Genomic DNA, 47,366 nt, shown 5'->3' with positions numbered 1-47,366 from the left:
GGCCGACGACTTGTAGTCGATCTTGTCGGGCTGCATGGCCTCGTTGAGGCTGCTGCAGCCGGTCAGCACACCGGCAGCAAGCACGGGCACAACCTGGGCGGCGCGGCGGACTTGCGTCGCGCCGCGGCGGTTAAGCTTCAGTTTCATTGACACGCAATCCTAGTAGATAAGGCGGACAGCAGGACGCCGCGGAAAATCAGGCCAGCAGGCCGGCGGCGGCCAGTGCCTTGCGTACGTAGTCGTGGTTGCTCTCGGACAGCGGGGTCAGCGGCAGGCGGATACCGCCTGCCATCTTGCCCATCTGCTGGAGCGCCCACTTCACCGGGATCGGATTGGCTTCGATGAACATGGCCTGGTTCAGCCCGATCAGTTCCATATGCAGGCGGCGCGCGGTCACGACGTCGCCCTTCAGTGCCGCCGCGCACATCTCGTGCATCTTGCGCGGCGCCACGTTCGCGGTCACCGAGATATTGCCGTGGCCGCCCAGCAGGATCAGCGCCACCGCGGTGGGATCGTCGCCGCTGTAGATGGCGAAGCCTTCCGGTGCGCCCTTGATCAGCTGCGCGGCACGGTCGATGTTGCCGGTCGCCTCCTTGACGCCGACGATGCCCGGCACCTGCGCCAGGCGCAGGATGGTCTCGTTGTTCATGTCCGCGACCGTGCGGCCGGGGACGTTGTACAGCAGCACCGGCAGGTCCACCGCCTCGGCGATGGTGCGGAAATGCCGGTACATGCCTTCCTGGGTCGGCTTGTTGTAGTACGGCACGACCTGCAGCGAGGCATCGGCCCCCACCTTCTTGGCGAAGGCGGTCAGCTCGATGGCTTCCTTGGTGGAATTGCCGCCGGTCCCCGCGATGATCGGGATGCGCTTGCCGGCCTGTTCGACGGCAACGCGGATCAGTTCGCAGTGCTCCTCGACGGTCACCGTCGGGGACTCGCCGGTGGTGCCCACGATCACGATGGCGTCGGTGCCTTCGGCAACGTGCCAGTCGACCAGTGCGCGCAGGGCCGGGAAGTCCAGGCTGCCGTCCTCTTGCATCGGGGTGACGATGGCAACGATGCTGCCGGTAATCTGTGTCATAACGTTAGGGAATTCGGGATGCGAATAACGGGATTGTACCGGAACCGCAGGCCGCTTCGACCGCTGCCCGGACAGGGGTTGATACCAACTGTTTCAACGCGTGCGGCGCCGTTTGCGCCGACAGCGCGACGCGCCGCTCAGGGATCGAGCCGGTAGCGTGGCGGCGCGGCCGCACCGGCCGCCGGCGCCGCCTCGCGCACCGCACATAGGCGCTGCACGAAGGCTGTTTTCGGCACTTCGACCACGCCATCCTCGTACGCCACCACGCGCAACCCATGCGCGTGCGCGACCTCGAGCAGCTCGCCCGGGCGCAGCAGGAAATCCGGCCGCGACGGTTTGCCCACGGTCTCGTTGCCGGCGGCGAAGGTTTCGTAGATCCAGTACCCGCCCGGCGCCAGCGCAGCCGCCAGGTGCGGCCACAGCGGCCGGTGCAGGTAGTTGGTGACGACAATGGCGTCGAACGGCGCCTCCTCGGACAGCGGCCAGCCGCCCTGCTCCAGGTCGGCCACGCGCCCGGTCACGCCCGCAGGCAGGCCGGCGATGGCGTCGGCATCGCGGTCGACCGCCAGCACCCGGTGGCCGCGCGCGGCCAGCCAGGCGCCATGGCGGCCGCCGCCGCAGGCCAGGTCCAGCACCCGCGCGCCCGGGCGCAGCAGATGGGCCCAGCGCGTGACCCAGGCGGAGGGCGCGGCAATGCCGGCGTGCGACAGCGTCATGGCAGCCCCCGTCAATTGAGCAGCAGCACGATCGGGCGCAGCAGCAGCTCGATCAGGGACATCAGCACATTGACCACCGGCGTCATCCAGATGGTGGTGATCACCCCCGCGGCCACCAGCGCCAGCACCACGAAAATGCCATAGGGCTCGATGCGCGACACCGCGCGCGCAATGCCTTGCGGCAGCAGCGCGGTCAGCACCCGGCCGCCATCCAGCGGCGGCACCGGGAACAGGTTGAAGGCCGCCACCACCAGGTTGACGCGCACGCCGGCAAGTGCCATCTCGCCGAAAAACGGCTCGCGCACGCCGCCCCAGGTCAGGCCGATCGCCAGCAGCACCCAGACGAAGGCCTGCACCACGTTGCTGGCCGGGCCCGCCAGCGCCACCCACATGCCATGCCAGCGCGGGTTGCGCAGGCGCTCGAACACCACCGGCACCGGCTTGGCGTAGCCGAACACGAACTGGCCGCTGGTCATGATGTACAGCAGCAGCGGCACGGCAATGGTGCCGATCGGGTCGATATGGCGGATCGGGTTCAGGCTGACGCGCCCGAGGGCATAGGCGGTGCTGTCGCCGAACAGCTTGGCCACGTAGCCGTGCGAAGCCTCATGCAGCGTGATGGCGAACAGCACCGGCAGGGCATAGACCGCGAAGGTCTGGATAAGGGAGGAATCCATGAGCGCTATTGTAGCGGCCCGCCGGCGCCCGGGCGCACGCTGATGCACCCGCCCGAACGCGGCGGCGCCGCGGGTCAGAGGCCGAAGCGGGCGATGTCGCCGCGGCCGGCGCGGACCAGTTCGGGCTCGCCGCCGGTCAGGTCGATCACCGTGGTCGGCTGCGCGGGGGCCGGCCCGCCGTCCACGACCAGGTCGAGCTGTTTTTCCAGCCGCGCCCGGATCTGTGCCGGATCGTTGAGCGGTGCTTCGTCGCCCGGCAGCTGCAGCGTCGCCGAAATCAGCGGCTCGCCGGTTTCGCCCAGCAGCGCCAGCGGGATGGCATGCTCGGGCACGCGCACGCCGATGGTCTTGCGCGCCGGGTGCGAGAGCCGCCGTGGCACCTCTTTGGTCGCCTCCAGGATGAACACGTACGGGCCCGGCGTGGCGCCCTTGAGCCAGCGGTACTGGCGGTTGTCGACGCGGGCAAAGTTGCCGAGCTCGGACAGGTCGCGGCACATCAGCGTCAGGTGGTGGCGGTCGTCGATGCCGCGCAGCCGGCGCAGGCGCTCGACCGCGGCCTTGTCGTCGAGCCGGCACGCCAGCGCATAGCTGGAGTCGGTCGGCAGCGCCACCAGCCCGCCCTTCTGCAGGATCTGGGCGGCCTGCTTGAGCAGGCGCGACTGCGGGTTGAGCGGATGGATCTCGAAGTACTGGGACATGGGCCAGGGAGCGGAGTCGGATGGAATGGAGCGGCATCCGGGGGCTGGCCCCGGCCAGGCGGGGCGCCTACCAGTCGTGCCAGACCGGCGTGACCGTGGACGGCAGCGGCGGCAGCGTGCCGAGTTCCACCCGGCCCTCGCCGGGCCCGTGGAAGTCCGTGCCGCGCGAAGCGAGCAAGCCGTAGCGCCGCGCCACCTCGGCGTAGCGGCGGTACTGGTCGGGCGTATGGCTGCCGGTCACCACCTCGACCGCGCCGCCGCCCAGTGCCGTGAATTCATCGAACAGCGCGTCGTGCTGGGTGTCGGTGTAGTGGTAGCGGCCCGGGTGCGCCATCACCGCGATGCCGCCGGCGGTGCGGATCCAGCCCACCGCTTCGGCCAGGCTGGCCCAGCGGTGGCCGACATAGCCGGGACGGCCCTCGGACAGGTACTCGCTGAAGACATCGCCGATGCTGGCGCAGCGGCCCTGGTCGACCAGCCAGCGCGCGAAATGCGTGCGCGAGATCAGGTCCGGGTTGCCCACGTACTGCAGGGCCCCTTCATAGGCACCGTCGATGCCGACCCTGGCCAGCGCATCGGCGATATCGCGCGCGCGGCGTGCGCGACCCGAGCGGGTCTCGGTCAGGCCATCGATCAGTTCCGGGCAGAACGGGTCGATCTGCAGGCCGACGATATGCACGGTCTGCCCGGCCCAGGTCACCGAGATCTCGACGCCCGGCACATAGCGCATGCCGAATTCCTCGGCGGCGGCGCGTGCCTCGGCCTGCCCGCCCAGCTCGTCGTGGTCGGTCAGCGCCCAGAACGCAACCCCCGCGTCGCGGGCGATCTGCGCCACGGCGCGCGGCGCAAGCGTGCCGTCGGAAACGGTGGAATGGCAATGCAGGTCGGCATTGATGGCGTGGGCGTTTTGCATGTGGCAATTCTACTCCCGTCGCCCCTGGGCTGCGCGGCGGCACCGCCCCCGGGCCGGCCGGGCAAAGCCATGCCGGCAACGCTGGCGTCGGCGGAAAGGCGGCGGCTGCGGGGTATAGTCGGGCTTTGCATCGTCGATTCGCGGGCACCTGGCGTGCCTGCCATGCCCCATGTCCACCGCTACCCCAGCCACCGCTCCCGCCACCGCCCCGGTCACCAGCACCGATGTCCTGATCGTCGGTGCCGGCCCGGTCGGCCTGTTCGCCGCGTTCCAGGCCGGCGTGCTCGGCCTTAAATGTGAACTGATCGATGTGCTCGACCGCGCCGGCGGCCAGTGCACCGAGCTGTATCCGGAAAAACCGATCTACGACATTCCCGCCGTGCCGGGATGCCTGGCACAGGACCTGGTGGACCGGCTGCTGGAGCAATGCGCCCCGTTCGACTTCCCGATGCACTTCGGCCAGCGCGCCGAAAGCGTCGCCGAAATCCCGGCGCCGGCAGCGCCGGAAGGCCATGCCGGGCACGAGCGCCTGTTGGTGACGACCGACGGCGGCAAGCGCTTCGATGTCGCCGCGGTGCTGGTCTGCGCCGGCGCGGGCGCGTTCGCGCCGCAGCGGGTGTCGCTGCCCGAGGCGCCGGCGCTGGAAGGCCGCCACGTGCACTACGCGGTGCGCGATGTCTCGCACTTCGCCGGCAAGCGCGTGATCGTCGCCGGCGGCGGCGACTCGGCGCTGGACTGGGCGCTGGCACTGCGCAAGGTCGCCGCGCGCGTGACGCTGCTGCATCGGCGCGAGGGCTTTCGCGCCGCCGACGGCTCGGTCGCGGAGATGCGCCGCGCCGTGGCCGCGGGCGAGATGGACTTCGTGGTCGGCATGCTGGGCGCATTGCGCACCGAAGGTCCGGACGGCGGCCTCAGCGAAGTCGAAATCCGTACCCGCGACGGCAGCACCGCGCTGCCCGCCGAGGAACTGGTGGCGCTGTACGGGCTGGTGTCCGAGCCCGGCCCGATCGCGCAGTGGGATATGGATATGCGCGCCGGCCGCATCCTGGTCGACACCACCACTTACGAAAGCTCGCGCCGCGGCATCTTCGCCGCCGGCGATATCGCGTTCTATCCCAACAAGCAGAAGCTGATCCTGTCGGGATTCCACGAGGCCGCGCTGGCGCTACGCAAGGCTTACCACTACGCGTTCCCGGAAAAGGCGCTGGTGCACGTGCACACCAGCAACAACGCCGCGCTGAAGGAAAAGCTCACCCACGCCTGAAGCCTGCACTGCCGCAGGCGCGGATATTACCGGCCCACACAGAACGATTCCACCAGTTCCGCCACGGCAGCGGGCTGGTCGTGGTGCAGCATGTGGCCGGCGTCCTCCACCACCGCCTCGCGGAAGTCGCGGAAGGCGCGGAAGCGCTGCTTGAAATCATCGATGGCCTGCTTGTGGGCAATATGGCGCAGCGTCTCCGAATCGCGCGCCTCCACGTGCAGCACCGGCGCGGCGACCTGCTCCCATACCGCCATCACTTCATCGAGCCGGTACAGCATCGGGTTGACCAGCTTGTGCGCGGGATCGCCCAGGATCTCCCAGCGGCCCTCGGCGTTGCGGCGCGACCAGTGCGCGGCCAGGAACGCGGCGCGCTCGTCCGGCAGGCGCGGGTTGGTCTTCTGCAGGCGTGCGGCCACGCCGTCGAGGCTGTCATAGGTCTTCAGCTCGGCGCCGGCGCGCACTTCGTCGAGCCAGCGCGCGTAGCGCCGGGGCGCATGCTCGGGCCGCGTCGCGGTCATGCCGAAGCCCTCCAGGTCCACCACGCGGCGCACGCGCTGCGGGCGGATGCCGGCATACAGGCAGATCACGTTGGCGCCCATGCTGTGGCCGACCAGGTCGACCTGTCCCTCCGGCGCATAGTGGTCGAGCAGTGCCTCCAGGTCGGCGAGGTAGTCGGCAAACCAGTACGACTGCGTGCCGGGGTAGCGCGTGGGCCAGTCGGTCGCGCCAAACCCGCGCCAGTCGGGCGCGATCACGTGCCAGTCGCCGCGCAGGTGGTCGACCAGGAACTGGAACGACGCGGCCACGTCCATCCACCCATGCAGCATGAACAGCTTGCGCGCGCCCGGCGTGCCCCAGTGGCGCACGTGGTAGCGCAGCCCGCGCACCGTGATAAATTCAGACCGCGAGGTTTCCTTGATTGTCATTGTCTCCACCCTTGCGTCGGGATCCTGCCCGCCGCGGGGGTTGGCGGGGAAGCCGCGACAAAATAGAACGATCGTTCGCTTGTGCGCATTATAGCGGCAGCGGCCGCCAGCGCCGCTTGCCGTTGGCCGCGAGGCGGACCCCAACGGAGACCCTGAATGGCCGCAGCTGCCTTGCCGGCAAGCCGGCGCGACGATTACCGCGCCCTGTACGAATCGTTCCGCTGGGAGATTCCGGCGCAGTTCAACATCGCCGAAGCCTGCTGCGGCCGCTGGGCCCGCGACCCGGCCACCATGGACCGCATCGCGGTCTATACCGAACACGAGGACGGCCGCCGCAACGCGCACAGCTTTGCCTATATCCAGGCCGAGGCCAACCGGCTGTCGGCGGCGCTGCGCGCGCTGGGCGTGGCGCGCGGCGACCGCATCGCGATCGTGATGCCGCAGCGCATCGAGACCGTGATCGCGCATATGGCGATCTACCAGCTGGGCGCCATCGCCATGCCGCTGTCGATGCTGTTCGGGCCGGAGGCGCTGGCCTACCGCATCGCGCACAGCGAAGCCGGCGTGGCCATCGCCGACGAGACCTCGATCGACAACCTGCTGGCGGCGCGCCCCGAATGCCCGACGCTGGCCACCGTGATCGCCGCCGGCGACGCCCGCGGCCGCGGCGACCAGGACTGGGACCTGCTGCTCGCGGCGCAGCTGCCGACCTTCGTCGCCGAGCAGACCAAGGCCGACGAAGCCGCGGTACTGATCTACACCAGCGGCACCACCGGGCCGCCCAAAGGCGCGCTGATCCCGCACCGCGCGCTGATCGGCAACCTGACCGGCTTTGTCTGCTCGCAGAACTGGTATCCGCAGCACGACGACGTGTTCTGGAGCCCGGCCGACTGGGCCTGGACCGGCGGCCTGTGGGACGCGCTGATGCCGGCGCTGTATTTCGGCAAGCCGATCGTCGGCTACCAGGGCCGCTTCTCCGCCGAGCGCGCCTTCGAACTGCTGGAGCGCTATGCCGTCACCAATACCTTCCTGTTCCCGACCGCGCTCAAGCAGATGATGAAGGCCTGCCCCGAGCCGCGCCGGCACTACGACATCCGGCTGCGCGCGCTGATGAGCGCCGGCGAGGCCGTGGGCGAGACCGTGTTCGACTGGTGCCGCGACGCGCTCGGCGTGCTGGTCAACGAGATGTTCGGCCAGACCGAGATCAACTACATCGTCGGCAACTGCACCGCGCAGAACGACGACGAACGGCTGGGCTGGCCGGCCCGCCCGGGTTCGATGGGACGGCCCTACCCCGGCCACCGCGTGCAGGTGATCGACGACGAAGGCCGTCCCTGCGCGCCGGGCGAGGACGGCGAGGTCGCGGTGTGCGCCACCGACAGCGCCGGACATCCGGACCCGGTGTTTTTCCTCGGCTACTGGAAGAACGACGCCGCCACCGCGGCCAAGTACACCGAGCGCGACGGCCTGCGCTGGTGCCGCACCGGCGACCTGGCGCGCGTCGATGCCGACGGCTACCTGTGGTACCAGGGGCGCGCCGACGATGTGTTCAAGTCCTCTGGCTACCGCATCGGGCCGAGCGAGATCGAGAACTGCCTGCTCAAGCATCCCGCGGTGTCCAACTGCGCCGTGGTGCCCTCGCCCGATCCCGAGCGCGGCGCGGTGGTCAAGGCCTTTGTGGTGCTCACGCCATCGGTGGCGCGTTCGTTCGACGGGGACGCAGCGCTGGTTGCGGAACTGCAGGCCCATGTGCGCGGCCAGCTGGCGCCGTACGAATACCCCAAGGCGATCGAATTCATCGACCAGCTGCCGATGACCACCACGGGCAAGATCCAGCGGCGGGTGTTGCGGCTGCTGGAAGAGGAGCGCGCTGGCAAGCGCGCCTAGCCGCTAGGGACTGCCCTGGTCAGCAGGAAAGAGTCGCGCACACAGAAAATCGACCAGCGTCCGCACCTTGGGCGAGGGATGCCTGCTCGCCGGCCAGAGCACATGAAAGGGCTTGGCCGGCCCCACATGGCCAGCCAGTACCTGGCACAGGCTGCCATCGGCCAGTTGCCCGCGGATGGCGAAATCCGGCAGGCAGGCAATGCCCAGGCCGCGCAGCGCAAAACACAAGCGCGTCTCGATGTTGTTGCAGATCATCGATGCCGGCAGCGCCAGCTCGGGCTCGCCCGGCGCGCGCCGCAGCGGCCATGCCTCGAGCTTGCCGGTGTGGGGAAAGCGGTAATGCAGGCAGGCATGGCTGGCCAGGTCGGCAGGCACCTTCGGCGTGCCACGCTGCGCCAGGTACTCGGGCGATGCCACCAGCATCGCCTGGAACGCACCCAGCCTGCGCGCCGACAGGCGCGAGTCGGCGGGCTCGCCGGTCCGGACCACGGCATCGAAGCCCTCCTCGATGACATCCACCAGTTGGTCGGTGAAATCCAGGTCCAGCGCGATGTCCGGATACGCGCGCATGAAATCGCCCAGCACGGGCAGGACCAGCGAACTGACCAGCGGCAGGCTCACCCGCAGACGGCCGCGCGGCGCCGCGGTGGCTTCGGCCAGCTCCAGCTCCGCCGCTTCGATCTCGGCGAGCACGCGGCGGCTGCGCTCCAGGAACAGCGCGCCTTCGGCGGTCAGCGCGACGCTGCGCGTGCTGCGGTGGAACAGCCGTACGCCGAGCCGTTGTTCCAGCCGCGCGACGCTCTTGCCGACGGCAGAGGCCGACACCCCCAGCAAGCGCCCCGCCGCGACAAAACTGCGGGTCTCGGCCACCTGCACAAACACTGCGAAGCCACTGAGGCTGTCCATGATGCCCCCGATTGCGGACACAAAGTTCCGGAGAAAAAGGAACTGTAGCCCACTTTTTCTTTAATGGCAGGGTCCTTATCGTGAGCGGGTCGCTCATTGAACAAGGATCTCGCCGTGTCCCTCCCCGCGATTGCACCGCGCCCAGTTGTGTCCCATGTATCCCCCCTGAATGAGCGCATCGACGCCGTGGTCCGGCAGGCGCTGGAACAACGGCGACTGGTCGGCGCCATCGTGCTGGTCAGCCGTGACGGCGAACTGGTCCACCAGCAGGCGGCGGGCCTGGCGGATCGGGAAAGCGGACAGCCGATGCGCGGCGATGCCGTCTTCCGGCTGGCTTCGGTAAGCAAGCCGATCATCTCCGTGGCGGCAATGGTGCTGTTGGCACAAGGCCGTCTTGATCTTGACCAGGATATCGACCGTTGGCTGCCAGAATTCCGCCCGCGCCTGGCCGATGGCCGACCGGCGCGTATCACCGCGCGGCAGCTGCTCAGCCATACCGCGGGGCTGGGCTATCGCTTCTTCGAGTCCGGCGCAGACGGACCCTATGCCCGCGCCGGCGTCTCCGACGGCATGGACGACACCGCCATCAGCCTGGCCGAGAACCTGCGGCGCATCGCCAGCGTGCCCTTGCTGTACCAACCGGGCAGCGCATGGGGCTACTCGCTCGCGACCGACGTGCTGGGCGCGCTGATCGAGCGCGTCCATGGCGCGCCGCTCGACACCGCCGTGCGGCAGCTGGTCACCGGCCCGCTGGGCATGACCGACACCGGCTTCGTGGCACGCGATGCGCGCCGCGTGCCGACCCCGTACGTGAACGACAACCCGCACCCGCACCGCCTGCGCGAAGGCGAACTCGTGCCCGTGATCGCAGGCACGGTTGGCATTCCCTACAGCCCCTCCCGCGTCTTCAATGCGCGGGCCTTCCCGTCCGGCGGCGCCGGCATGGCGGGCACGGCGCAAGACTTCCTGCGCCTGCTGGAGACCTTGCGCCAGGGCGGCGGCACGTTGCTGCCCGGTTCGCTGGTCGAGGACATGGCGCGCGACCAGACCGGCGGCCTGGACCTGCCCGATGCGCCGGGAACCGGCTTCGGATTGGGCTTCTCGGTGCTGCGCGATCCGCGCCGGGCGGGTTCCCCGGAATCCGCCGGCACCTGGCGCTGGGGCGGGGCCTACGGCCACGCCTGGTTCGTCGACCGCAGCCAGGGACTGAGCGTGGTGGCGTTCACCAACACGCTGTACGAAGGCATGTCCGGCCGCTTTGTCACCGACCTGCGCGACGCGGTCTACGGTGTCGCCCCCGCTGCCGCGTAACCATCCACGCAACGCATCCACCATGACCACAGCCACCAACACGCTTGCAAACGATGCACAGCAGGGCGCGCAGCCTGCGCGGCTACCGCTTCCGGCACTGCTTGCGCTTGCCGTCGCAGGCTTCATCACCGTCCTGACCGAGGCCTTGCCGGCAGGATTGCTGCCGCAGATCGGCGCGGGCCTTGCCATCTCCGAGCCGCTTGCCGGCCAGCTAGTCACGATCTACGCCTTCGGTTCACTGGTGGCCGCCATGCCGCTGACGGCGGCCACGCAGGGGATGCGGCGACGGCCGCTGCTACTGCTTGCGATCGCGGGCTTTGCCGTCGCCAACGCCGTGACGGCCTGGTCCGGCGACTATGTCCTGACGATGGCTGCGCGCTTTCTTGCGGGGGTCTCGGCCGGCCTGCTGTGGGCGCTGCTGGCAGGCTATGCCGCGCGCATGGTTCCCGATCACATGAAGGGCCGCGCCATTGCCGTCGCCATGGTTGGCATACCCCTGGCCTTGTCGCTGGGTGTGCCATCCGGGACCTTCCTCGGTGCCATCATGGGCTGGCGGGCATGCTTCGGCATCATCAGCGCGATGACGTTGGGCCTGATTGCCTGGGTGCTGGCCAGCGTGCCGGATTTTGCCGGCCAGCCTGCCGGCCAGCGGCTGCCGCTCCGGCGCGTGTTCACGCTGCCGGGCGTACGTCCCGTGCTGTTCGTGACGCTCAGCTTCGTGCTGGCGCACAACGTCCTCTACACCTATATCGCGCCGTTCCTGCGCGCGGCAAACGCCGGGGCACGGCTGGATCTTGTCCTGTTCGTGTTCGGCGTGGCCTCGCTCGGCGGCATCTGGATCACCGGCGTGCTGATCGACAAGTGGCTGCGGCGGCTGACGCTGGCCAGCACGCTGTTGTTCGGGCTTGCGGTGCTGGCGCTTGGGGCCGGCGGCGGGCACCCGGCCGTGGTCTATGCCGCGGCCGCGATCTGGGGCCTGGGCTTCGGCGGCGTCTCCACGCTGTTCCAGACGGCGCTGGCGGCGACCGCCGGCAAATCCGCGGACGTGGCGCAGTCGATGCTGGTCACGGCCTGGAACATCGCCATCGCCGGCGGCGGTGTCCTCGGGGGGCTGCTGCTCGATGGCTTCGGCATCGGCGCATTCCCGCCCGTGCTGGCTGCCCTGCTCGCCGCAACCTGGCTGGTGGTCTGGTCAGCGCGCAAGCATGGTTTCCCGTCGCAGCGCTGAATAGGTGGACGGCAGGCCTAGCCGGCGGCTGCCTCCAGCCACGCCAGCTCGTCCTCGTCAAAACCCGCGGCGCGGCGCGCCTCGAGGTTGAACGGGCCGCGCAGCTTCGGCGCACGGTACTGCTCGGCCAGTTGCGCATAAGTGGCCACGGGATCCAGCCCGCGCTGCGCGCACAGCCACCGGTACCAATGATTGCCGATGGCGACATGGCCGACCTCGTCGCGCAGGATGATGTCGATGATGGCCGCGGCGGCATGGTCGCCGGCGCCGGCCAGCCGCGCGCGCACCGGCGGCGACGCGTCGAGCCCGCGCGCCTCGAGCGTGCGCGGCACCAGCGCCATGCGCGCCAGTACGTCGCCGGCGGTCTTGTCGGTCATCTCCCACAGGCTGTTGTGGGCCGGGAAATCGCCGTAGGCGGCGCCGAGCGTGGCGAGATGGTCGGCCAGCAGCGTGAAGTGGTACGCCTCTTCATCGGCCACGCGCAGCCAGTCGCGGTAATACGCGGGCGGCATGCCGGCAAAGCGCCAGGCCGCGTCCAGCGCCAGGTTGATGGCATTGAACTCGATATGGCACAGCGCGTGGATCATCGCCGCGCGTCCGGCCGGGGTCTGCAGCGAGCGGCGCCGCTCGACGTGCTGGGGCGCCACCAGGGCCGGCCGCGCCGGTCGGCCAGGGATCGCGTGGGTGGCCCCGGCATGGATCGCCTCGCCCGCTTCCAGGGCGGCATCGGGCAACGTCATCACATGGCGATAAAGTGCGCGCGCCGCCACGGCCTTGTCGCGCGGATCCGTCAGGCACAGCACCGCCAGGGCTTGCCGGCGTGGCGAAGAAGACGGGTCAGGCGGCGCGGCGTCGGGTGTTTTTTCTGGCATGGGCGTAAAATCCGGGTCTGCCGCCATTGTAGGGCCTGGCCGGCGCCCGCCTCCCGCACCAGCGGCGAAGCCCAGGGCGCCGCTCCGTTTCCCGGCGCCGGCCCTTTAAAGTCCGGCGGCAACCCCCACTTCAACAAAAGCCATTCGTGCAGGAGACCTCATGGCGCTTTACCAGCTCGGCGACGTCAAGCCCAGTATCGACAGCGATGCCTACGTGGCCCCCGAAGCCACCATCATCGGCAACGTGACCCTCAAGTCCCGCGCCAGCGCCTGGCCCGGTGTCGTGATCCGCGGCGACAACGAGCCGATCGTGGTCGGCGCGGACACCAATATCCAGGAGGGTTCGGTGCTGCATACCGACCCGGGCTGCCCCCTCACCCTGGGCGACAAGGTCTCGATCGGCCACCAGGCCATGCTGCACGGCTGCACCGTGGGCGAAGGCTCGCTGATCGGGATCCAGGCCGTGGTGCTGAATCGTGCCGTGATCGGCAAGGAATGCCTGGTGGGCGCCGGCGCCGTGGTGACCGAGGGCAAGGTGTTCCCGGACCGCTCGCTGATCCTGGGCGCGCCGGCCAAGGTGGTGCGCCAGCTCACCGATGCCGACGTCGCCAACCTGTATCGCAACGCCGAGACCTACGCCACGCGGCAGGCCCTGTACAAGCAACAGCTCAAGCGGATCGGCTGACGACCGCCGAGCCTCTACCGAAACCCGACCGATTATTGTGACCGATACCACCACCCCCGACACCCTGCAGAAGTTCCTGTTCGACGCGGCCCCCGTGCGCGGCGAGCTGGTGCGCATGGAAGCCACCTGGCAAGAAGTGCTCGGCCGCCACAGCTACCCTGCCCCGGTGCGCCGGCTGCTGGGCGAGATGATGGCCGCCGCGGCGCTGCTGTCGGCTAACCTGAAGTTCAACGGGGCGCTGGTGATGCAGCTGCACGGCGACGGCCCGGTGCGCATGCTGGTGGTGGAATGCCTGTCCGATCTGTCGATGCGCGCCACCGCCAAGCTGGCCGAAGGCGCGCAGCTGGCCGACGATGCCACGCTGGCGCAGATGGTCAACGCCCACGGGCACGGCCGCTTTGCGATCACGCTGGACCCGAAGGACAAGCTGCCGGGCCAGCAGCCCTACCAGGGCATCGTGCCGCTGGCCGACGCGCACGGCCCGCTGGGCACGATCAGCGCCGTGCTGGAGCACTACATGCAGGCCTCCGAGCAGCTCGACACGCGCCTGTGGCTGGCCGCCGACGACCATGTCGCCGCCGGCATGCTGCTGCAGAAGCTGCCGGCCTACGGCGGCACCGCCGAAGTCGGCGAGACCGGCGCGCCGCTGGCCAGCCATGCCAGGGCGCAGGACCTCGACACCTGGGACCGCGCGGTGCAGCTCGGCACCACGCTGAAGGCCGAGGAACTGCTGGCCGAGACGCCCGATACCCTGCTGCGCCGCCTGTTCTGGGAAGACCTGCAGGACGCCGGCCTGCGCGTGTTTGAGCCGCTGACGCCGCATTTTTACTGCAGCTGCTCGCGCCCGAAGGTGGCCGGCATGCTGCAGTCGCTGGGCCAGGCCGAGATCGAAAGCATCATCGCCGAGCGCGGCCATGTCGAGATCCACTGCGATTTCTGCGGCCAGCGCTATGAGTTCGACCCGGTCGACTGCGCGCAGCTGTTCTCGCCCACGCCGGTCGCCACTGGCGCCGGCGCCGGCGCAAGCCAGCACCACTGATCCGCGCCCGGGCAGCGCCTGCGTGCGCTGCCGCACCAGAGCGGGCGATGCGGCCACCCGGCGGGCGGCGCAGCGGAAACATCGGCCCTGGCGCCGGGTCCAACGGCTGTACGATGGCAGCATGCCGCTGCCGAACCGCGAGCCCGAGAACCGCCATGTCCGCCCGAGCCAACCCTCCCCTGCCTGTCCCTGCATCGCGTACCCGTCATCCGCGGCGGGGCGCGGCCGCCTGCGCCGCGCTCGGCGCGCTGCTGCTGGCTGCCGGTTGCGTGCAGATCCCGCGCGATGCCAATGGTTCACCGCCTACCGCGCGGCTGGCACCCAACGCGTTACCGCCGGCACCGCTGAGCGCCGAAGACAGGCAGAAACTCGACGAGCTGAACCAGCAGGTGCTGCGCGACCAGGCCGCCGCGATCGCGCTGGACCAGCAGGCCGCGGCCGCGCGCGCGGCCTATGCCTATCCCAACACCAGCTGGAACCTGTTTTACGGCGGATGGGGTGGCGGCCACTGGGGCGGCGGCGTCAGCGTCGGCATGCCCGGCTGGGGCTGGGGCGGCTATCCGTACGGCTGGTGGTGAAGGAGCTGCGGCCGGCTTGAGGCAAGTTGAAGCAAGCCGCGGGCAGTCACGGTGAACGGCTTAGTGGCCGCCCCGGCCGGCGACCGAATTCGGCGGCGGCGGCAACGGCGGCGTGGCGCTGACCTTGGGCGCCGGCGCGACGAACTGCACGAAGACCTCGCCTTCGCGCACCATGCCCAGTTCATAGCGGGCGCGTTCCTCGATGGCGCCGGTGCCGTCCTGCAGGTCGGCGACTTCGCCTTCCAGCTTGGCGTTGCGCAGCTTGAGCGTCTGGTTGCGGGTACCCTGCTCGGTCAGCTGGCGGTTCAGGTCCCACACGCGCAGCCAGCCGCCCTTGCCAAGCCAGAGCGGATACTGGATGGCAAGCAGCAGCACGAACAACAGCAGCGAAATCAGGCGCATGAAAGATGGCGGACAGGAATTTCCGCACAATGATCTGCGAACTCCGCCTGGAAGGCAATTGCCAGGCAGATTTCGATACAAAAACGGCGGCGGGCGGGGGGGAGCGGCCCCCCCCCAACCCATACCCCCCCGCCCCGCCCCCCGCAACTGGCCCGGCTTATTCCCAAACAAACCCGGCGGGGGCCGGGTTGCCCCGGCCGCCGCCATGCCATTCGCCCGCAGCCGCTCCCGCTGGCGCGGGAACGACGCGGCAAACCTCAGCGCAGGTTGTAGAACGCGCCCTTGCCCGGGTAGCTGGCGATATCGCCCAGGTCTTCCTCGATGCGCAGCAGCTGGTTGTACTTGGCCATGCGGTCCGAGCGCGACAGCGAGCCGGTCTTGATCTGCCCGGCGTTGGTGCCCACGGCGATGTCGGCGATGGTGCTGTCCTCGGTTTCGCCCGAGCGGTGCGAGATCACGGCGGTGTAGCCGGCGCGCTTGGCCATCTCGATGGCGGCGAAGGTCTCGGTCAGGGTGCCGATCTGGTTGATCTTGATCAGGATCGAGTTGCCGATGCCCTTCTCGATGCCTTCCTTCAGGATCTTGGTGTTGGTGACGAACAGGTCGTCGCCGACCAGCTGCACGCGCGAGCCGAGCTTGTCGGTCAGGGTCTTCCAGCCGTCCCAGTCGCCTTCGGCCATGCCGTCCTCGATCGACACGATCGGGAACTTGTCGCACAGGTTGGCCAGGTAGTCGGCGAACTGCGTCGAGCTCAGCTTCAGGCCTTCGCCTTCCAGCTGGTACACGGCTTCGCCTTCGTGATAGAACTCGCTGGCGGCGCAGTCCAGCGCCAGCAGCACGTCCTCGCCGGCGCGGTAGCCGGCCTTCTCGATGGCCTGCACGATGGTGTTCAGGCACTCCTCGTTGGACGAGAAGTTCGGGGCGAAGCCGCCTTCGTCGCCCACCGCGGTGGACATGCCCTTGTCGGCCAGGATCTTCTTCAGCGCGTGGAAAATCTCGGCGCCGCAGCGCAGCGCTTCGCGGAAGCTGGTCTGCGACACCGGCATGACCATGAATTCCTGGATGTCCAGGCTGTTGTTGGCATGCGCGCCGCCGTTGACGATGTTCATCATCGGCACCGGCAGCTGCATTGCGCCCGAACCGCCGAAGTAGCGGTACAGCGGCAGGCCGGCTTCTTCAGCGGCTGCCTTGGCGACAGCCATCGACACCGCCAGCATGGCGTTGGCGCCCAGGCGGCCCTTGTTCTCGGTGCCGTCGAGGTCGATCAGGGTGCGGTCCAGGAAGGCCTGCTCGGAGGCGTCCAGGCCCATGATGGCTTCGGAGATCTCGGTGTTGATATGCTCGACCGCCTTCAGCACGCCCTTGCCCAGGTAGCGGCCCTTGTCGCCGTCGCGCAGCTCGATGGCTTCGCGCGAACCGGTCGACGCGCCCGACGGCACCGCGGCGCGGCCCATCACGCCGGATTCCAGCAGCACGTCGCACTCGACGGTGGGATTGCCGCGCGAGTCGAGAACCTCGCGACCGATGATATCTACGATTGCACTCATGAATTCCTCTCTGACTGTTGATTCTTGCTGCTGCTGATCACTTCAACCTGCGCGCGTGTCAGGCGCATGTCATGGGCGCAAGCGCTGCGCGCATGACGGCTGCCTGGCGCCTGCCGGCTCAGGCGGCGCCTTCGACCACGATCATATTCATCTTCGCCGCATGCTCGCGCGACTTGCGCGCGGCGCGGTAGGCCTCGCCATCGTGGAAGGCCTTGGCGGCGTCATAGCTGGGGAATTTCAGCACCACCACGCGCGTCGGCGCCCAGTCGCCCTCGAGCGGCTCGGTCTTGCCGCCGCGCACCAGCACCTCGGCGCCATGGATCTGCATGGCCTTGCTCGAAAGCACCTTGTATTCCTCGTACTGCTGGGGGTCGGTCACGTCGACGTAGGCGATGATAAAGCCCGCGGCCATGGGGAATCTCCCGATTTTTTGTATTGTCTTTCGATATGGTTTGTCACCGCCGGCATCCGCGACCGGCGCGGCGGCGACAAACGGGACGGGCTCAGGCGCAGGCCGGCCAGCCGAAGTTGTCTTCCAGGAAGCCGGCGCGCTTGACCAGCGTGTCGAGCTCCTTGAGCACGGACAGCAGCTCCTTCATGCGCGACAGCGGCACCGCGTTGGGGCCATCGGACATGGCCTTGCTCGGGTCCGGATGCGTCTCCATGAACAGGCCGGCCACGCCGGTGGCGACCGCCGCACGCGACAGCACCGGCACGAACTCGCGCTGGCCGCCCGAGCTGGTGCCCTGGCCGCCCGGCAGCTGCACCGAGTGGGTGGCGTCGAACACCACCGGGGCGCCGGTCTCGCGCATGATCGCCAGCGAGCGCATGTCGGACACCAGGTTGTTGTAGCCGAACGAGACGCCACGCTCGCAGGCCATGAAGACGTCGTCGGGCAGACCGGCTTCGCGCGCGGCATCGCGCGCCTTGTCGATCACGTTCTTCATGTCGTGCGGCGCCAGGAACTGGCCCTTCTTGATATTCACCGGCTTGCCGCTCTGCGCGCAGGCACGGATGAAATCGGTCTGGCGGCACAGGAACGCGGGCGTCTGCAGCACGTCGACCACGGCGGCGACGGGCTTGATCTCGTCGATCTCATGGATGTCGGTCAGCACCGGCACGCCGATCTCGCGCTTGACGTGGGCCAGGATCTCGAGGCCCTTCTCCATGCCAAGGCCGCGGAACGACTTGCCGGAAGAGCGGTTGGCCTTGTCAAACGACGACTTGTAGATGAACGGGATGCCGAGCTCGGTGGTGATGGCCTTGAGCTCGCCCGCGGTATCCAGCGCCATCTGCTCGGACTCGATCACGCACGGACCGGCGATCAGGAAGAAAGGCTGGTCGAGGCCGGCCTCGAATCCACAGAGTTTCATGACTGTCTCTCCTGCTTGCGCCGGGCCTTACGCGCCCTTGCGCTGCTGGCTGGCCAGCGCGGCTTCGACGTAGGCCTTGAACAGCGGATGGCCGTCGCGCGGGGTCGAGGTGAATTCCGGGTGGAACTGCACGCCGACGAACCACGGGTGCATCGACTCGGGCAGTTCCATCATCTCGGGCAGGTTCTCGGTCGGCGTGCGCGCCGAGATCACCATGCCGGCCTTTTCCAGCGTCGGCACGTAGTGGTTGTTGACCTCGTAGCGGTGGCGGTGGCGCTCGTTGACCTCGGCGCCATAGATGGCGCGGGCCTTGGTGCCTTCCTTGACCGGCACGCGCTGCGCGCCCAGGCGCATGGTGCCGCCCAGGTCGGAATCGGCCGAGCGCTGCTCGACCTTGCCTTCGCGGTCGACCCACTCGGTGATCAGCGCGACCACCGGGTGCTCGGTTTCGAGGTTGAATTCGGTCGAGTTGGCATCGGCCATGCCGGCCAGGTGGCGCGCAAACTCGATCACCGCCAGCTGCATGCCCAGGCAGATGCCCAGGTAAGGGATCTTGTTCTCGCGGGCGTACTGGATCGCGCGGATCTTGCCTTCGGTGCCGCGCTTGCCGAAGCCGCCCGGCACCAGGATCGCGTCGAGCGGCGCCAGCACTTCGAGGTGGCCCGATTCCAGTTCCTCGGAATCGATGTACTCGATGTTGACGCGCGTGGCGGTGTGCATGCCGGCGTGGCGCAGCGCCTCGATCAGCGACTTGTACGACTCGGTCAGGTCGACGTACTTGCCGACCATGCCGATGGTGATTTCGTGCTCGGGATTTTCCTGGGCGTTGACCAGCTTCTGCCACATCGACAGGTCGGCCGGCTTGGGATCCAGGCGCAACTCCTCGCAAATCAGGCGGTCCAGGCCCTGCTCGTTGAGCATCTGCGGGATCTTGTAGATGCTGTCCGCATCCCACACCGAGATCACGGCATCCTGCGGGATATTGGCGAACAGCGAGATCTTGGCGCGCTCGTCGTCCGGGATCGGGCGGTCGGCACGGCACAGCAGCGCGGTCGGCGAGATGCCGATTTCGCGCAGCTTCTGCACCGAGTGCTGGGTCGGCTTGGTCTTCAGCTCGCCGGCGCTGGCAATGAACGGCACCAGCGTCAGGTGCACGAAGGCGCAGTGGTTGCGGCCCATGCGCAGGCTCATCTGGCGCGCGGCTTCCAGGAACGGCAGCGACTCGATGTCACCCACGGTGCCGCCGATTTCCACCAGCGCCACGTCGGCCTTGCCGTCGTGCGACGCGGCCGCGCCCTTCTCGACGAAGGCCTGGATCTCGTTGGTGATATGCGGGATCACCTGCACGGTCTTGCCCAGGTATTCGCCGCGGCGCTCCTTGCGGATCACCGATTCGTAGATCTGGCCGGTGGTGAAGTTGTTCGACTTGCGCATCTTGGCCGAGACGAAACGCTCGTAGTGGCCGAGATCGAGGTCGGTTTCCGCACCGTCTTCCGTGACAAACACCTCGCCATGCTGGAAAGGGCTCATCGTGCCGGGATCGACGTTGATGTAGGGATCGAGCTTGAGGAGGGTGACTTTGAGGCCGCGCGACTCAAGAATGGCCGCGAGCGAGGCAGCAGCGATGCCCTTGCCGAGAGAAGAGACGACGCCACCGGTGACGAAGACGAATTTGGTCATAAACCGAGCTTGCCGGGGAAATCGGGATTATACATGAGAGCCCGTTCCCCGCCGACCCGGAAATTGTGACAGCGGCCCCGCCGAGGCGCCCTGCAGGGGCGTTGCCGCCGTGCTGCGGCGCATGCGACGCACGCCGGCTCAGCGCCCCTGCTCGCGCATCGCGCCGATCAGTTCGCGCACCAGTTGCGCGGTCTGCCCGGGCCGCTCCATCGGGTACAGGTGGCCGCCTTCGATAAAGCGCAGGTTGGGCCCGACCAGCCGGCGCGTCGCTCCCAGGCCGCACTGGCGCACCTCGCGCGAGCGCGTGCCGGCGACAAAACCGACCGGCACCGGCGCGCCGCGCGCGACCTTGCGCCCGAGGCTGGTCGGCAGCGTGCGGTAGATCCAGTATTCGACCTCGCGGTCGAAGCGCAGCCGGCGCTCGTTGTCCTTGCCGGTGGGCTCGGTGCCGTGGATGGCGTAGTCGCGCAGCACCTCGTGGTCCCATACGGCGAAGTTGGGCTTGGCGCGGAAGTGCTCCCACACCGCCTCGGCGTCCGGCCAGTGCGTGCGCCGGTTCCTGGTCACCGCCGCCGGGCCCGGCTTTTCATCGATGCCCAGCATCTGGGCGGTCTTCAGCAGGGACGCGCGCCAGCCGGCGATGATCGGCGAGTCCAGCATGACCACGCCGCGCACCCGGTCCGGCCGGCGCAGCGCCGCCATCAGCGACAGGAAGCCGCCCAGCGAATGGCCCACCAGCCACACCGGCTCGCGGTACTGGCGGTCGATGTCGCCCAGCAACTCTTCCACCAGGTGCGGCCAGCCGCGTGTCACCGGGAATTCCGGCTTGTGCCCGTAGCGGTCCACGGCGCGGAACTCGAACTCGCCGTCCAGTTCGCCGAACAGCTTGCGGTAGGTCGTCACCGGAAAGCCGTTGGCGTGGGAGAAATGGATGATCTCGCGCATGCCTGCCGCCCTCAGTCCGGCTTGCGCGGATGCACGCGCCGGGCCCGCACCGGCTGGGCCCAGCGGTCGGCCTCGCCGGAGCGCGCCAGCGAGAATTCCGCGGGCGCGGCCGGATCCCATTCCGGGTTGTGGATCTCGCCGAAGACCTGGCGCAGGCGATGGCCCCAGGTGTCGCGGATCATGCGGAAATAGGCGTTGCGCTCGTCGATGTTGACGAAGCGGGTCACCTGCAGCGAATCCGCCTCATAGACCAGCAGGTCCAGCGGCAGGCCCACCGAGATATTCGACTTCAGCGTCGAGTCCATCGAAATCAGCGCGCACTTGGCCCCTTCGGCCAGCGGCAGCGACGGGTGCACGACGCGGTCGACGATGGGCTTGCCGTACTTGGCCTCGCCGATCTGGAAGTAGCAGTTCTCGGGCGTGGCCTCGACGAAGTTGCCGGCCGCGTAGACATTGAACAGCCGCACCCGCTCGCCGCGCACCTGGCCGCCGAAGACCAGGCTGACATTGAACTCTATGCCGGCGTCGCGCAGCGCGTGGGCGTCGCGCCGGTGCACCTGGCGCACCGCCTCGCCGACGATCGAGGCGGCCTCGAACATGTCGCGCGCGGTCCATAGCGAACGCTTCTCGTCATGGTCCTCGATCAGGATCTGGCGCACCGACTGGCTGATGGCCAGGTTGCCGGCGGTCATCAGCACCATCACCCGGTCGCCGGGCTCCTCGAACACCGTCATCTTGCGCGCGGTGGATATGGCGTCTACTCCGGCATTGGTGCGGGAGTCGGACAGGAATACCAGGCCGGCATCCAGCCGCATGGCTACACAATACGTCATGATTTGTCTTGGTGTTCTTGGTGGCGGCCGGCATGGACCGGCAGTGGCCTGCATCACTCTGGATTCTAGCGCCCGTGCACCGGCACGGCGCCGCGTCTGGAAGCAAGCACCTAATCAGGTCGAAAGTGGCGTGATTGTTACATTGACTTCCAGCGTCTCGCCGGCGCCGCCGTCCAGGATGCCCCGCACTGGTGCCGCCGACGCGTAATCGCGCCCCACCGCCAGCCGGATATGGCGCTCGTCGGTCAGGCAGCCGTGCGTGATGTCGATGCTGCACCAGATTTCGCTGGCCGGGTCCAGGCACACGTCGGCCCAGGCGTGGCTGGCCAGTTCAGTGGCGGCCGGGTCGTAGAAATAGCCGCTGACATAGCGCGCCGGGATGCCCAGCGCCCGGCACGCCGCGACCATCACCTGCGCCTGATCCTGGCACACCCCGCTGCCCAGCGCGAAAGCCTCCGCCGCTGAAGTGCCGACATCGGTGGTGTTGGGCTTGTAGCGCACGCGCTCGCCGATGCCGTGCGCCAGCGCGAGCAGCGCTTCGATATCATGCCCCGCGGCCAGGAACGGCGCGGCAAACGCCCGCATCGGCGCCGGCGCCGTGGTCAGCGGCGTGCTGCCGAGGAAGTACAGCGGCGAGACCCGCGCCTCACCGTCCGGTGGCGCGTCGCAGAACGCATGGTGGCCGTCGCGGTCGAGCTCGCCGTGCGGCGGCAGCACTTCGACCTCGCCGCTGGCCTCGATGGCGATGGTGCTGGCGGGCCCGGCCACCGTGAAGTTGTGCACGATGTTGCCGAAGCCGTCGCGCGCCGCCGACGGGTTGCCGGGCGTCGACAGCTGCCAGTAGTCAACGGTCTGCAGCGGACCCGAGCGCGGCTGCAGCCGCACTTCGTGCACGCTGCGCCGCACCGGTTCGGTGTAGCGGTAGACGGTATGGTGGTGGATCTTGTATTTCACGGTATCAGGGCGCGGCGGCACGGGGGCTTGCCGGCTGCCCGGCTCAGGCCGCCTGCAGCGGCACCAGGAAGTCCCGGCTGATGCCGTTGCCGAGATCGCCGATGCGCTCCAGGAAGCTGGTCAGGTACGCATGCAGGCCGACGGCAAAGATATCGTCGATGCGCGCGTACTTCAGGTCGGCGTGGAGTTTACCAGCCTGGCGCTCGGTTTCCGCCGAATGCTGGTTGCGCACCGTATGCAGGATGGCCACCACCTCGTCCATGCTCGACACCAGCGAGCGCGGCATGTCGGGGCGCAGGATCAGCAGTTCGGCCACGCGCTGCGGCGTGATGACCGCGCGGTAGACCTTGCGGTAGACCTCGAAGCCCGACACCGAGCGCAGGATCGCCGCCCAGTGGTAGAAATCGTTGTGGGCGCCCGGGTCGGGATTGGCCTGGGCCTGCCCGCCATTCCCCCCCTCTGCGCCCTCCGCGCCGGACGACGCCTGGAACTTGACGTCGAGGATGCGCGCGGTATTGTCGGCGCGCTCCAGGAAAGTGCCCAGCCGCATGAAATGGAAGGCATCATCCTTGAGCATGGTGCCGAACTGCACCCCGCGCGCCAGGTGCGAGCGGAACTTGACCCATTCGAAGAAGCGCGCCGGATCTTCCTTGAGCACACCGTCGGCAATCAGGCGCTGCACCTCCAGCCAGGTGGTGTTGACGGTCTCCCAGACCTCGGTGGTGAGCGAGCCGCGCACCGCGCGCGCGTTCTCGCGCGCCGCGCGCAGGCAGCTCATGATCGACGAGGCATTGGTCATGTCGCGCACCATGAAATCGATCACATCGTCGCGCGACAGCAGGCCGTACTTGTGGTCGAAGACGTCGGTCAGCTCCGAGATATCGAGCATGGCCCACCAGCCCTGCTCGGCCACCTCGGCCGATTGCGGCAGCAGCGAGGTCTGGTAGTTGACGTCGAGCATGCGCGCGGTGTTCTCCGCGCGCTCGGTGTAGCGGGCCATCCAGAACAGGTGGTCGGCGGTGCGGCTCAGCATGCGGGCTCTCCCGAATCGGCGTTCATCGTTCCAGCACCCAGGTGTCCTTGGTGCCGCCACCCTGCGAGGAATTCACCACCAGCGAGCCCTCGCGCAGCGCCACGCGCGTCAGCCCGCCCGGTACCATGCGCACCTCCTTGCCCGACAGCACGAACGGGCGCAGGTCGATATGGCGCGGCGCGATGCCGGCCTCGACATAGGTCGGGCAGGTCGACAGCGCCAGCGTGGGCTGCGCGATGTACTGCTCCGGCCTGGAGCGGACCACCTCGCGGAAGGCATCGATCTCGGCGCGCGTCGCCGCCGGGCCGACCAGCATGCCGTAGCCACCGGCCCCGTGGGTTTCCTTGACCACCAGTTCGGCCATATGGTCCAGCACGTACTGCAGGTCCTCGGCGCGCCGGCACATGTAGGTCGGCACGTTGCTCAGGATGGCCTCTTCGCCCAGGTAGAAGCGGATCATGTCCGGCACATAAGGATAGATCGACTTGTCGTCGGCCACGCCGGTGCCGATCGCATTGCAGATGGTCACGTTGCCGGCGCGGTAGACCGACAGCAGCCCCGCGGCGCCGAGCGCGGAATCGGGGCGGAACGCAAGCGGGTCGAGGAAATCGTCGTCGACGCGCCGGTAGATCACGTCGATGCGCTGCGGGCCCTGCGTGGTGCGCATGAACAGGTGGTTGTCCTCGACGAAGAGATCGCTGCCTTCGACCAGCTCCACCCCCATCTGCTGCGCCAGGAAGGCGTGCTCGAAGTACGCCGAGTTGTACATGCCCGGCGTCAGCACCACCACGGTGGGATCGGCGATCGCCTGCGGCGAGACCCCGCGCAGCATGTCGAGCAGCAGGTCGGGGTAGTGCGCCACCGGCGCCACGCGGTTGCGCGCGAACAGGTCCGGGAACAAACGCATCATCATCTTGCGGTTCTCGAGCATGTACGACACGCCCGACGGCACCCGCAGGTTGTCTTCCAGCACGTAGAACTCGCCCTCGCCGGCGCGCACCACGTCGATGCCGGCGACATGCGCATAGACGTCATGCGGCACGCTGACGCCGAGCATCTCGGGCCGGTACTGGGCGTTGTTGTAGATCTGGTCGGGCGGGATCACGCCGGCGCGGATGATGTCCTGGCCGTGGTAGATGTCGTGGATGAAGCGGTTCAGCGCGGCCACGCGCTGGCGCAGGCCTTTTTCCAGCAGCGCCCATTCGCTCGCGGGGAAAATGCGCGGGACCACGTCGAACGGAATGGTGCGCTCGGTACCGCTGTTGGCTTCGTCCTTGTCGCCGTAGACGGCGAAGGTGATGCCCACGCGCCGGAACACCAGGTCGGCCTCGGCGCGCTTGTTGGCCATGGTGCTTTCGGTCTGGCGCGCCAGCCATTCGGCGAAATGCCGGTAGTGCGGGCGGACCGCCCCCTCAGGCAAGGTCTGTCCCGCGTGGATCAGCGCTGGCGCACTGTTGTCGCGCCAGTCCAGCATCTCGTCGAAATACCGCGCCGCCATGATGGCCGCTCCTCCATGTCGCGGGCGCCGCTGCCGGCCGCCCTGGTTGCCCTGGCTGTCCTGCCCTGCCGCGCGGCCGCGCCGGTTGGCGCAAGCCGCGGTGATGCCGTCGAGTCACTGGCCCTTCCAGCATACCCGTGCCGGCGAAAGCCGCAAGGCGGCCGGCGGGCCGCCCGTGCCACCGCAGCCGCGCCGCACGGACACCGAAGCGAAGCTAGCAAGATGCCTGCCAGCGCACGCAAAAAACGGCCGCCGGTGAGGCCGGCGGCCGTGGTTGCGATCCATGGAAAGTCGGGAAGTCCGCCCGGGACCATGCCCCTCCGGGCACGGGGCAGCGGTCAGCGCGCCGCGCTGGCGCCCTGCCGCACGGTGGCGCGCAGGATGGTGTCCACCAGCGCCTCCGGTGGCTGGCGGATGTCGAGGGCCAGCGCGTCGCCGGGCACTTCCAGCGTATCGAACTGGCTTTGCAGCAGTTCCGGATTGAAGAAATGCTCGGTGCGCGCGGACAGGCGCTGGCCGATCAGCGCGGCATCCCCCTTCATGAACACGAAGGTCACGCCGCCATCGGGCGGGGTCAGCCGGTCGCGGTACGCCTGGCGCAGCGCCGAGCAGGTGAACACATGGGTGCGGCCTTCGGCCCGGGCAGTGTCGATGGCCGCGCGCATTGCCGCCAGCCAGGGCCAGCGGTCATCGTCGGTCAGCGGGATGCCGGCGTGCATCTTGGCCTTGTTGGCGTCGCTGTGGAAGTCGTCGGCGTCATGGAAGCCGCAGCCCAGCCGCTGCGCCAGCAACTGGCCGACCGTGGTCTTGCCGCTGCCGGAAACGCCCATCAGGATATAGATCATGTCTGCTCCGTCGGTCTTGGTATCGGATGGTGTTGCCATCCTTGTCGGTTGCCTGCCTGTCCTGGTCCGGTTATTGTGCGACGGATCGCAGCTCGGCGGTACGGCCGTCGGCGCCGGCGGCGTCGGCATCCAGTTCGGACAGGTCGAGTGCGCTGCCGCCCTCTTCCGCGATCCGTGCGTGGCGCCGGAACAGGCCGAACAGGCCGCGCCCCAGGCTGAACTGCGCGAACCGGTCGGCAGGCGCGCGTACCGGCGCCCGCGCCGCGAATTCGGCCTCGTCGCCCAGCCATTGCAGCGTGCCGGCGACAGCGTCGACCCGGATGCGGTCTCCGTCACGCACGCGCGCCAGCGCGCCGCCGGCCAGCGCCTCGGGGCCGACGTGGATCACCGCCGGCACCTTGCCCGAAGCACCGGACATGCGCCCGTCGGTCACCAGCGCCACCTTGTGGCCGGCGTCCTGCAGTGCGCCCAGCACGGGTGTCAACCGGTGCAGTTCCGGCATGCCGTTGGCATTCGGCCCCTGGAAACGCACCACCGCCACCAGGTCGCCGCCCAGTTCGCCAGCGTCGAACGCCGCCTGCAGCGCCTCCTGCGAATCGAACACCCGCACCGGGGCTTCGACCACACGGTGCTCGGGCGCCACGGCCGAGACCTTGATCACGCCGCGGCCCAGGTTGCCCTGCATCAGCCGCAGGCCGCCCTCGGCGGAGAACGGCGCGCCCGCAGTCGACAGCACCTGCGGGTCGCCGCTCTTTGCGGCGCCGTCGCGCCAGTGCAGCACGCCGTCCGTCATCACCGGCTCCTGCGCGTAACGGGCCAGGCCCGGGCCGGCCACGGTCTGCACGTCCTCGTGCAGCAGCCCGGCCTGCAGCAGCTCGCGGATCACGAAGCCGGCCCCGCCGGCGGCATGGAAATGGTTCACATCGGCCGAGCCATTGGGATAGACGCGCGCCAGCAGCGGCGTGATGCGCGACAGCAGGTCGAAATCATTCCAGTCGATGACGATGCCGGCGGCGCGCGCGATCGCCACCAGGTGGATGGTGTGGTTGGTGGAGCCGCCGGTGGCCAGCAGGCCGACCATGGCGTTGGCGATGGCGCGTTCGTCGACGATGCGCGCCAGCGGCAGGTAGCTGTCGCCGCGCGCGCGCAGCGCAATCGCGCGCTGTGCGGCCGCGGCCGTCAGCGCATCGCGCAGGCCGCTGTCCGGATGGACGAAGGCCGCGCCCGGCAGGTGCAGGCCCATCACTTCCATCAGAAACTGGTTGCTGTTGGCGGTGCCGTAGAAGGTGCAGGTGCCGGCGCCGTGATAGGCCTGGCATTCGGCCTCCAGCAAGGCCTCGCGCCCCACCTGGCCGGTGGCGTAGAGCTGGCGCACGCGCGCCTTCTCCTTGTTGGGCAGCCCGCTGGCCATCGGGCCCGCGGGCACGAACACCATCGGCAGGTGGCCGAATTGCAGCGCGCCCATCAGCAGCCCCGGCACGATCTTGTCGCACACGCCCAGCATCAGCGCCGCATCGAAGGTGTTGTGCGACAGCGCCACCGCGGTGCCCATGGCAATCGCATCGCGCGAGAACAGCGACAGCTCCATGCCGGCGTTGCCTTGCGTGATGCCGTCGCACATCGCCGGCACGCCGCCCGCCACCTGCGCCACCGCGCCGAGCGCGCGCGCGGCCTCGCGGATCACGGCGGGATAGCGCTCGTAGGGCTGGTGCGCCGACAGCATGTCGTTGTACGCGGTGACGATGCCCAGGTTGGGCGCATGCTCGACGCGCAGCTTCAGCTTGTCGCTGGCCGGCAGCGCGGCAAAGCCGTGCGCCAGGTTGGCGCAGGACATGCCGCGCAGCGGCCCCAGTTCCGCCTGCGCGCGCTCGCAGCGCGCAAGGTAGGCGGCACGGCTGGCGCGGCTGCGCGCAACGATGCGGTCGGTAACGGCCTGAAGCTCGGCATGGACGGCAGAAGGCATGGCGTGACGGTCCTTGTGGGCGGAATGAGGCATGGCGATTCGGCGCGCTACGGCGCCGAATCCTGTAGATTTTCTACAATTCGGGCGCCATTATACCCAGCGCCCGCCGCTCGTCATTACGACCACGCAGAAAAATCGCGCAGAAAATGCCGGAGTCAGGGCAAACCCCAAGCGCCAGCCCCGCCGCATTTCGGGCAAGATGCGGCGCCAATCATTGTAGAATCTCTACATATCCTTTCCACGCCGACACTGCCGCCATGCGCGACCGCATCCTTGCCGTCTACGACACCCTTCGTCCTTCAGAACGCCGCCTGGCCGACTATGTCGCCCGCCACGGCGCCGCCGTGATCCGGCTGTCGATGCCGGAACTGGCCGAGCGCGCCGGCGTGTCGCAACCCACCATCGCGCGCTTCTGCGCGGCGCTGGGCTACGATGGCTTCCGCGAATTCAAGCTGCAGTTCGCGCAGAACGTCGGTGGCGGCACGCCCTTCGTGCACCAGGATGTGGCCGCCGACGACCGTCCGGCGGATATCGCCGGCAAGGTGTTCGACCGCACCATTGCCACGCTGATGAGCGTGCGCAACGCCCTGTCGGCCGACCAGATCGAGCATGGCATCCGGCTGCTCGCCGGCGCGCGCCGCATCGAGTTCTACGGCTGCGGCAACTCCGGCATCGTCGCGCTCGACCTGCAGCACAAGTTCTTCCGCCTGGGCATGCCGACCGTCGCCTATGCCGACCCGCACGTGTTCAGCATGTCGGCGGCGCTGCTGGGCCCCGGCGACGTGGCCGTGCTGGTCTCCAACAGCGGCCGCACCTGGGACATGCTGACCGCCGCCACGCTGGCACGCAGCAGCGGCGCCGGCCTGCTGGCGCTGACCCACAGCGGCTCGCCGCTGGCCCGGCTGGCCGATGTCTGCGTGTTCTCCGACGTCGAGGAAGACAGCGAGGTCTACACGCCGATGACCTCGCGCATCAGCCACCTGGTGCTGGGCGACGTGCTCGCCGCCGGCGTCGCGCTGGCGCGCGCGGACACCGTCGCGCCGCGCCTGCAGCGCGCCAAGGCGCATCTGCGCGAGCGGCGCATCGCCGGGGCCGAGCCGGCGCCGGCACGCAGCCGGGGCCGCGCCGTGGCGGCAGAGCCGGCCACGCCGTCTACGTCAACCAAGCCCGCACCGCCCGCCGCACGCCCCAGCCGCCGTAAGGCCGGCTGACCGCCCGCGACACCCGCGCACCCTAGCGCGGCGCCGGCGGCCGTTCCCGCCAGTAGCGCGGCTCCGCGTGCCGGAACATCGACAGCGTGTAACCCGCGCGTGCCGTGTTCATGGTCACCGCGCCGGTTTCGTCGGTGCGATAGCGCAGGATGCCCCCGCGGCCAAAGCGCTCCCAGACTTCGGCGTTCGGATGGCGATAGCGGTTGCCATAGCCCAGTTGGAACACCGCGGCCGCGGGCCCGACCGCCTCGATCCAGTCCGTGCCCGAAGACGTGCCGCTGCCGTGATGCGCCACCACCAGCACGTCGGCGCGCAAGGCCCCGGCCGGCAAGCGCCCGATCAATGCACGCTCCTGCGCCAGGCCGATATCGCCGGTCAGCAGCAGGCTGTGCGCGGCGGTGTCCACGCGCAGCACGCAACTGCGCGCGTTGCTGGGGATGGCGGCCTGCTGCGACTGTTCAGCCAGCGGGTGCAGCACGGCAAAGCGCACGCCGTCCCACTCCCATTGCTGTTCCGCGGCGCAGGGGCGCCATTGGGCTCCATAATGCGGCGCCTCCAGCAGCGGGTGGCCGGCAGGCGCACCGGTGCTGCGCGCCACCACGGCCACTGTCCCCGCAATGTCCGCCACGCCGCCGGCATGATCGAGGTCTTCATGGCTGACCATCAGGTGATCGAGTTGCGACACGCCCTCGGCGCGCAGTACCGGCACCACCACCTGCGCGCCCGCGCTGGACCCCGAGGCATAGCCCGGCCCGGTGTCGTACAGCAGCGCGTGCGAGCGCGTGCGCACCAGCACCGCGGTGCCCTGCCCGACGTCGAACATCACCGCACGGAACTGGCCGTCGGCAACCGGCGGACCGCGCGCCAGCAGCATCGGCAGCATCAGCAGCGCGCCATGCCAGCGCAGGCGCGCCGCAGCCACGGGCGCCACCAGCAGCGCCACGCCAAGCGCCGCCAGCAGCAGCGCCACCGGCCCCGCGCTGGCCGCCTCCCACATCGCCCCGGGCAGCATGGAAAACCATTGCAGCACGGCAGCCAGTCCCTGCATGGCAAAGTGGGCGGCCGCCATCACCGGCACGGCCAGCCACAGCGGCAGCGCGGCGCCCAGCAGCGCCAGCGGCGTCACCAGCAGGCTGACCACAGGGATTGCCACCGCATTGGCAAACGGCGACACCACCGAGACCTGGCCGAACAGCAACAGCGTCAGCGGCACCAGCCCGATGGTCACGGCCCATTGGGTGCGCGCGCCCGCGGCAAGCGCGGCCCGCAGCCGTTGCCAGCGCCCTGCGGTCGCGGCGTCCCGTCCCGGCCGCGCAGCGAAGAAGATCACCGCGACGGCACCGAAGGACAACCAGAAGCCGGGCAGCATCACGGCCCACGGATCCAGCAGCAACGCCACCAGCGCCGCCCACGCCAGCACGATCGACGCCGGCGGCGCGCGTGCCCCCCACACCGCGACCGCCGCGACGCAAAGCATGGCGACGGTGCGCAGCGCCGGGATCTGCATGCCGGCCAGCATGCCGTAACCCAGCGCGGTGGCCACCGCGACCACCAGCGCGGCTTGCCGGGCCGGCAGCCACAATGGCAGTGGCCGGCGCAGCCAGCGGCCGCAGCCGAACGAATGGCGCCACAGCAGTCCGGTGAGCGACGCCGCCATGCCGGCCACCATGGTGATATGCAGTCCCGAAATGGCCACCAGGTGGCTCACGCCCGTGCGCCGGAATAGCTGCCAGTCGTCCGCCTCGATGCCGCGCTGGTCGCCGATCACCAGCGCGACCAGCACCGCGCCGAAGCGCGCCCCGGCCGGCAGCGCGACGCGCAGGTGATCGCGCACGGCGGCACGCCAGGCTTCAATGCGCCAGGCCAGCCGCTCCGATGCGGCATCCTGCGGCGGACCCTGGGCCCGGCGCACGTAGCCGGTCGCGCCATAGCCCTGCGCCAGCAGCCAGTAGGCGTAATCGAAGCCAAACGGATTGGCGAGCCCGCGCGGGCGCCGCAGGCGCAGGGTCAGCGTAAAGCGTTGTCCCGGGCTTAACTCGAGCGGCGCGTCGCGCCAGTTGAGGATGACCCGGCCCGGCAGCGGCTGGTCCGGCCCCGCGGACTGCTCGACGGTGAACGCGAAGCGTGTGCCGGTGGGAGATCGAGTGGGAAGCCCCGAGACCACCCCGCGCACGTTAAGGTCGCGCGCCTCCAGCCCCACGGGCAGCCATTCGCGCAGGCGCAGTTCGGCGCGCCACGCGGCCCAGCAGTACGCCATGGCAAAGGCCAGCGCGGCCAGCGCCAGGCCTTGCAGCATGGCAGGCAGACGCCTGCCCCACAGGGCCATGCCGATGGCGCACAAGGCCAGCAGCGCGGCGCCCAGGCGCAGGCCGTGCGCCTGCGGCAGCGTCGACTGCTGCTGCAGGGCCCAGCACCCGGCCACGAATGCCCCCACAAAGCGACGCACGGCACCTCCTCCGATGATCTTGCATTACCGGAGTTGTACCCGCGCGCAGGCGCGGCGAGCTTGTCAGCCTGTCAAGAAGGCGTGGAAGTTGTGTGACCGCCAGCAAGCGGAGGCGCCATGGTGTCGGCAAACGCCGCCAGACGCGGCAGCGCCGCCACGGCATTGCGCCAGGTCGCCTGCGCCAGCGTGAGGGCGTCGATGCCGCGCAGTTCCGCCATCACGCGCGCCACGCCGGCGACCTCCGCCGGCGTGTTGCGCGCCTTGTGCTGTTCGCCGAACTGGTCGTCCGACAGCCATGCCGGCGCGATGTCCGGTGCATCGGTTTCCAGCACCAGCGCCTCCAGCGGGAGCTCCGTCGCCAGCCGGCGGATCTGGCGCGCGCGGCTGAAGGTGACATTGCCGCCGAAGCCCAGCTTCAGGCCCTGCTCGACGAAGCGCCGCGCCTGTTCGTGGCTGCCGTTGAAGGCATGGGCGATGCCGCGTTTGACGCCGAGCTTGCGCAGCTGCGCGCCGACCTGGTCCTGCGACTTGCGCACGTGCAGCAGCACCGGCAGGTCGAACTCGCGCGCGATCTTCAGTTGTTCGACGTAAAGCCAGGTCTGGTGATCCGCCTCCAGCCCCGCGACGAAGAAGTCGAGCCCGATTTCGCCGATGCCGACGAAGCGCGGGTCGTCCATGCTGGCGGCCACCTGGCGCCGCAGCGTGTCCAGCTCGGGCTGGCCCGCGCCGGGCGAGCACAGCGGGTGGATGCCCAGCGCGTAGACGCAGCGTGCATCGCGATGCGCCAGCGCGCGCACGGCGTCGAAGTTCCACGCGGCCACCGCCGGCACCACGATGCCGCGCACGCCGGCGGCCTCGGCCGCGTCGGCGACCTGCTCGCGGTCCGGGTCGAACTCGCCGGCGTCGAGGTGGCAATGGGTGTCGATCCACATGGGCGCGGCCGCTTCAGCGTTCCTGGTGCAGGTGACCGTCGCGCAGCCTCAGCACGCGGTCGCAGCGCCCGGCCAGGTCCAGGTCGTGGGTGACGATGACGAAGCTGGTGCCGAGCGTGCGCGACAGTTCCAGCATCAGGTCATAGACGCCGCCGGCGGTGTGGTCGTCGAGATTGCCAGTGGGCTCGTCGGCCAGCACGCAGGCCGGCTGGCCCACCAGCGCGCGCGCAATGGCGACGCGCTGGCGCTCGCCGCCGGACAGCTCGCCCGGCCGGTGCCGCGAGCGCCCGCCCAGCCCGACGCGCTCCAGCATCGCCTGCGCAACCTCGCGCGCGGCGTGCTGGGTCAGGCCGCGGATGCGCAGCGGCATCGCCACGTTGTCGAGCGCGGTGAATTCCGGCAGCAGGTGGTGGAACTGGTAGACAAAGCCCAGCGAGCGGTTGCGCACCACGTTGCGCTCGCGCTCGCGCAGCGCCGTGAAGGGCTTGCCGAGCAGCGCGACGCGGCCCGAATCGGGCTCGTCGAGCCCGCCCAGCACATGCAGCAGCGTGCTCTTGCCCGAGCCCGAGGCGCCCACGATGGCCACCTTCTCGCCGGCGTTGACGCGCACGTCGACGCCGCGCAGCACGTCGACGTCGAGCTCGCCCTGGCGGAAGCGCTTGGTCAGGCCCTCGGCCACCAGCACCGGCGCACCGGTGCGCGGCAGGCCCGGCGCGGGCGTGGAAGTATCGGCTTGCAGCACGGCTTCACTCATAGCGCAGCGCCTCCGCGGGGTTGACGCGGGCGGCGCGCCAGCTGGGATAGAGCGTGGCCAGCGTGGCCAGCACGAAAGAAATGATGCCGATGGTGGCGATGTCGTTCACGCGGGGATCGGAAGGCAGTTGGCTGATGAAATAGATGTCGCGCGGCAGGAACTGCACGTGCAGCAGCCGCTCGATGAAGGGCACGATCACGTCGATATTGGTGGCGATCAGCGTGCCGCCGGCCACGCCCAGCAGCGTGCCGATAAAGCCGATGGCGACGCCCTGCACGATGAAGATCTTCATGATCGAGCCCGGCTGCGCGCCCATGGTGCGCAGGATGGCGATATCGGCCTGCTTGTCGGTGACGGTCATCACCAGCGTCGACACCAGGTTGAACGCGGCCACCGCGATGATCAGCGTCAGGATGATGAACATCATCCGCTTCTCGGTCTGCACCGCGGCAAACCAGTTGCGGTTCTGCTTCGACCAGTCGCGCAGGTAAAGCTCGCCCGACATGGTGCCGGCCAGCTCCTGCGCCACCAGCGGCGCGCGCTGCATGTCCTGCAGCTTCAGGCGCACCCCGGTGGGACCGCTCAGGCGGAACAGGGTCTCGGCGTCCCGCAGGTTGACCAGCGCCAGCGCGCTGTCGAACTCGAAATGTCCGGATGAAAACACGCCCACCACGGTGAACTGCTTGAGCCGCGGCAGCACGCCCGCAGGCGTGATGGTGCCCTGCGGCGCCAGCAGCGTGACCTTGTCGCCGACCTGGACGCCCATGGCATTGGCCAGCTCGTTGCCCAGCGCGATGCCGAAGCTGCCCGGCACCAGCGCGGCCATGCTGCCGGCGCGGAACTGGCTGCCGATCTCCGACACCTTGGGTTCCTGCGACGGCTCCACGCCGCGCAGCAGCACGCCGCGCACGGCATCGTCGCGGGTCAGCATGGCCTGCGCCGCCACATAGGGGGCGGCACCGACCACCTCCTTGTTCTGCAGCGCCTCGGCCGCGGTCTTCTGCCAGTCCGGCAGCGCCGACGGGCCGATCACCTCGATATGCGCCAGCACCGACAGCATGCGGTCGCGCACTTCCTTCTGGAACCCGTTCATCACCGACAGCACCACGATCAGCGCGGCCACGCCGAGCGCGATGCCCAGCATCGAGATCATCGAGATAAACGAAATGAAGGTGTTGCGGCTGGCGCGCTTGCTTGCGCGGGTGTATCGCCAGCCGATCTGCCACTCGTAGGGAAATTTCAAGAGGATTCCTGTTGTTTCGGAAAAGCGCCAGTGCCCGTCGGGGCGCCGCCGGCGGCACGCACGGCAGCCGTGGCGGGCGACGCCGCGGTCACGCCGCGGTCGGGTCGCGGTGGGCTCCGGGACTGGCGCGAGCCAGCCGGGAGTTTACAATCTCGCCACCATGATGACGCACCTGACCCTGATTGTGCCCTTTTCCGTCCCGCCCGGCGCCGGCGACGACGGCCGCGACGATGTTGTCCCCGGCGCGCTGCTGCGGCAATTGGAGCTGCCGGCGCTCGGAAAGTTGCTGACCCGGGCCGCGCCCGGCCCGCGTGAGCGGCACGACGACCCTTTCCTGCGCAGCCTGCCGCAGGAGCGCTGGCTGGCCGGCAAGGCCGGACTGGACACGGTGCGGGTGCCGCTGGCGCCCTATATGCGGCTGGCCGACAACGGCGGCGCCGCCACCGGCACCCCTGCGGGCACCCCAGCCGCCGCCGACGGCCAATCCTGGGCCTGCCTGCAGCCGGTGCACATCCATGCCGCGCGCGATCACCTGGTGCTGATGCCGCCGGGCCAGCTCGGCCTGCGGCCGCAGGAAGCCAGCGCGCTGCGCGAGGCCATTGACGCGCTGCTGCAGGAATCCGGCATCGCGCTGGAGACGCCCTGCCCGCAGCGCTGGTACCTGCCCGAGGCCGTGTTCGGCCCGCTCGAGGCCACCACGCCGCTGCGCGCCGCGGGCCGCAATATCGACATCTGGATGCAGGCCGGCGAGCGCGCGCGCGACTGGCGCCGGCTGCAGAACGAAATCCAGATGACGTGGTTCGACCACCGCGTCAACCAGGCGCGCGAAGCCGCCGGCGAGGTGCCGGTCAACTCGGTCTGGCTGTACGGCGGCGGCGCGCTGCAGCCGGTGCCGCGGCTGGCCGATACGGTGCTGAGCGGCGACCCGTTCCTGAGCGGCCTGGCGCTGGCAGGCGGCAGCCGCGTGCTGCCGGTGCCGGCTGGCCTGGCCGGCGCGGCCGCGCTCGAAGGCACGGTGCTGGCGATGCTTGACAGCGCCACCGAAGCCCATATCGCCGAGGACTGGGGCCTGTGGCTGGACCGCATGCACGCGCTCGATGCCGACTGGTTCGGTCCGGCGCTGGAGGCGCTGGCGGCCGGCAATATCGGCGCCATCACGCTGGTGCTGGGCGGCGAGAACCACTTCGCCGAGTTCACCGTGCGGCGCGCCGACCTGCGCAAGTTCTGGCGCGGCATGGGCCAGCGCGGCGACTGGCGCGCGCTGCTGTCCGACCTCGCCCTTGCCGCCTGAAGCCATCGCTCCCGACACCCCACTGCCGCCCCGCCCATGACCCGGATCGCCATCCGCCAATATTCCCCCGAACACGCCAGCGCGCTGGCCGCCACCGGCCTGCACCCGACCCTGGCGCGCATCCTGGCCGCGCGCGGCGTGGCCCGCGCCACGGAACTGGCCACTGACCTGCCCGAACTGGTGCCGCCCGCGGCCATGAAGGGCATCGACCACGCCGCGGCCTACCTGGCCGACGCCATCGCCGCCGGCAAGCGCCTGCTGATCGTCGCCGACTATGACTGCGACGGCGCCACCGCCTGCGCGGTGGGCGTGCGCGGGCTGCGCATGCTGGGCGCGCGGGTGGAGTACATCGTGCCCAACCGCTTCGAGTACGGCTATGGCCTGACGCCGGAGATCGTCGCGCTCGCGGCCAGGCAGAATCCGGATGTGATCGTCACGGTGGACAACGGCATCGCCAGCGTCGACGGCGTGGCCGCGGCCAATGCGCTGGGCATCGACGTGGTGGTGACCGACCACCATCTGCCCGGCTCGGAGTTGCCGCAGGCCGCGGTGATCGTCAACCCGAACCAGCCGGGCTGCGAATTCCCCAGCAAGAACCTGGCGGGCGTGGGCGTGATGTTCTACGTGCTGCTGGCGCTGCGCGCCGAGCTGCGCCGCCGCGGCGTCTACACCCCGCAGACCCAGCCGCCGCTGCAGACGCTGCTGGACCTGGTGGCGCTGGGCACCGTGGCCGACGTGGTCAAGCTGGACACCAACAACCGCATCCTGGTGGCGCAGGGCCTGCGCCGCATGCGCGCCGGCCGGATGCAGCCCGGCGTGGCCGCGCTGTTCCGCGCCGCCGGCCGCGAGGCCGCGCGCGCCAATACCTTCGATCTTGGCTTCGGCCTGGGGCCGCGCCTGAATGCGGCCGGCCGGCTGGCCGACATGTCGCTGGGCATCGAATGCCTGCTGACCGACGATGCCAACCGCGCCTGGGAAATCGCCCAGGAGCTGGACAGCATGAACCGCGAGCGGCGCGACATCGAGGCCGGCATGCAGCAGGAAGCGCTGCGGATCCTGGAGCAGCCCATGGCCGGACTGGCCGGCGCGGATGCCTCGCGCTTTACCGTCAGCGTGTTCAACGATACCTGGCACCAGGGCGTGATCGGGATCGTGGCCTCGCGGCTCAAGGACAAGTTCCACCGCCCCACCATTACCTTCGCCCCGGGCGACGACACCACCGTCAAGGGCTCGGGCCGCTCGATCCCGGGCTTCCACCTGCGCGATGCGCTCGACCTGGTGTCCAAGCGCCACCCCGGCATGCTGCTCAAGTTCGGCGGCCACGCCATGGCGGCGGGACTGACCGTGCGGGCCGAGCGCTTTGCCGAGTTCCAGGAAGCCTTCGAGGCGGTCGGGCGCGAATGGCTGACCGACGACCAGCTGGCGCGCGTGATCGAGACCGATGGCGATATCGAAGACCAGTGCTTCAGCCCGGAGTTCGTCACCCTGCTGGAACAGCAGGTGTGGGGCCAGGGCTTCCCGGCGCCGACCTTCTGCGGCGAGTTCGACGTGCTGCGCCAGAGCGTGCTCAAGGGCAAGCACCTGAAGCTGCAGCTGGGCCGGGGCAGCCAGCGCTTCGACGCGATCTGGTTCAACCATGCCGACTCGCTCGGCGCCAGCGCGCAGGTGGCGTACCGGCTCGACAACAACACCTTCAACGGCGTCACCCGCGTGCAGCTGGTGATCGAGCACGCGCAGTAGCGTGCCCTGGGCGCGGCGCGCCCGGCTCAGCCGCGCGACGGCAGGTAACTGGCCGGATTCACCGGCTTGCCGTTGCCGCGCACCTCGAAGTGCAGCTCGCTCGGGCTCGCGCCCATGCGGCCCACGTCCTGCCCCGCCGACACCTGCGCGCCCTCGCTGACCAGCGGCTGGTCGAGGTTGCCGTACACGGTGAGCCAGTCGTCGTTGTGCTTGACGATCACCAGCATGCCGTAGCCGCGCAGGTTGCCGACGTGGATGGCGCGGCCGGCGGCGGCGGCGCGCACCGTGCCGTGGGCCGGCACGGCAATGCTCAGGCCCTTGCTGGCGGGCGGGGAGAAGCCCGCCGTGACGCGACCGTCGGCCGGCCATTGCAAGCGGATGCTGCTGGCCGGCGGCCGGGATGCCGCGGCACTGTCGGCGCGCGGCGTATCGGTCACGGCCTGCCCGGTGCCGGTCGACGCGGTTGCGCTGCCGGCCGCGGCGCCCGGCGGACGCACGCGGATCAACTGGCCCACCTCGATCTGGCTGGGGCTGGTGATATCGCTGTTCCAGCGGGTCAGGTCGCGCACGCTGCGGTGGTGCTTGCGCGCGATCGAATACAGCGTGTCGCCGCGCTCGACGCGGTAGTAGCCGTCCGGCACGGGCCCGCCCGTGGTGCCGCAGCCGGCCGTGATCGCCGCCGTCGCGGCCGCCAGCAGCAGGCCCAGCGTACGGCGCCGGCCTGGCTCGATGTCATGTCTGGTTTTCGTCATGCGTCCTGTTCTTGGTCTGTGCCGGGGGCGGCTTGCGACCCGTATTATCGCCGCGCGCGCCGCCCGGCACCGCCGGATAGACCGCGCCGGCGCCGTTGCGTTCGGTTCGGGGCGCCGCCGTGGCGGCCCGCAAGCCCCGATCTGCCGCGCCGATCCGCTATAATTCGAGGTTTTCGAAGCGCAGGAACATCATGGAAGCAGAACGCCTCAACGCCATCTCCGGTGCCATCTCCGATCTCCGTTCCCGGACGGAAGATCTACGGGGGTATCTTTGACTACGATGTCAAAGTAGGAAGGCTGGACGAAGTCAACGGCCTGCTGGAAGACCCCGACGTCTGGAACAACCCCAAGCGGGCCCAGGACCTCGGCAAGGAAAAGAAGATGCTCGAGGGCGTGGTCGGCGTCCTGGGCAAGCTCACCGATGACCTCGTCGGTGCGGAAGAGCTGTTCGAGCTCGCCAAGGAAGAAGGCGACGACGACACCCTCGAATCGATCGAGACCGACGTCAAGGGCTTCGAGGCGGTGGTGGCCGACATGGAATTCCGCCGCATGTTCGCCGGCGAGATGGACCAGGCCAACGCCTTCATCGACATCCAGGCCGGCGCCGGCGGCACCGAAGCGTGCGACTGGGCCTCGATGCTGCTGCGCCAGTACCTGAAGTACTGCGAGCGCAAGGGCTTCAAGGCCGAGGTGCTGGAAGAGTCCGAAGGCGACGTGGCCGGCATCAAGAGCGCGACCATCAAGATCGAGGGCGAGTACGCATTCGGCTACCTGCGTACCGAGACCGGCGTGCACCGCCTGGTGCGCAAGTCGCCGTTCGATTCGTCGGGCGGGCGCCATACCTCGTTCTCGTCGGTGTTCGTCTACCCGGAGGTGGACGATTCGTTCGAGGTCGAGATCAACCCGGCGGACCTGCGCGTGGATACCTACCGCGCTTCGGGCGCGGGCGGCCAGCACATCAACAAGACCGATTCGGCTGTGCGGATCACGCATATCCCGACCGGGATCGTGGTGCAGTGCCAGAACGACCGCTCGCAGCACCGCAACCGCGCCGAGGCCATGTCGATGCTGAAGTCGCGCCTGTACGAGCACGAGATGCGCAAGCGCCAGGCCGAGGCCGACAAGCTCGAGGCCGGCAAGACCGACGTGGGCTGGGGCCACCAGATCCGCTCCTACGTGCTGGACCAGAGCCGCATCAAGGACCTGCGCACCAACGTGGAAATGTCCAACACCCAGAAGGTGCTGGACGGCGACCTGGACCCGTTCATCGAGGCCAGCCTCAAGCAGGGACTCTGAGACCGCACCCGCCGCCGGCCGGCGGCGGCACAGCAACCCATCCATCGCTGTACCGCCGCCCGCGCCTTGCCGGCACGACGGCCTTTCCGACCGGGGCACCATGAGCGAAGCCAATCACCTGTACATCATCACCGGCGCCTCGCGCGGGCTGGGCGCGGCACTGACCAACGCCCTGCTGGTGCCGGGCAACCGCCTGATCTGCGTCGCGCGCAGCCGCAACACCGAGCTGGAGCGCATCGCCACGCTCAGCGGCGTGCCGGTGGCCTGGCACCTGCAGGACCTGTCGCAGGCCGGCCCTGCCGCCACCTGGCTCGCCAGCGTGCTCGACACGCTCGACCTGCCGCCGACCAGCGCCACGCTGATCCTGAACGCCGGCGTGGTCGAGCCGATCGGGCCGGTCGCGGCGCTTCAGGAAAAATCGCTGGTGCCGCACCTGCTGACCAACCTGGCGGCGCCGATGACCATGACCGCGGCGTTCCTGGAGCGCACCGAGAAGTTCGGCTGCCCCCGCAAGGTGCTGGCGATCTCCTCCGGCGCGGCACGGCGCCCGATCGAAGGCTGGAGCGCCTATTGCGCCGGCAAGGCCGGGCTCGACATGTTCATGCGCTCGGTCAACGCCGAATACGCACAGGCCGAGGCGCCGCGCACCGTGCGCGCGGTGGCGCTGGCGCCGGGCGTGATCGATACCGGCATGCAGGCCACCATCCGCAATGCCGATTTTGCCCAGGTGCAGCGCTTCCGCGAGCTCAAGGCCAACCAGCAGCTCGCCTCGGCCGAGGAAACCGCGGGCCGCATCGTCGCTTACCTGCACCGCCCGGATTTCGGCAGCACCGAGCTGGACGATCTCCGCAACTACTGAAGCCATACTGAACCCGCGCGCGGCACCGCGCGCGACCGACACGACATCATGACCGAACCGAACCGCGCCCAGGCCCCGGCGCAGAACAAGGCCGCCGCCGACACGCCCGCCGTCGACGAAAACAAGATCATCGCGGAGCGGCGCGAGAAACTGGCCGCGCTGCGCCAGCAAGGCGTGGCCTTCCCCAACGATTTCCGCCCCACCCACCAGGCCGCCGCGCTGCAGGCGCAGTACGCCGACACCGAACAGGCCACGCTCGAGGCCGCGCCGGTCGAGGTTGCCATCGCCGGCCGCATGATGCTCAAGCGCGTGATGGGCAAGGCCAGCTTCGCCACCGTGCAGGACGGCAGCGGCCAGATCCAGTTCTACATCACCCGCGACAAGGTCGGCGAAGAGGTCTACGCCGCGTTCAAGCACTGGGACCTGGGCGACATCATCAGCGCCCGCGGCGAGCTGTTCCGCACCAACAAGGGCGAACTGTCGGTGCAGGTGCGCGAGCTGCGCCTGCTGTCCAAGTCGCTGCGCCCGCTGCCGGACAAGTTCCACGGCCTGGCCGACCAGGAAATGAAGTACCGCCAGCGCTATGTCGACCTGATCGTGTCGCCGGAAACGCGCAACACCTTCCGCGCCCGTACCGACGCGATCTCGTCGCTGCGCCGCCATATGGCCGACGCCGGCTTCATGGAAGTGGAAACGCCGATGCTGCACCCGATCCCGGGCGGCGCCGCGGCCAAGCCGTTCATCACGCACCACAACGCGCTGGACATGCAGATGTTCCTGCGCATCGCGCCCGAGCTGTACCTGAAGCGTCTGATCGTCGGCGGCTTCGAGCGCGTGTTCGAGATCAACCGCAACTTCCGCAACGAGGGGGTGAGCCCGCGCCACAACCCCGAGTTCACCATGATGGAGTTCTACGCGGCCTACACCGACTACCGCTGGCTGATGGACTTCACCGAAGACCTGATCCGCAAGGCCGCGATCGACGCGCGCGGCAGCGCCGTGCTGACGTACCAGGACCGGGAGCTGGACCTGTCCAAGCCGTTCCACCGCCTGACCATCTGCCAGGCGATCCAGAAGTTCGCGCCGCAGTACACCGACGCGCAGCTCGGCGATGCCGAATTCCTGCGCACCGAACTGAAGAAGTTCGGCGTCAACACCAACGCGCCGCAGTTCCTCAATGCCGGGCTGGGCACGCTGCAGCTGGTGCTGTTCGAGGAAACCGCCGAGAGCCAGCTGTGGGAGCCGACCTTTATCGTCGACTACCCGGTCGAGGTCTCGCCGCTGGCGCGTGCCTCGGACACGGTGCCGGGCATCACCGAGCGTTTCGAGCTGTTTATCACCGGGCGCGAGATTGCCAACGGCTTCTCCGAGCTGAACGACGCCGAAGACCAGGCCGACCGCTTCCGCAAGCAGGTCGAGCAGAAGGACGCCGGCGATGAGGAAGCGATGTACTTCGACGCCGACTATATCCGCGCGCTGGAATACGGCATGCCCCCGACGGGCGGCTGCGGCATCGGCATCGACCGCCTGGTGATGCTGCTGACGGATAGCCCGAATATCCGTGACGTGATTTTGTTCCCGCACCTGCGCAAGGAAGACTGAGGCACTGCAACGTCGCTGGTTTGATCCCCTCTCCTGCTTGCGGGAGAGGGAGCAAACCAGCAGGCGACCAGGGCCGTGTAGCAGCTCCAAAACAAAAAGGCCGGCATCAAGCCGGCCTTTTTGTTTCTTCCTAATATTAGGATTTCATTCCGCTTCCTCGATCCACGCCTGCTGGATCGCCTCCAGGATCTTCTCGCCCGAGCGCGCCGGATCGTCGGCAAAGCCGTCGAGTTCCAGCACCCAGCGGCGCAGGTCGGTAAAACGCACGCCGGCCGGGTCGACCTCCGGGAACTTGTCGTACAGCGCTTCGGCGATGGCGTAGGTATCGGTCCACTTCATGGGCTTGTTCTCCGCTGGGGTCTGTGCCGGCCGCTCAGTGGCCTTCCTTGGCGTGGTTGATGGTGTACTTGGGAATCTCGACGGTCAGGTCTTCCTCGTCGACGATGGCCTGGCACGACAGGCGCGAATTGGGCTCCAGGCCCCAGGCCTTGTCGAGCAGGTCCTCTTCCTTCTCTTCCGCCTCGTTGAGCGAGTCGAAGCCCTCGCGCACGATCACATGGCAAGTGGTGCAGGCACAGGATTTCTCGCACGCGTGCTCGAGATCGATCCCGTGGGAAAGCAGGGAGTCGAGGACGCTGACGCCCTTCTCGGCTTCGATCACCTTCCCTTCCGGGCAGTATTCGACGTGGGGCAAAACAATGATCTGTGGCATGTCGTTTCCTGGGTTCTGTAGTGCGGTGCAGGCGCGGTGATCAGCCCAGCTCCTGTACCTTGCGCCCCGCCAGTGCGCTCTTGATCGAGCGGTCCATGCGGCGGGCGGCGAATTCGTCGGTGCCGTGCGACAGTTTTTCCACCGTGGCGCGGATCGCCAGGTGGTCTTCACCCCGGGCGATCTCGCGCACGCCGGCGATCAGCGCTTCGACCTGTGCGCGCTCCTCGGCCGACAGCAGGTCGCCATCGGTCTGCAGCGCACGCTCGGTGGCCTCGACCAGGCGGTCGGCCTCGACCCGTTCCTCGGCCAGCGCGCGGCTCTTCATGTCGTGCTCGGCCTCGCGGAAGCTGTCCTGCAGCATGCGTGCGATATCGTCGTCGGCCAGGCCGTACGACGGCTTGACCGTGACCGAGGCTTCCACGCCCGAATGCGTCTCGCGCGCGGTCACGGACAGCAGCCCGTCGGCATCCACCTGGTAGGTCACGCGGATGCGCGCCGCGCCGGCCACCATCGGCGGGATACCGCGCAGCTCGAAGCGCGCCAGCGAACGGCAGTCGCTGGCCAGCTCGCGCTCGCCCTGCAGCACGTGGATCGCCATCGCGGTCTGGCCGTCCTTGAAGGTGGTGAACTCCTGCGCGCGCGCCACCGGGATGGTGCTGTTGCGCGGGATGATCTTCTCGACCAGGCCGCCCATGGTCTCGACGCCCAGCGACAGCGGGATCACGTCGAGCAGCAGCCAGTCTTCCCCCGGGGCATGGTTGCCGGCCAGCAGGTTGGCCTGCATGGCGGCGCCCAGCGCCACCACGCGGTCCGGATCGAGGTTGGTGAGCGGAGTCTGGCCGAAGAAATCGCCGACCGCCTTGCGGATCGACGGCATGCGCGTGGCGCCGCCGACCAGCACCACGCCCTTGACCTCGTCGGCGCCCACGCCGGCATCGCGCAGCGCCTTGCGCACCGGAGCCAGCGTCTTCTGCACCAGGTGGGCGGTGATCTGCTCGAAGGTTTCGTCGGTCAGCGTCAGGTGCACGATCTCGCCGGACTCCAGCACCGCGTCGATCACCGTGCTGTCGGCTTCCGACAGCGCCTCCTTGGCCGCACGCGCGCGCACCATCAGCAGGCGCATGTCCTGCGCCGACAGCGGCTGCAGGTTGGCCTGCTCGACGATCCAGCACAGCAGGCGCTGGTCGAAGTCGTCGCCGCCCAGCGCCGAATCGCCGCCGGTGGCCAGCACTTCGAACACGCCCTGGGTGAGCTTGAGCACCGAGATATCGAAGGTGCCGCCGCCGAGGTCATACACGGCATAGATACCTTCGGCGGCGTTGTCGAGGCCGTAGGCAATGGCCGCGGCGGTGGGCTCGTTGAGCAGGCGCAGCACTTCCAGGCCGGCCAGGCGCGCGGCGTCCTTGGTCGCCTGGCGCTGGGCCTCGTCGAAATACGCCGGCACCGTGATGACGGCGCCGACCAGGTCGTCGCCCAGGCTGTCTTCGGCGCGCTGGCGCAGCGTGGCCAGGATCTCGGCCGAGATCTCCACCGGGCTCTTCACGCCGGCCGCGGTCTTGATCTGCACCATGCCGGGCGCATCGACGAAGTCGTACGGGCTGTGCTCGATATTGGCCACGTCGCGCAGGCCGCGGCCCATGAAGCGCTTGACCGAGACGATGGTGTTCTTGGGGTCGCGCACCGCTTCGTCCTGGGCCCGGTAGCCGATATGCGCGGTACGGTCAGGCAGGTAGCGCACCACCGAGGGCAGCAGCGCGCGGCCGCGCTCGTCGGCCAGCACTTCGGGAATGCTGCTGCGCACCGCGGCCACCAGCGAGTTGGTGGTGCCGAGGTCGATGCCGACCGCCAGGCGGCGTTGGTGGGGCGCCGGCGACATGCCGGGTTCGGAAATCTGGAGCAGTGCCATGGTAATTCTTCGCTGTCTTGTACGGCAGGGGAAACCGCCATGCGGGGCGGCATGGGCGCGGTTCTCAGGCCGGGCGCCATTGTGTCATGGCCCCGGCGATCTTGCCGGTCAGTCTTCCAGCCGGTCGATGGCCTCGCTGGTATCGTGCTCGATCTTCTCGATAAACATCAGTTGCCGCACCGCGCCGCCGGCCGAGTCGTTGTCGCCGGCATCGAGCAGCGCGCCCAATGCCGCGTGGCGCTCGCGCTTCTCCTGGCGCAGCTCGCGCAGCAATGCATCGAGGCGGTCCACGTCGCGCGCTTCCACCGCGTCCTGCAGCGCTTCGCGCCATTCCATCTGCTGCATCAGGAACGCGGGCGACATGGCGGTGTTGTTCTCCGCCTGCACGTCGATGCCGCGCAGCTTGAGCAGGTAGGTCGCGCGCCGCAGCGGCTGGCGCAGGGTGCGGTAGGCTTCGTTGGCATGCGCGGCCCACTGCATCGCCACGCGGCGCTCGGCATCGCCGGCCTTGGCGAAGCGGTCCGGATGCGCCTGCGACTGTACGGTGCGGTAGGCCGCGTCCAGCGCGGCCTCGTCGACGCCGTACTGCACCGGCAGGCCGAACAGCGCAAAAAAATCGTCTTTCAACTGCTTCCCCAAGAAAAAAGAGCGGCCGCGCCGCCCTTCGTCCGTACTGCCGCCGCTACCGCACGGGCTGGCTGGCCCACTCGGCCGGCGGCTCGTTGCGGTCGCACTTCAGGCAGTTCACCCGCGTGCCGATCATGGCGGCGCGGCCCGCCTCGCTCTGCGTCCACGGCCGCGACTGCCACGGCGGGTCGTGCCGCACATGCTGGCCATGGCCGCAGTCGAGTTCGGCCACCCAGTGGCCTTCCTCGTCCCGGCGGAAGCCGACGATGCTGCGCTCCACCGGACCCGCCGGCGTCAGCCTGCGCTGGCGTAGGTCAGACCGTGAACGACTCGCCGCAGCCGCACTCGTCCTTGACGTTGGGATTGTTGAAGCGGAAGCCTTCGTTCAACCCTTCGCGCGCGTAGTCGAGTTCGGTGCCGTCGATATACGGCAGGCTCTTCGCGTCGACGATGACCTTGATCCCGTGCGATTCGAACACGTTGTCTTCCGGCAGCAGTTCGTCGACGTATTCCAGCTTGTAGGCCAGGCCCGAGCAGCCGGTGGTCTTGACGCCCAGGCGCAGGCCCACGCCCTTGCCGCGGCGTTCCAGGTAGCGCGCCACATGCTTGGCGGCCTTCTCGGTCATGGTGATCATCGTTGCGTTCCTTCGTCGGTGCCGTGCTCAGTGCGACAGGTCAGGCGGCCTTCTGCTCGGCGCCGTGCTTCTTCTTGTAGTCTTCGACGGCGGCCTTGATCGCGTCTTCGGCCAGGATCGAGCAGTGGATCTTCACCGGCGGCAGCGCCAGTTCCTCGGCGATCTGGGTGTTCTTGATCTCCAGCGCCTGGTCCACGGTCTTGCCCTTGACCCACTCGGTCACCAGCGACGACGAGGCGATGGCCGAGCCGCAGCCGTAGGTCTTGAACTTGGCGTCTTCGATCACGCCAGCCTCGTTGACCTTGATCTGCAGCTTCATCACGTCGCCGCAAGCCGGGGCGCCGACCATGCCGGTGCCGACTGCGTCGTCGTTCTTGTCGAACGAACCGACGTTGCGGGGGTTTTCATAGTGGTCGAGAACCTTCGTGCTGTATGACATTTGGCTTACCTCTTGCGTATCTTTTACGGGGGTCTTGCTGTTATTTTGGCGGGATCCCGCGGGTGCTCAGGCGCTCAGTGCGCGGCCCACTGGATCGAATTCAGGTCGACGCCGTCCTTGAACATTTCCCACAGCGGCGACAGGTCGCGCAGCTTGCCGATCTTGCTCTTGAGCAGCTCGACGGTGTAGTCGATTTCCTGCTCGGTGGTGAAGCGGCCGACCGTGAAACGGATCGAGCTGTGCGCCAGCTCATCATTGCGGCCCAGCGCGCGCAGCACATACGACGGCTCCAGCGAGGCCGAGGTGCAGGCCGAGCCCGACGACACCGCCACGTCCTTGATCGCCATGATCAGCGACTCGCCTTCGACGAAGTTGAAGCTGACGTTCAGGTTGTGCGGCACGCGATGCTCCAGGTCACCGTTCAGGTAGACCTCTTCCATGTCCGACAGGCCGTTCCACAGGCGGTCGCGCAGCATGCGGATGCGCTCGTTTTCGGTTGCCATCTCTTCGCGGGCGATGCGGAAGGCTTCGCCCATGCCGACGATCTGGTGCGTGGCCAGCGTGCCCGAGCGCATGCCGCGCTCGTGGCCGCCGCCGTGCATCTGCGCCTCGATGCGCACGCGCGGCTTGCGGCGCACGTAGAGCGCGCCGATGCCCTTGGGGCCGTAGGTCTTGTGGGCCGAGAACGACATCAAATCGCACTTCAGCTGGTTCAGGTCGATCACCACCTTGCCGGTCGCCTGCGCGGCGTCGCAATGGAAGATAATGCCCTTCTCGCGGCAGATCTCGCCGATCTGCTCCACATCCTGGATCACGCCGATCTCGTTGTTGACCAGCATCACCGACACCAGGATGGTGTCCGGGCGCAGCGCCTGCTTGAACACCTCCATGTCGAGCAGGCCGTTGTCCTTCACGTCCAGGTAGGTCACTTCAAAGCCCTGGCGCTCCAGCTCGCGCGTGGTGTCGAGCACGGCCTTGTGCTCGGTCTTCACGGTGATGATGTGCTTGCCCTTGCCCGAATAGAAGTTCGCGGCGCCCTTGATCGCCAGGTTGTCCGATTCGGTCGC

Annotated in this window: 46 protein-coding genes (1 of these 46 cut by a window edge); 13 read left to right on the top strand and 33 right to left on the bottom strand. The window is 68.9% G+C overall.

What is annotated here, in order from left to right; translation table 11 throughout:
- Positions 1-196 precede the first annotated feature (196 nt).
- The 5 genes from dapA to AC3FMM_RS15165 all read right to left on the bottom strand — a co-directional run bounded on the left by dapA (position 197) and on the right by AC3FMM_RS15165 (position 4,085).
- Complete coding sequence (gene dapA, locus AC3FMM_RS15185; RefSeq protein ID WP_115708953.1) at positions 197-1,081, bottom strand: 4-hydroxy-tetrahydrodipicolinate synthase; 885 nt, start codon at positions 1,079-1,081, stop codon at positions 197-199.
- 137 nt (positions 1,082-1,218) lie between these two features.
- Complete coding sequence (locus AC3FMM_RS15180; protein ID WP_473703032.1) at positions 1,219-1,797, bottom strand: class I SAM-dependent methyltransferase; 579 nt, start codon at positions 1,795-1,797, stop codon at positions 1,219-1,221.
- Between the two features lie 11 nt (positions 1,798-1,808).
- Positions 1,809-2,474 (bottom strand): site-2 protease family protein, encoded by a 666-nt coding sequence (locus AC3FMM_RS15175; RefSeq protein ID WP_012352471.1) that lies wholly within the window; start codon positions 2,472-2,474, stop codon positions 1,809-1,811.
- 74 nt (positions 2,475-2,548) lie between these two features.
- Positions 2,549-3,172, bottom strand: a complete 624-nt coding sequence (locus AC3FMM_RS15170) for an L-threonylcarbamoyladenylate synthase (protein ID WP_012352470.1) — start codon at positions 3,170-3,172, stop codon at positions 2,549-2,551.
- A gap of 67 nt (positions 3,173-3,239) precedes the next feature.
- Positions 3,240-4,085: a 3',5'-nucleoside bisphosphate phosphatase gene (locus AC3FMM_RS15165; RefSeq protein ID WP_326346816.1), complete on the bottom strand. Its 846-nt coding sequence runs from the start codon at positions 4,083-4,085 to the stop codon at positions 3,240-3,242.
- Between the two features lie 169 nt (positions 4,086-4,254).
- On the opposite strand from AC3FMM_RS15165, the gene AC3FMM_RS15160 reads away from it, so the two are divergent.
- Positions 4,255-5,349 (top strand): NAD(P)/FAD-dependent oxidoreductase, encoded by a 1,095-nt coding sequence (locus AC3FMM_RS15160; protein WP_488686892.1) that lies wholly within the window; start codon positions 4,255-4,257, stop codon positions 5,347-5,349.
- Between the two features lie 26 nt (positions 5,350-5,375).
- Here AC3FMM_RS15160 and AC3FMM_RS15155 read toward each other — a convergent pair whose 3' ends face one another.
- Complete coding sequence (locus AC3FMM_RS15155) at positions 5,376-6,275, bottom strand: alpha/beta fold hydrolase (protein ID WP_115679931.1); 900 nt, start codon at positions 6,273-6,275, stop codon at positions 5,376-5,378.
- 156 nt (positions 6,276-6,431) lie between these two features.
- On the opposite strand from AC3FMM_RS15155, the gene AC3FMM_RS15150 reads away from it, so the two are divergent.
- The gene (locus tag AC3FMM_RS15150; RefSeq protein ID WP_488686891.1) at positions 6,432-8,162 is read left to right on the top strand and encodes an acetate--CoA ligase; all 1,731 of its coding nucleotides are present in this window, start codon (positions 6,432-6,434) and stop codon (positions 8,160-8,162) included.
- A gap of 3 nt (positions 8,163-8,165) precedes the next feature.
- Here AC3FMM_RS15150 and AC3FMM_RS15145 read toward each other — a convergent pair whose 3' ends face one another.
- Positions 8,166-9,068, bottom strand: a complete 903-nt coding sequence (locus AC3FMM_RS15145) for a LysR family transcriptional regulator (protein ID WP_488686890.1) — start codon at positions 9,066-9,068, stop codon at positions 8,166-8,168.
- A 114-nt stretch (positions 9,069-9,182) separates the two neighbouring features.
- Here AC3FMM_RS15145 and AC3FMM_RS15140 point away from each other — a divergent pair, with 114 nt between their 5' ends.
- Complete coding sequence (locus AC3FMM_RS15140; RefSeq protein WP_488686889.1) at positions 9,183-10,379, top strand: serine hydrolase domain-containing protein; 1,197 nt, start codon at positions 9,183-9,185, stop codon at positions 10,377-10,379.
- Between the two features lie 22 nt (positions 10,380-10,401).
- Entirely contained in the window at positions 10,402-11,607 is a 1,206-nt protein-coding gene (locus AC3FMM_RS15135; RefSeq protein ID WP_488686888.1) for an MFS transporter, read from the top strand.
- A gap of 17 nt (positions 11,608-11,624) precedes the next feature.
- Here AC3FMM_RS15135 and AC3FMM_RS15130 read toward each other — a convergent pair whose 3' ends face one another.
- A complete protein-coding gene (locus tag AC3FMM_RS15130) occupies positions 11,625-12,479 on the bottom strand; it encodes a ferritin-like domain-containing protein (RefSeq protein WP_240987656.1) in 855 nt (284 codons plus the stop codon).
- 160 nt (positions 12,480-12,639) lie between these two features.
- Here AC3FMM_RS15130 and AC3FMM_RS15125 point away from each other — a divergent pair, with 160 nt between their 5' ends.
- The 3 genes from AC3FMM_RS15125 to AC3FMM_RS15115 all read left to right on the top strand — a co-directional run bounded on the left by AC3FMM_RS15125 (position 12,640) and on the right by AC3FMM_RS15115 (position 14,781).
- Positions 12,640-13,164 (top strand): gamma carbonic anhydrase family protein, encoded by a 525-nt coding sequence (locus AC3FMM_RS15125; protein WP_115679927.1) that lies wholly within the window; start codon positions 12,640-12,642, stop codon positions 13,162-13,164.
- 37 nt (positions 13,165-13,201) lie between these two features.
- On the top strand, positions 13,202-14,203 hold the full coding sequence (gene hslO / locus AC3FMM_RS15120; RefSeq protein WP_116312378.1) for an Hsp33 family molecular chaperone HslO: 1,002 nt from the start codon (positions 13,202-13,204) through the stop codon (positions 14,201-14,203).
- Positions 14,204-14,358: 155 nt separating this feature from the next.
- Positions 14,359-14,781 (top strand): hypothetical protein, encoded by a 423-nt coding sequence (locus AC3FMM_RS15115; protein ID WP_115679925.1) that lies wholly within the window; start codon positions 14,359-14,361, stop codon positions 14,779-14,781.
- A gap of 60 nt (positions 14,782-14,841) precedes the next feature.
- On the opposite strand, the gene ftsB is transcribed toward AC3FMM_RS15115, so the two are convergent.
- The 12 genes from ftsB to edd all read right to left on the bottom strand — a co-directional run bounded on the left by ftsB (position 14,842) and on the right by edd (position 27,854).
- Positions 14,842-15,183, bottom strand: coding sequence for a cell division protein FtsB (gene ftsB, locus AC3FMM_RS15110; protein WP_018006885.1), 342 nt, complete (start codon positions 15,181-15,183; stop codon positions 14,842-14,844).
- Between the two features lie 257 nt (positions 15,184-15,440).
- Entirely contained in the window at positions 15,441-16,730 is a 1,290-nt protein-coding gene (eno, locus tag AC3FMM_RS15105) for a phosphopyruvate hydratase (protein ID WP_115679924.1), read from the bottom strand.
- Between the two features lie 118 nt (positions 16,731-16,848).
- Positions 16,849-17,142 carry a DUF1330 domain-containing protein gene (locus AC3FMM_RS15100; protein ID WP_062798027.1) on the bottom strand — a complete coding sequence of 98 codons (294 nt, stop codon included), beginning with the start codon at positions 17,140-17,142 and terminating at the stop codon, positions 16,849-16,851.
- Positions 17,143-17,233: 91 nt separating this feature from the next.
- A complete protein-coding gene (kdsA, locus tag AC3FMM_RS15095; RefSeq protein ID WP_111519668.1) occupies positions 17,234-18,103 on the bottom strand; it encodes a 3-deoxy-8-phosphooctulonate synthase in 870 nt (289 codons plus the stop codon).
- A 27-nt stretch (positions 18,104-18,130) separates the two neighbouring features.
- Positions 18,131-19,783, bottom strand: coding sequence for a CTP synthase (gene pyrG / locus AC3FMM_RS15090; RefSeq protein WP_115708937.1), 1,653 nt, complete (start codon positions 19,781-19,783; stop codon positions 18,131-18,133).
- A 138-nt stretch (positions 19,784-19,921) separates the two neighbouring features.
- Positions 19,922-20,728 (bottom strand): alpha/beta fold hydrolase, encoded by an 807-nt coding sequence (locus AC3FMM_RS15085; protein ID WP_326346809.1) that lies wholly within the window; start codon positions 20,726-20,728, stop codon positions 19,922-19,924.
- Positions 20,729-20,739: 11 nt separating this feature from the next.
- Positions 20,740-21,561, bottom strand: a complete 822-nt coding sequence (locus AC3FMM_RS15080; RefSeq protein ID WP_115708933.1) for a proteasome-type protease — start codon at positions 21,559-21,561, stop codon at positions 20,740-20,742.
- A 114-nt stretch (positions 21,562-21,675) separates the two neighbouring features.
- On the bottom strand, positions 21,676-22,515 hold the full coding sequence (locus AC3FMM_RS15075; RefSeq protein ID WP_488686886.1) for a transglutaminase family protein: 840 nt from the start codon (positions 22,513-22,515) through the stop codon (positions 21,676-21,678).
- 43 nt (positions 22,516-22,558) lie between these two features.
- The gene (locus AC3FMM_RS15070) at positions 22,559-23,548 is read right to left on the bottom strand and encodes an alpha-E domain-containing protein (protein WP_115708929.1); all 990 of its coding nucleotides are present in this window, start codon (positions 23,546-23,548) and stop codon (positions 22,559-22,561) included.
- A gap of 22 nt (positions 23,549-23,570) precedes the next feature.
- The gene (locus tag AC3FMM_RS15065; protein ID WP_116312376.1) at positions 23,571-25,046 is read right to left on the bottom strand and encodes a circularly permuted type 2 ATP-grasp protein; all 1,476 of its coding nucleotides are present in this window, start codon (positions 25,044-25,046) and stop codon (positions 23,571-23,573) included.
- Positions 25,047-25,384: 338 nt separating this feature from the next.
- Positions 25,385-25,891: a gluconokinase gene (locus AC3FMM_RS15060; RefSeq protein ID WP_488686923.1), complete on the bottom strand. Its 507-nt coding sequence runs from the start codon at positions 25,889-25,891 to the stop codon at positions 25,385-25,387.
- A 70-nt stretch (positions 25,892-25,961) separates the two neighbouring features.
- The gene (gene edd / locus AC3FMM_RS15055; protein ID WP_488686885.1) at positions 25,962-27,854 is read right to left on the bottom strand and encodes a phosphogluconate dehydratase; all 1,893 of its coding nucleotides are present in this window, start codon (positions 27,852-27,854) and stop codon (positions 25,962-25,964) included.
- Positions 27,855-28,111: 257 nt separating this feature from the next.
- Between edd and AC3FMM_RS15050 the strand changes: the two genes are divergently transcribed.
- On the top strand, positions 28,112-29,065 hold the full coding sequence (locus tag AC3FMM_RS15050) for a MurR/RpiR family transcriptional regulator (protein WP_326346806.1): 954 nt from the start codon (positions 28,112-28,114) through the stop codon (positions 29,063-29,065).
- A gap of 22 nt (positions 29,066-29,087) precedes the next feature.
- Here AC3FMM_RS15050 and AC3FMM_RS15045 read toward each other — a convergent pair whose 3' ends face one another.
- The 4 genes from AC3FMM_RS15045 to AC3FMM_RS15030 form a co-directional block, all read right to left on the bottom strand.
- Positions 29,088-31,511 (bottom strand): DNA internalization-related competence protein ComEC/Rec2, encoded by a 2,424-nt coding sequence (locus tag AC3FMM_RS15045; protein WP_488686884.1) that lies wholly within the window; start codon positions 31,509-31,511, stop codon positions 29,088-29,090.
- Between the two features lie 71 nt (positions 31,512-31,582).
- Positions 31,583-32,443, bottom strand: coding sequence for a TatD family hydrolase (locus AC3FMM_RS15040; RefSeq protein WP_488686883.1), 861 nt, complete (start codon positions 32,441-32,443; stop codon positions 31,583-31,585).
- A gap of 13 nt (positions 32,444-32,456) precedes the next feature.
- Complete coding sequence (lolD, locus tag AC3FMM_RS15035; RefSeq protein ID WP_115708915.1) at positions 32,457-33,197, bottom strand: lipoprotein-releasing ABC transporter ATP-binding protein LolD; 741 nt, start codon at positions 33,195-33,197, stop codon at positions 32,457-32,459.
- Positions 33,190-34,440: a lipoprotein-releasing ABC transporter permease subunit gene (locus AC3FMM_RS15030; protein WP_116312371.1), complete on the bottom strand. Its 1,251-nt coding sequence runs from the start codon at positions 34,438-34,440 to the stop codon at positions 33,190-33,192. The genes lolD and AC3FMM_RS15030 overlap by 8 nt, the downstream gene beginning before the upstream one ends.
- A gap of 160 nt (positions 34,441-34,600) precedes the next feature.
- On the opposite strand from AC3FMM_RS15030, the gene AC3FMM_RS15025 reads away from it, so the two are divergent.
- On the top strand, positions 34,601-35,731 hold the full coding sequence (locus AC3FMM_RS15025) for a hypothetical protein (RefSeq protein WP_115708912.1): 1,131 nt from the start codon (positions 34,601-34,603) through the stop codon (positions 35,729-35,731).
- Positions 35,732-35,767: 36 nt separating this feature from the next.
- A complete protein-coding gene (gene recJ, locus AC3FMM_RS15020) occupies positions 35,768-37,471 on the top strand; it encodes a single-stranded-DNA-specific exonuclease RecJ (protein ID WP_488686882.1) in 1,704 nt (567 codons plus the stop codon).
- A 26-nt stretch (positions 37,472-37,497) separates the two neighbouring features.
- Here the strand turns inward: recJ and AC3FMM_RS15015 are convergent, their stop codons facing one another.
- Complete coding sequence (locus AC3FMM_RS15015; protein WP_414247987.1) at positions 37,498-38,223, bottom strand: peptidoglycan DD-metalloendopeptidase family protein; 726 nt, start codon at positions 38,221-38,223, stop codon at positions 37,498-37,500.
- A 191-nt stretch (positions 38,224-38,414) separates the two neighbouring features.
- Here AC3FMM_RS15015 and prfB point away from each other — a divergent pair.
- The 3 genes from prfB (at position 38,415) to lysS (ending at position 41,980) form a co-directional block, all read left to right on the top strand.
- Positions 38,415-39,519, top strand: a protein-coding gene (gene prfB / locus AC3FMM_RS15010) for a peptide chain release factor 2 (RefSeq protein WP_111519652.1) whose coding sequence is annotated in 2 segments (ribosomal slippage) — positions 38,415-38,495 and positions 38,497-39,519 — 1,104 coding nt in all. Because the reading frame shifts where the segments join, the coding sequence is not laid out codon by codon here.
- Between the two features lie 100 nt (positions 39,520-39,619).
- Complete coding sequence (locus AC3FMM_RS15005) at positions 39,620-40,378, top strand: SDR family oxidoreductase (protein ID WP_115679909.1); 759 nt, start codon at positions 39,620-39,622, stop codon at positions 40,376-40,378.
- A gap of 48 nt (positions 40,379-40,426) precedes the next feature.
- Positions 40,427-41,980, top strand: coding sequence for a lysine--tRNA ligase (gene lysS, locus AC3FMM_RS15000; protein WP_111519650.1), 1,554 nt, complete (start codon positions 40,427-40,429; stop codon positions 41,978-41,980).
- 144 nt (positions 41,981-42,124) lie between these two features.
- Here lysS and iscX read toward each other — a convergent pair whose 3' ends face one another.
- The 8 genes from iscX to AC3FMM_RS14960 all read right to left on the bottom strand — a co-directional run.
- Positions 42,125-42,319 (bottom strand): Fe-S cluster assembly protein IscX, encoded by a 195-nt coding sequence (gene iscX, locus AC3FMM_RS14995; RefSeq protein WP_012352438.1) that lies wholly within the window; start codon positions 42,317-42,319, stop codon positions 42,125-42,127.
- A gap of 34 nt (positions 42,320-42,353) precedes the next feature.
- Positions 42,354-42,692: an ISC system 2Fe-2S type ferredoxin gene (fdx, locus tag AC3FMM_RS14990; RefSeq protein ID WP_025582290.1), complete on the bottom strand. Its 339-nt coding sequence runs from the start codon at positions 42,690-42,692 to the stop codon at positions 42,354-42,356.
- Positions 42,693-42,732: 40 nt separating this feature from the next.
- Positions 42,733-44,598: a Fe-S protein assembly chaperone HscA gene (gene hscA, locus AC3FMM_RS14985; RefSeq protein WP_115708903.1), complete on the bottom strand. Its 1,866-nt coding sequence runs from the start codon at positions 44,596-44,598 to the stop codon at positions 42,733-42,735.
- Positions 44,599-44,706: 108 nt separating this feature from the next.
- Positions 44,707-45,225 carry a Fe-S protein assembly co-chaperone HscB gene (gene hscB, locus AC3FMM_RS14980; RefSeq protein WP_115679905.1) on the bottom strand — a complete coding sequence of 173 codons (519 nt, stop codon included), beginning with the start codon at positions 45,223-45,225 and terminating at the stop codon, positions 44,707-44,709.
- 55 nt (positions 45,226-45,280) lie between these two features.
- A complete protein-coding gene (locus AC3FMM_RS14975) occupies positions 45,281-45,505 on the bottom strand; it encodes a DUF3565 domain-containing protein (protein ID WP_488686881.1) in 225 nt (74 codons plus the stop codon).
- 34 nt (positions 45,506-45,539) lie between these two features.
- Complete coding sequence (gene iscA / locus AC3FMM_RS14970; protein ID WP_012352433.1) at positions 45,540-45,860, bottom strand: iron-sulfur cluster assembly protein IscA; 321 nt, start codon at positions 45,858-45,860, stop codon at positions 45,540-45,542.
- A 40-nt stretch (positions 45,861-45,900) separates the two neighbouring features.
- Entirely contained in the window at positions 45,901-46,299 is a 399-nt protein-coding gene (gene iscU, locus AC3FMM_RS14965; protein ID WP_010809025.1) for a Fe-S cluster assembly scaffold IscU, read from the bottom strand.
- 74 nt (positions 46,300-46,373) lie between these two features.
- A protein-coding gene (locus tag AC3FMM_RS14960) for an IscS subfamily cysteine desulfurase (protein ID WP_269462417.1) crosses the window boundary here: on the bottom strand, positions 46,374-47,366 show its 3' portion. Its footprint extends 231 nt past the window's final position; 993 of the gene's 1,224 nt are visible here — the last part of the coding sequence; its start codon lies off the right edge, out of view — the gene reads right to left on this strand; the stop codon is at positions 46,374-46,376.

Source organism: Cupriavidus sp. 207A1 (assembly GCF_057798955.1).
This window is presented reverse-complemented; position numbering and strand designations above follow the sequence as displayed.

What these genes read in the sequence shown, in the direction of transcription:
- dapA (WP_115708953.1), bottom strand. Translation starts at nt 1,081, where the DNA reads ATGACACAGATTACCGGCAGCATCGTTGCCATCGTCACCCCGATGCAA.
- AC3FMM_RS15180 (WP_473703032.1), bottom strand. Translation starts at nt 1,797, where the DNA reads ATGACGCTGTCGCACGCCGGCATTGCCGCGCCCTCCGCCTGGGTCACG.
- AC3FMM_RS15175 (WP_012352471.1), bottom strand. Translation starts at nt 2,474, where the DNA reads ATGGATTCCTCCCTTATCCAGACCTTCGCGGTCTATGCCCTGCCGGTG.
- AC3FMM_RS15170 (WP_012352470.1), bottom strand. Translation starts at nt 3,172, where the DNA reads ATGTCCCAGTACTTCGAGATCCATCCGCTCAACCCGCAGTCGCGCCTG.
- AC3FMM_RS15165 (WP_326346816.1), bottom strand. Translation starts at nt 4,085, where the DNA reads ATGCAAAACGCCCACGCCATCAATGCCGACCTGCATTGCCATTCCACC.
- AC3FMM_RS15160 (WP_488686892.1), top strand. Translation starts at nt 4,255, where the DNA reads ATGTCCACCGCTACCCCAGCCACCGCTCCCGCCACCGCCCCGGTCACC.
- AC3FMM_RS15155 (WP_115679931.1), bottom strand. Translation starts at nt 6,275, where the DNA reads ATGACAATCAAGGAAACCTCGCGGTCTGAATTTATCACGGTGCGCGGG.
- AC3FMM_RS15150 (WP_488686891.1), top strand. Translation starts at nt 6,432, where the DNA reads ATGGCCGCAGCTGCCTTGCCGGCAAGCCGGCGCGACGATTACCGCGCC.
- AC3FMM_RS15145 (WP_488686890.1), bottom strand. Translation starts at nt 9,068, where the DNA reads ATGGACAGCCTCAGTGGCTTCGCAGTGTTTGTGCAGGTGGCCGAGACC.
- AC3FMM_RS15135 (WP_488686888.1), top strand. Translation starts at nt 10,402, where the DNA reads ATGACCACAGCCACCAACACGCTTGCAAACGATGCACAGCAGGGCGCG.
- AC3FMM_RS15130 (WP_240987656.1), bottom strand. Translation starts at nt 12,479, where the DNA reads ATGCCAGAAAAAACACCCGACGCCGCGCCGCCTGACCCGTCTTCTTCG.
- AC3FMM_RS15125 (WP_115679927.1), top strand. Translation starts at nt 12,640, where the DNA reads ATGGCGCTTTACCAGCTCGGCGACGTCAAGCCCAGTATCGACAGCGAT.
- AC3FMM_RS15115 (WP_115679925.1), top strand. Translation starts at nt 14,359, where the DNA reads ATGTCCGCCCGAGCCAACCCTCCCCTGCCTGTCCCTGCATCGCGTACC.
- ftsB (WP_018006885.1), bottom strand. Translation starts at nt 15,183, where the DNA reads ATGCGCCTGATTTCGCTGCTGTTGTTCGTGCTGCTGCTTGCCATCCAG.
- eno (WP_115679924.1), bottom strand. Translation starts at nt 16,730, where the DNA reads ATGAGTGCAATCGTAGATATCATCGGTCGCGAGGTTCTCGACTCGCGC.
- AC3FMM_RS15100 (WP_062798027.1), bottom strand. Translation starts at nt 17,142, where the DNA reads ATGGCCGCGGGCTTTATCATCGCCTACGTCGACGTGACCGACCCCCAG.
- kdsA (WP_111519668.1), bottom strand. Translation starts at nt 18,103, where the DNA reads ATGAAACTCTGTGGATTCGAGGCCGGCCTCGACCAGCCTTTCTTCCTG.
- pyrG (WP_115708937.1), bottom strand. Translation starts at nt 19,783, where the DNA reads ATGACCAAATTCGTCTTCGTCACCGGTGGCGTCGTCTCTTCTCTCGGC.
- AC3FMM_RS15085 (WP_326346809.1), bottom strand. Translation starts at nt 20,728, where the DNA reads ATGCGCGAGATCATCCATTTCTCCCACGCCAACGGCTTTCCGGTGACG.
- AC3FMM_RS15080 (WP_115708933.1), bottom strand. Translation starts at nt 21,561, where the DNA reads ATGACGTATTGTGTAGCCATGCGGCTGGATGCCGGCCTGGTATTCCTG.
- AC3FMM_RS15070 (WP_115708929.1), bottom strand. Translation starts at nt 23,548, where the DNA reads ATGCTGAGCCGCACCGCCGACCACCTGTTCTGGATGGCCCGCTACACC.
- AC3FMM_RS15065 (WP_116312376.1), bottom strand. Translation starts at nt 25,046, where the DNA reads ATGGCGGCGCGGTATTTCGACGAGATGCTGGACTGGCGCGACAACAGT.
- AC3FMM_RS15060 (WP_488686923.1), bottom strand. Translation starts at nt 25,891, where the DNA reads ATGATCTATATCCTGATGGGCGTTTCCGGCAGCGGCAAGACCACGGTC.
- edd (WP_488686885.1), bottom strand. Translation starts at nt 27,854, where the DNA reads ATGCCTTCTGCCGTCCATGCCGAGCTTCAGGCCGTTACCGACCGCATC.
- AC3FMM_RS15050 (WP_326346806.1), top strand. Translation starts at nt 28,112, where the DNA reads ATGCGCGACCGCATCCTTGCCGTCTACGACACCCTTCGTCCTTCAGAA.
- AC3FMM_RS15040 (WP_488686883.1), bottom strand. Translation starts at nt 32,443, where the DNA reads ATGTGGATCGACACCCATTGCCACCTCGACGCCGGCGAGTTCGACCCG.
- lolD (WP_115708915.1), bottom strand. Translation starts at nt 33,197, where the DNA reads ATGAGTGAAGCCGTGCTGCAAGCCGATACTTCCACGCCCGCGCCGGGC.
- AC3FMM_RS15025 (WP_115708912.1), top strand. Translation starts at nt 34,601, where the DNA reads ATGATGACGCACCTGACCCTGATTGTGCCCTTTTCCGTCCCGCCCGGC.
- recJ (WP_488686882.1), top strand. Translation starts at nt 35,768, where the DNA reads ATGACCCGGATCGCCATCCGCCAATATTCCCCCGAACACGCCAGCGCG.
- AC3FMM_RS15015 (WP_414247987.1), bottom strand. Translation starts at nt 38,223, where the DNA reads ATGACGAAAACCAGACATGACATCGAGCCAGGCCGGCGCCGTACGCTG.
- AC3FMM_RS15005 (WP_115679909.1), top strand. Translation starts at nt 39,620, where the DNA reads ATGAGCGAAGCCAATCACCTGTACATCATCACCGGCGCCTCGCGCGGG.
- lysS (WP_111519650.1), top strand. Translation starts at nt 40,427, where the DNA reads ATGACCGAACCGAACCGCGCCCAGGCCCCGGCGCAGAACAAGGCCGCC.
- iscX (WP_012352438.1), bottom strand. Translation starts at nt 42,319, where the DNA reads ATGAAGTGGACCGATACCTACGCCATCGCCGAAGCGCTGTACGACAAG.
- fdx (WP_025582290.1), bottom strand. Translation starts at nt 42,692, where the DNA reads ATGCCACAGATCATTGTTTTGCCCCACGTCGAATACTGCCCGGAAGGG.
- hscA (WP_115708903.1), bottom strand. Translation starts at nt 44,598, where the DNA reads ATGGCACTGCTCCAGATTTCCGAACCCGGCATGTCGCCGGCGCCCCAC.
- iscA (WP_012352433.1), bottom strand. Translation starts at nt 45,860, where the DNA reads ATGATCACCATGACCGAGAAGGCCGCCAAGCATGTGGCGCGCTACCTG.
- iscU (WP_010809025.1), bottom strand. Translation starts at nt 46,299, where the DNA reads ATGTCATACAGCACGAAGGTTCTCGACCACTATGAAAACCCCCGCAAC.